This is a genomic window from Kitasatospora sp. NPDC087315 (assembly GCF_044744345.1).
GTDB lineage: Bacteria > Actinomycetota > Actinomycetes > Streptomycetales > Streptomycetaceae > Kitasatospora.
The window spans coordinates 1-57,063 of record NZ_JBIUYD010000034.1 but is presented as its reverse complement, the minus strand read 5'-3'; the positions used below and the strand labels follow the sequence as shown (position 1 = coordinate 57,063).

General features: G+C 74.2%; 50 protein-coding genes (1 of these 50 only partly in view). 24 read left to right on the top strand and 26 right to left on the bottom strand.

Translation table 11 applies throughout. The features are described from left to right. The 3 genes from ACIO5D_RS34615 to ACIO5D_RS34605 all read left to right on the top strand — a co-directional run. Positions 1-260: the 3' end of a glycosyltransferase family 4 protein gene (locus ACIO5D_RS34615; RefSeq protein WP_400760467.1), read on the top strand. 856 nt of this gene lie to the left of the window's left edge; only the last 260 of its 1,116 coding nucleotides appear in the window; its start codon lies off the left edge, out of view; it ends in the stop codon at positions 258-260. Positions 261-367: 107 nt separating this feature from the next. Continuing rightward, positions 368-1,030 carry a thiol:disulfide interchange protein DsbA/DsbL gene (locus ACIO5D_RS34610; RefSeq protein WP_400800073.1) on the top strand — a complete coding sequence of 221 codons (663 nt, stop codon included), beginning with the start codon at positions 368-370 and terminating at the stop codon, positions 1,028-1,030. Between the two features lie 203 nt (positions 1,031-1,233). Beyond that, the gene (locus ACIO5D_RS34605; protein ID WP_400800070.1) at positions 1,234-1,533 is read left to right on the top strand and encodes a glycosyltransferase; all 300 of its coding nucleotides are present in this window, start codon (positions 1,234-1,236) and stop codon (positions 1,531-1,533) included. A gap of 53 nt (positions 1,534-1,586) precedes the next feature. Here the strand turns inward: ACIO5D_RS34605 and ACIO5D_RS34600 are convergent, their stop codons facing one another. Further along, positions 1,587-2,756: a glycosyltransferase gene (locus ACIO5D_RS34600; protein ID WP_400800067.1), complete on the bottom strand. Its 1,170-nt coding sequence runs from the start codon at positions 2,754-2,756 to the stop codon at positions 1,587-1,589. Positions 2,757-2,813: 57 nt separating this feature from the next. Here ACIO5D_RS34600 and ACIO5D_RS34595 point away from each other — a divergent pair, with 57 nt between their 5' ends. Next, on the top strand, positions 2,814-3,596 hold the full coding sequence (locus ACIO5D_RS34595; protein ID WP_400800064.1) for a glutamate racemase: 783 nt from the start codon (positions 2,814-2,816) through the stop codon (positions 3,594-3,596). A gap of 79 nt (positions 3,597-3,675) precedes the next feature. Here the strand turns inward: ACIO5D_RS34595 and ACIO5D_RS34590 are convergent, their stop codons facing one another. Further along, positions 3,676-4,803, bottom strand: coding sequence for a polysaccharide deacetylase family protein (locus ACIO5D_RS34590; protein WP_400800061.1), 1,128 nt, complete (start codon positions 4,801-4,803; stop codon positions 3,676-3,678). A gap of 340 nt (positions 4,804-5,143) precedes the next feature. On the opposite strand from ACIO5D_RS34590, the gene ACIO5D_RS34585 reads away from it, so the two are divergent. The 5 genes from ACIO5D_RS34585 to ACIO5D_RS34565 all read left to right on the top strand — a co-directional run bounded on the left by ACIO5D_RS34585 (position 5,144) and on the right by ACIO5D_RS34565 (position 8,062). Next, positions 5,144-5,416 carry a hypothetical protein gene (locus ACIO5D_RS34585; RefSeq protein ID WP_400658863.1) on the top strand — a complete coding sequence of 91 codons (273 nt, stop codon included), beginning with the start codon at positions 5,144-5,146 and terminating at the stop codon, positions 5,414-5,416. Between the two features lie 280 nt (positions 5,417-5,696). Continuing rightward, positions 5,697-6,044: a polysaccharide deacetylase family protein gene (locus tag ACIO5D_RS34580; protein ID WP_400800059.1), complete on the top strand. Its 348-nt coding sequence runs from the start codon at positions 5,697-5,699 to the stop codon at positions 6,042-6,044. Continuing rightward, positions 6,011-6,388: a hypothetical protein gene (locus ACIO5D_RS34575; protein WP_400800056.1), complete on the top strand. Its 378-nt coding sequence runs from the start codon at positions 6,011-6,013 to the stop codon at positions 6,386-6,388. The genes ACIO5D_RS34580 and ACIO5D_RS34575 overlap by 34 nt, the downstream gene beginning before the upstream one ends. 91 nt (positions 6,389-6,479) lie before the next feature. Continuing rightward, complete coding sequence (locus ACIO5D_RS34570; RefSeq protein ID WP_363610593.1) at positions 6,480-6,968, top strand: NUDIX domain-containing protein; 489 nt, start codon at positions 6,480-6,482, stop codon at positions 6,966-6,968. After that, complete coding sequence (locus ACIO5D_RS34565; RefSeq protein WP_400658861.1) at positions 6,965-8,062, top strand: lipase; 1,098 nt, start codon at positions 6,965-6,967, stop codon at positions 8,060-8,062. The genes ACIO5D_RS34570 and ACIO5D_RS34565 overlap by 4 nt, the downstream gene beginning before the upstream one ends. Positions 8,063-8,082: 20 nt before the next feature. Here ACIO5D_RS34565 and ACIO5D_RS34560 read toward each other — a convergent pair whose 3' ends face one another. Both ACIO5D_RS34560 and ACIO5D_RS34555 read right to left on the bottom strand, forming a co-directional pair. Beyond that, positions 8,083-9,012: an NAD-dependent epimerase/dehydratase family protein gene (locus ACIO5D_RS34560; RefSeq protein WP_400658859.1), complete on the bottom strand. Its 930-nt coding sequence runs from the start codon at positions 9,010-9,012 to the stop codon at positions 8,083-8,085. Positions 9,013-9,184: 172 nt separating this feature from the next. Next, on the bottom strand, positions 9,185-9,724 hold the full coding sequence (locus tag ACIO5D_RS34555; RefSeq protein ID WP_400658857.1) for a PTS-dependent dihydroxyacetone kinase phosphotransferase subunit DhaM: 540 nt from the start codon (positions 9,722-9,724) through the stop codon (positions 9,185-9,187). Positions 9,725-10,038: 314 nt separating this feature from the next. Between ACIO5D_RS34555 and ACIO5D_RS34550 the strand changes: the two genes are divergently transcribed. The 3 genes from ACIO5D_RS34550 to ACIO5D_RS34540 all read left to right on the top strand — a co-directional run bounded on the left by ACIO5D_RS34550 (position 10,039) and on the right by ACIO5D_RS34540 (position 13,112). After that, entirely contained in the window at positions 10,039-10,278 is a 240-nt protein-coding gene (locus tag ACIO5D_RS34550; protein ID WP_363610667.1) for a DUF397 domain-containing protein, read from the top strand. 805 nt (positions 10,279-11,083) lie between these two features. Next, positions 11,084-11,578 (top strand): hypothetical protein, encoded by a 495-nt coding sequence (locus ACIO5D_RS34545; protein ID WP_400760488.1) that lies wholly within the window; start codon positions 11,084-11,086, stop codon positions 11,576-11,578. 334 nt (positions 11,579-11,912) lie between these two features. Continuing rightward, positions 11,913-13,112: an acyl-CoA dehydrogenase family protein gene (locus ACIO5D_RS34540; RefSeq protein ID WP_400800053.1), complete on the top strand. Its 1,200-nt coding sequence runs from the start codon at positions 11,913-11,915 to the stop codon at positions 13,110-13,112. Positions 13,113-13,204: 92 nt separating this feature from the next. Here the strand turns inward: ACIO5D_RS34540 and ACIO5D_RS34535 are convergent, their stop codons facing one another. Beyond that, positions 13,205-14,416 carry an aminoglycoside phosphotransferase family protein gene (locus ACIO5D_RS34535; protein ID WP_400800051.1) on the bottom strand — a complete coding sequence of 404 codons (1,212 nt, stop codon included), beginning with the start codon at positions 14,414-14,416 and terminating at the stop codon, positions 13,205-13,207. 473 nt (positions 14,417-14,889) lie between these two features. On the opposite strand from ACIO5D_RS34535, the gene ACIO5D_RS34530 reads away from it, so the two are divergent. Continuing rightward, positions 14,890-16,371, top strand: a complete 1,482-nt coding sequence (locus ACIO5D_RS34530; RefSeq protein ID WP_363610605.1) for a hypothetical protein — start codon at positions 14,890-14,892, stop codon at positions 16,369-16,371. A 103-nt stretch (positions 16,372-16,474) separates the two neighbouring features. Here the strand turns inward: ACIO5D_RS34530 and ACIO5D_RS34525 are convergent, their stop codons facing one another. Then, positions 16,475-16,960: a hypothetical protein gene (locus ACIO5D_RS34525; RefSeq protein ID WP_400800049.1), complete on the bottom strand. Its 486-nt coding sequence runs from the start codon at positions 16,958-16,960 to the stop codon at positions 16,475-16,477. Positions 16,961-17,250: 290 nt separating this feature from the next. Between ACIO5D_RS34525 and ACIO5D_RS34520 the strand changes: the two genes are divergently transcribed. Next, entirely contained in the window at positions 17,251-18,759 is a 1,509-nt protein-coding gene (locus ACIO5D_RS34520; RefSeq protein ID WP_363610609.1) for a HEAT repeat domain-containing protein, read from the top strand. 94 nt (positions 18,760-18,853) lie between these two features. Here ACIO5D_RS34520 and ACIO5D_RS34515 read toward each other — a convergent pair whose 3' ends face one another. From ACIO5D_RS34515 to ACIO5D_RS34500, 4 genes are all read right to left on the bottom strand, one after another. Beyond that, positions 18,854-19,696 (bottom strand): undecaprenyl-diphosphate phosphatase, encoded by an 843-nt coding sequence (locus ACIO5D_RS34515; protein WP_400658908.1) that lies wholly within the window; start codon positions 19,694-19,696, stop codon positions 18,854-18,856. Between the two features lie 235 nt (positions 19,697-19,931). Continuing rightward, the gene (locus tag ACIO5D_RS34510) at positions 19,932-20,636 is read right to left on the bottom strand and encodes a class I SAM-dependent methyltransferase (protein WP_400658848.1); all 705 of its coding nucleotides are present in this window, start codon (positions 20,634-20,636) and stop codon (positions 19,932-19,934) included. Positions 20,637-20,799: 163 nt separating this feature from the next. Beyond that, positions 20,800-21,138, bottom strand: coding sequence for a hypothetical protein (locus ACIO5D_RS34505; RefSeq protein WP_363610615.1), 339 nt, complete (start codon positions 21,136-21,138; stop codon positions 20,800-20,802). Beyond that, entirely contained in the window at positions 21,122-21,487 is a 366-nt protein-coding gene (locus tag ACIO5D_RS34500) for a hypothetical protein (RefSeq protein WP_363610617.1), read from the bottom strand. The genes ACIO5D_RS34505 and ACIO5D_RS34500 overlap by 17 nt, the downstream gene beginning before the upstream one ends. Positions 21,488-21,980: 493 nt before the next feature. Here ACIO5D_RS34500 and ACIO5D_RS34495 point away from each other — a divergent pair, with 493 nt between their 5' ends. After that, a complete protein-coding gene (locus ACIO5D_RS34495) occupies positions 21,981-22,208 on the top strand; it encodes a hypothetical protein (protein ID WP_363610619.1) in 228 nt (75 codons plus the stop codon). A gap of 811 nt (positions 22,209-23,019) precedes the next feature. Beyond that, on the top strand, positions 23,020-23,967 hold the full coding sequence (locus tag ACIO5D_RS34490) for an aminoglycoside phosphotransferase family protein (protein ID WP_400658845.1): 948 nt from the start codon (positions 23,020-23,022) through the stop codon (positions 23,965-23,967). 159 nt (positions 23,968-24,126) lie between these two features. Here the strand turns inward: ACIO5D_RS34490 and ACIO5D_RS34485 are convergent, their stop codons facing one another. From ACIO5D_RS34485 to ACIO5D_RS34470, 4 genes are all read right to left on the bottom strand, one after another. After that, complete coding sequence (locus ACIO5D_RS34485; RefSeq protein ID WP_400658843.1) at positions 24,127-24,999, bottom strand: biotin-dependent carboxyltransferase family protein; 873 nt, start codon at positions 24,997-24,999, stop codon at positions 24,127-24,129. After that, positions 24,983-25,696, bottom strand: coding sequence for an allophanate hydrolase subunit 1 (locus tag ACIO5D_RS34480; protein ID WP_400800046.1), 714 nt, complete (start codon positions 25,694-25,696; stop codon positions 24,983-24,985). Before ACIO5D_RS34480 ends, ACIO5D_RS34485 begins: the two co-directional genes overlap by 17 nt. Continuing rightward, positions 25,693-26,469, bottom strand: coding sequence for a 5-oxoprolinase subunit PxpA (locus tag ACIO5D_RS34475; protein WP_363610625.1), 777 nt, complete (start codon positions 26,467-26,469; stop codon positions 25,693-25,695). The genes ACIO5D_RS34480 and ACIO5D_RS34475 overlap by 4 nt, the downstream gene beginning before the upstream one ends. Positions 26,470-26,680: 211 nt before the next feature. After that, complete coding sequence (locus ACIO5D_RS34470) at positions 26,681-27,214, bottom strand: hypothetical protein (RefSeq protein ID WP_363610627.1); 534 nt, start codon at positions 27,212-27,214, stop codon at positions 26,681-26,683. Positions 27,215-27,424: 210 nt separating this feature from the next. Here ACIO5D_RS34470 and ACIO5D_RS34465 point away from each other — a divergent pair, with 210 nt between their 5' ends. The 3 genes from ACIO5D_RS34465 (at position 27,425) to ACIO5D_RS34455 (ending at position 34,639) form a co-directional block, all read left to right on the top strand. Further along, entirely contained in the window at positions 27,425-28,960 is a 1,536-nt protein-coding gene (locus ACIO5D_RS34465; protein WP_400760519.1) for a hypothetical protein, read from the top strand. 106 nt (positions 28,961-29,066) lie between these two features. Further along, complete coding sequence (locus tag ACIO5D_RS34460; RefSeq protein ID WP_363610629.1) at positions 29,067-29,942, top strand: hypothetical protein; 876 nt, start codon at positions 29,067-29,069, stop codon at positions 29,940-29,942. A 131-nt stretch (positions 29,943-30,073) separates the two neighbouring features. After that, positions 30,074-34,639, top strand: a complete 4,566-nt coding sequence (locus tag ACIO5D_RS34455) for a hypothetical protein (protein ID WP_363610631.1) — start codon at positions 30,074-30,076, stop codon at positions 34,637-34,639. 168 nt (positions 34,640-34,807) lie between these two features. On the opposite strand, the gene ACIO5D_RS34450 is transcribed toward ACIO5D_RS34455, so the two are convergent. Beyond that, on the bottom strand, positions 34,808-35,308 hold the full coding sequence (locus ACIO5D_RS34450; protein WP_400658836.1) for a hypothetical protein: 501 nt from the start codon (positions 35,306-35,308) through the stop codon (positions 34,808-34,810). Positions 35,309-35,468: 160 nt separating this feature from the next. Then, positions 35,469-36,164, bottom strand: coding sequence for an FCD domain-containing protein (locus ACIO5D_RS34445; RefSeq protein ID WP_363610635.1), 696 nt, complete (start codon positions 36,162-36,164; stop codon positions 35,469-35,471). Positions 36,165-36,399: 235 nt separating this feature from the next. On the opposite strand from ACIO5D_RS34445, the gene ACIO5D_RS34440 reads away from it, so the two are divergent. Both ACIO5D_RS34440 and ACIO5D_RS34435 read left to right on the top strand, forming a co-directional pair. Beyond that, positions 36,400-36,966: a gluconokinase gene (locus ACIO5D_RS34440; protein WP_400658834.1), complete on the top strand. Its 567-nt coding sequence runs from the start codon at positions 36,400-36,402 to the stop codon at positions 36,964-36,966. Next, positions 36,963-38,357 (top strand): GntP family permease, encoded by a 1,395-nt coding sequence (locus ACIO5D_RS34435; protein WP_400658832.1) that lies wholly within the window; start codon positions 36,963-36,965, stop codon positions 38,355-38,357. Before ACIO5D_RS34440 ends, ACIO5D_RS34435 begins: the two co-directional genes overlap by 4 nt. A gap of 80 nt (positions 38,358-38,437) precedes the next feature. Here ACIO5D_RS34435 and ACIO5D_RS34430 read toward each other — a convergent pair whose 3' ends face one another. The 8 genes from ACIO5D_RS34430 to mmuM form a co-directional block, all read right to left on the bottom strand. Beyond that, a complete protein-coding gene (locus tag ACIO5D_RS34430; RefSeq protein ID WP_400800043.1) occupies positions 38,438-39,058 on the bottom strand; it encodes a TetR/AcrR family transcriptional regulator in 621 nt (206 codons plus the stop codon). 177 nt (positions 39,059-39,235) lie between these two features. Beyond that, positions 39,236-39,688: a hypothetical protein gene (locus ACIO5D_RS34425; protein WP_400658828.1), complete on the bottom strand. Its 453-nt coding sequence runs from the start codon at positions 39,686-39,688 to the stop codon at positions 39,236-39,238. Further along, positions 39,688-43,692: a DNRLRE domain-containing protein gene (locus ACIO5D_RS34420; RefSeq protein ID WP_400800040.1), complete on the bottom strand. Its 4,005-nt coding sequence runs from the start codon at positions 43,690-43,692 to the stop codon at positions 39,688-39,690. The genes ACIO5D_RS34425 and ACIO5D_RS34420 overlap by 1 nt, the downstream gene beginning before the upstream one ends. Positions 43,693-43,908: 216 nt before the next feature. Further along, on the bottom strand, positions 43,909-45,504 hold the full coding sequence (locus tag ACIO5D_RS34415; protein ID WP_400760507.1) for an FAD-dependent oxidoreductase: 1,596 nt from the start codon (positions 45,502-45,504) through the stop codon (positions 43,909-43,911). 151 nt (positions 45,505-45,655) lie between these two features. Then, positions 45,656-47,182 (bottom strand): glycerol kinase GlpK, encoded by a 1,527-nt coding sequence (gene glpK, locus ACIO5D_RS34410; RefSeq protein ID WP_363610645.1) that lies wholly within the window; start codon positions 47,180-47,182, stop codon positions 45,656-45,658. 91 nt (positions 47,183-47,273) lie between these two features. Continuing rightward, positions 47,274-47,993 (bottom strand): MIP/aquaporin family protein, encoded by a 720-nt coding sequence (locus tag ACIO5D_RS34405; protein ID WP_400658820.1) that lies wholly within the window; start codon positions 47,991-47,993, stop codon positions 47,274-47,276. 346 nt (positions 47,994-48,339) lie between these two features. After that, positions 48,340-49,104 carry an IclR family transcriptional regulator gene (locus ACIO5D_RS34400; RefSeq protein WP_363610649.1) on the bottom strand — a complete coding sequence of 255 codons (765 nt, stop codon included), beginning with the start codon at positions 49,102-49,104 and terminating at the stop codon, positions 48,340-48,342. A 109-nt stretch (positions 49,105-49,213) separates the two neighbouring features. Beyond that, positions 49,214-50,209: a homocysteine S-methyltransferase gene (mmuM, locus tag ACIO5D_RS34395; protein WP_400800037.1), complete on the bottom strand. Its 996-nt coding sequence runs from the start codon at positions 50,207-50,209 to the stop codon at positions 49,214-49,216. Positions 50,210-50,369: 160 nt separating this feature from the next. Between mmuM and ACIO5D_RS34390 the strand changes: the two genes are divergently transcribed. The 3 genes from ACIO5D_RS34390 to ACIO5D_RS34380 all read left to right on the top strand — a co-directional run bounded on the left by ACIO5D_RS34390 (position 50,370) and on the right by ACIO5D_RS34380 (position 54,099). Further along, positions 50,370-51,302 (top strand): NUDIX hydrolase, encoded by a 933-nt coding sequence (locus tag ACIO5D_RS34390; RefSeq protein WP_400800034.1) that lies wholly within the window; start codon positions 50,370-50,372, stop codon positions 51,300-51,302. Between the two features lie 67 nt (positions 51,303-51,369). Then, positions 51,370-51,918: an NUDIX domain-containing protein gene (locus tag ACIO5D_RS34385; RefSeq protein ID WP_363610655.1), complete on the top strand. Its 549-nt coding sequence runs from the start codon at positions 51,370-51,372 to the stop codon at positions 51,916-51,918. A 144-nt stretch (positions 51,919-52,062) separates the two neighbouring features. Then, positions 52,063-54,099 carry an acetoacetate--CoA ligase gene (locus ACIO5D_RS34380; protein ID WP_400658813.1) on the top strand — a complete coding sequence of 679 codons (2,037 nt, stop codon included), beginning with the start codon at positions 52,063-52,065 and terminating at the stop codon, positions 54,097-54,099. Between the two features lie 83 nt (positions 54,100-54,182). Here the strand turns inward: ACIO5D_RS34380 and ptsP are convergent, their stop codons facing one another. Together ptsP and ACIO5D_RS34370 are read right to left on the bottom strand one after the other, a co-directional pair. Then, on the bottom strand, positions 54,183-55,853 hold the full coding sequence (gene ptsP / locus ACIO5D_RS34375; RefSeq protein ID WP_363615336.1) for a phosphoenolpyruvate--protein phosphotransferase: 1,671 nt from the start codon (positions 55,851-55,853) through the stop codon (positions 54,183-54,185). A 175-nt stretch (positions 55,854-56,028) separates the two neighbouring features. Beyond that, the gene (locus ACIO5D_RS34370) at positions 56,029-56,478 is read right to left on the bottom strand and encodes a PTS glucose transporter subunit IIA (RefSeq protein ID WP_363615338.1); all 450 of its coding nucleotides are present in this window, start codon (positions 56,476-56,478) and stop codon (positions 56,029-56,031) included. Positions 56,479-57,063 lie beyond the last annotated feature (585 nt).

The following is a 57,063-nucleotide window of genomic DNA, read 5'->3' as shown; positions in this document are numbered from 1 at the left end:
TCGAGGCCGCGCTGGCCGGGCTGCCCGCCGTCGCCACCGATGTCGGCTGGGTCCGCTCGGTGGTCCGCGACGGCGCCACCGGCGCGCTGGTCGCCCCCGGCGACCCGGTCGCCCTCGCCGAGGCGCTGGCCAAGGTGCTGGCCGGCGACCGCGCCACGCTCGGCGCCGCCGCCCGCGCGCGGGCCCTGGAGCACTTCGAACTCGGCGTGGTGGCCGACGCCTGGCAGCGGCTCTTCACCGACGTGTGGGGAAGAGGCTGACCGCCCGCCGAACAGGCCGGGCCGGGCTGCGCCGAACGGGCGAATCCCGGCCCGGCCGCCCCCGGGAGACTGGCCGGTAACGATCCGTCATCGACACACTGCCCGGTGTGAAATCGCTGCTGAGGTCCACCGTCCTGCTCGCCGTCGCCGCCGGGATCGCCGCGTCCCCCCTCCAGGCCGGCGCGATCACCCCTCAACCGCCCCACGAGGGCGCCCAGTACGTCCGCCTCGACCAGCCGCAGCCGGTGCGCGAGAGCACCCGCACCGAGGCGGTCGAGTTCTTCTGGTACGACTGCAGCCACTCCCAGCTCCTGGAACAGCCGCTCCAGGACTGGGCCGGGAGGCACCGGGCCGACGCCACCCTCCGCCGGGTGCCCGCCGTCTGGCCCGGCGACCCCCACGAGGGTGCCCAGCGCGGCCATGCGCGCCTCTACTACACGCTGGAGCGCCTCGGCCTGGTCGAGCGCCTGCAGACCACCGTCTTCCGCGCCGTCCGCGTCGACCGGGCGGACCTCACCACCGAGGCCGGCGCCGCCGACTGGGCGCTGCGCCAGGGCGTCGACCCGCGGCGGTTCCGCGAGGCGTACCGCTCCGCCGAGGTCCAGCGGGCCACCGACGAGGCCGCCGGGCTGTTCGTCCGGTACGGCGTCGAGGAACTGCCCACCGTGGTCGTCCAGGGCGAGTACCGCACCTCGCCGACCAGGGCCGGCGGTGTCGAGGCCATGCCCGGCGTCCTCGACCACCTGGTCGAGCTGGAACGGCAGGGGTAGGAGGCCCGGCCCGGTCGCTGACCCGCCGCCGGCCCCGTCCGCCGACGCCCGGCGGCCCCTCGCCGGCCCGGAACGTGCGCCGGGGCCCGGCCGGACGACCCGGCCGGGCCCCGGACCTGATCACCTTCACCGATCCGACCCCCGACGACCACACCCTGCGCCAGGGTGGGCGCCGGGCCACACCGCCGCGGTACGGAACTGCCGTGGCGGCGGGCCCACTTCTCGATACCGGCGGTACCGGAGAGGGCAGGGCTCCGTGGGGGCAACGCGCGCAGCTCGTCGACGATCCCGCCCGCCGGGCGCGGCTCGGTGCCTGGGGGCGGGAGTGGGTGGCCGGCCGGTTCTCGCTGGACAGCGCCACCACCGCGTTCGAGGAGCTGTACGCCCGGGTGCCGGCCCGCCCCGCCGGGGCGGCGCGGATGACCAGCTGGCTGCGGGACCTGGAGCAGATGACCAGGTACGAGTTCACCGAACCGGCCGCGCTGCGGATGCTCGGGCGCTGACCGCACGGAAGGCGCTGGGAAGGCGCCGGGACGGTGCCGACGGCGCCGGCCGCTCAGTAGGTCCGGCCCTTCCAGGACGCCCCGCGACCCCGCCAGTGCCGCACCGCCGAGTCCACCGTCATCAGCAGGTACAGCGCCGCCGTGAACGGCAGCAGCAGCGCGGCCGGCGCGGGCCGGCGGTAGTAGCGGAGCATCGGCAGATACGTCCCCGCCATCAGCGCCCAGGCCGCGCCGCCCGCCCCGGCCACCGCCCACCGGGTGGTGGCCAGCCCGGCCAGCGTCGCCACCGGCGGCACCAGGTAGACCAGCGTCAGCCCCAGCACCGTCCCGAGCAGCAGCACCGACGAGTGCCGGAGCTGGGCGTACGCGCTGCGCGAGACCATCCGCCACAGCTGGGCGAGGCGCGGGTACGGCCGGACGCTGTCCACCTCCTCGGCCAGGCCCAGCCAGATCCGTCCGCCGGACGCCTTCACCGCGCGGGCCAGCGACACGTCGTCGATCACCGCGCCCCGGATCGCCGCCACCCCGCCCGCCCGCTCCAGGGCGTCCCGCCGCACCAGGGAGCAGCCGCCCGCCGCGGCGGCCGTCCGGCTGCCGGGCCGGTTGCTCCGGCGGAACGGGTACAGCTGGGCGAAGAAGTACACGAAGGCCGGGACGATCAGCCGCTCCCAGCCGGTCTCCACCCGCAGCCGGGCCATCTGCGAGACCAGGTCCAGCCCGTTGCTCTCGGCTCCGGCCACCAGGTCGGCCAGCGAGTCCGGGCCGTGCGCGATGTCGGCGTCGGTCAGCAGCAGGTACTCGGCGTCCGGCCCGGCCAGCTCCACGCCGTGCCGCAGCGCCCACAGCTTGCCCGTCCAGCCGGGCGGCAGCGGGGGAGGGGTGGTGACGGTCAGCTCCAGGCCGGCCGTGCTGGTGAGGCCCGGGGCGGCGGGGTCAGGGGTGGCGAGGTTCGACGCGACCGCGCCCGTGCCGTCGGAGCTGTGGTCGTCCACCAGGATCACCCGGGCCCGGCCCGGGTACTTCTGCGCGAGCAGGCTCGGCAGGCTGAGCGGCAGCACCTCCGCCTCGTCCCGGGCCGGCACCACCACCGCGACCGCGGGCCAGCGCGCGGGCGGCCGACGGGGCGGGAGACGCACGTCGGTACGCCAGAACAACCCGTGGCAGCACGCCAGCCAGAGCCAGACCAGCAGGGAGAGCACGGCGATCCACAGCAGGACGGTCACCCCGGCAGTCTGCCGCACCCGGGGCCCGGCGGGGCGGATCGACTAAAGTCTTGACCCGTGAAGATCGCACTGATGGACTCCGGAATCGGCCTGCTGGCCGCCGCCGCCGCCCTTCGGAAGCTGCGCCCGGACGCCGATCTGGTGCTCTCCTCCGACCCGGCCTCGATGCCCTGGGGCCCGCGCACGACCGAGGAGGTGACGGCGCTCGCCGTCGGTTGCGCGCGGGCGGCGGCCGCCCTCGAACCGGACGCGCTGGTGATCGCCTGCAACACCGCCTCCGTCCACGCGCTCGCCGCGCTCCGGGCCGAACTGGAGCCCGGACTGCCCGTCATCGGCACGGTGCCCGCCATCAAGCCGGCCGCCGCCCTCGGCGGGCCGGTCGCGATCTGGGCCACCCCCGCGACCACCGGCAGCGCGTACCAGCGCGGGCTGATCCGTGACTTCGGCGGGGCGGCCACCGTCACCGAGGTCGCCTGCCCGGGCCTGGCCGACGCCGTCGAACACGGCGACGACGACGCCATCGAGGCGGCCGTCACCGACGCGGCCGCCCGCACCCCGGCCGGTACGGCGGCGATCGTCCTGGGCTGCACCCACTACGAACTCGTGGCCGACCGCATCCGGGCCGCCGTGGCGCCCACCGCGGCCGCCCAGCTCACCCTGCACGGTTCCGCCGGCGCGGTCGCCGCCCAGGCCCTGCGCCGCATCGGGGACCCGGCCCGCCGGGGCACCGGCACCCTCACCGTCCTCCACGCAGGCCGCCCCGCCGCCCTTCCCACCGCTGCCACCCGCTACCCCCAGGGCCGTACCCTCGCCGCCCCGGCCCCGCTCCCGGCCGTCTGACGGGGGCCCCGGCCCGGCTTCCGGCGCGGGGCATGCCCGAGAGGTGCGGGCGGAGGCCCCCGGCCCGGACGAGGTCCTGCTACGCGACGGCCTGGCCGCGCCAGCGGCGGTAGGCGGGCTCCAGCCCGGACAGGATGGTGTCGAAGCGGCGGGTGCTGGTGGTGGAGTCGACCTGGAGGCGGCTGATCTGGAGCGGGTGGTCGGGGAGCCGGGGGCCCAGGCGGTGGTCGGAGAGGAACCCGAGGTGGTAGCCGAGCTCCTGCAGGACGGTTTCGGCACGCGGGTCGTGGCCGCCGTCGGGGTAGGCGAAGGCGATCGGGGGCTCGCCGAGCCAGCGGGTGAGGGCTTCGTGCGCGCCGGTGATCTCGGTCCGGACGGTGGCGTCGTCGCAGCGCCCGAGGCAGGGGTGCCCCTGGGTGTGGTTGCCGATCGCGACCCCGCCCTCGCGCAGGGCGAGCAGGTCGGTGGGGGTGAGCTGGTCCTGGCGGGGAGGCCTGCGGTCCGCGCTGACCCGCAGTTCCTGGAGGCTGCGCCGCCGGTCGGGGTCGGGCATGGCCTTGAGCCGGCGCAGCAGCTGCGAGGGGTGTCCGCAGTCGAGTGAACGGGCGCGCCCGCCGTGCCGGGCGAGGAAGTCGGCCTCGTGCCACCAGAACGGTCGTTCCGTCCCGATCAGCTCGGAGATCACGAAGGCGGCGGCCGGGATGCCCCGGTCGTTCAGCGCGGGCAGGGCGTGGGTGAGAACGCTGCGGTCGGCGTCGTCGAAGGTGACCAGCACGCTCCGGGCCGGCAGCGGACGGCGGTCCGCGACGGCCTGCCGGACGGCGTCCAGTGAGACGGGCGTGGCAAGTCTTCGCAGCCGGTCCAGCTGGGCGCCGAAGGACCGCGGGTCCGTCACGCCGTGATAGGCGAGCACGGCGAGCCGCTGGGCGGCGCGGGCCCGGAACAGGGGCTGGACGGGGGCGAAGCGCAGCCACTCACCTCGCCCGTCCGAGTGACAGCCCGCGGACTGCGCGGCGTGCCGCCCACCGCGCGCCCCGGCACCGCGCTGCTCGCGGGCCGCCGCGCCCGTCGCTGAGCGGGCCGGCGAGCGTGTGGACGCGCCGGACACCGGCTGGACCGCCGCCCGTGGCAGCGGGCGAACACGCACGCCGGGCGCGGACCTGGCCGGGGCCGTCGAGGTCGACGTCGTGGACTGGGACTGCGGCACGGTTCCCCCTCGGTCGCCGATGCGGCGTGGCGGTACCGCCGGAGGACGGAGCCCGGCCTCCGACACCAAGGGCACGGCGGCTCCGCCCCCTGGGTATTCCGGTCCACGGCGGGGACTCCCAACCCGCACCGCGGACGGCTCCTGGATCGCTCAATGTAGTGGAGACCGATACGCCGCGTAGATGGTTGTACCGGACAGTCGAGGATTTTTCGCGCGCCGGAGGCGGGGCGGCCCCGGCCGCGCGCCGGAGTGCGCCCGACGCCGGGGCGGTTGCGGAGGGTGTCCGGGGAATCACTTCCCGCGGGCTGCCCCGGGCGCCCTCCCGGGGTACCTTGGGCTCATGGCAGATGCGGAACGTGATCACTCCCACCCGCACGGCGCGACCAGGATGGCCCGCCTGTGGAGTGGTGGCGCGCTGGTCACCCACCAGATCCCGCTGGCGATGGTCGGCCTGGCCTGTCTGGCGGTGGGCATCGTGGTCGCGGTGGCGGTTCCGGACAGTGACGGACCGGCCTGGGCGATGGCGGTGGCCGGATGTCTCGGGGCCGGCGTGCTGCTGCTCGGCCGGATCGCGTTCGCCGTGCTGCGGTACCGCCGGGGCGCCACGCTCTGACGCGGGACGGGCACCCGTCTCAACCGGTCGGATCGGCCGGTTTACAGCCCATCCGCCAACTCCTTCTCGCCTCTTTCACGATTCCGGTCCACCAGCCTCACGGTCCCCCCTGCTGTGATTTCCGTCCGGTGCGTCAACTGCGCCGGATGCGGGGCCACTTGACGGCGCCGGGGAGGGCGCCGCAGAGGGGGGCGATGAGCGGCACCGCCGCGCCCGGACCGACCGGAGCCGACGGAGGCATCCGCGCCCAGGTCAAGCGCCGGCTGGCGCGCCCGGCCGGGTGGTCTCCCCGGACGAGGCCGTCGACCGGATCGAGGCCGGCCGCCGGACCCCCGGCACCGTGCTCACCTTCGACGACGGCTTCGCGGACGTCTACGAGAACGCCTGGCCGCTGCTGCGCGAACGCGCCCTCCCGTTCACCGTCTACCTCGCCAGCGGCCACGTCGGCGGCGAGACGCGCTGGGAGGGCTCCACCGCCAAGGGCGCCGGCGCGCCCGCGCTCAGCTGGGAGCAGCTGCGCGAGATGACCGGCTCCGGCCTCTGCACCGTCGCCAACCACACCCGCACGCCGCGCTGCTGGACGGCCTCGGCGCGGTGCCCGCGACCCTGGTCCACCCGCGGGCGCTGATCGCGCCCGGGACCGAACTCGGCCCCGGCTGCCTGGTGATGGGCGGGGCGCACGTGTCCAGCAGCGTGCGCCTGGGCGCGCACAGCCAGGTCCACTACAACGCGACCGTCGGGCACGACAGCGTGCTCGGTGAGCGGGTGACGGTCTGTCCGGGCGGCAACGTCTCCGGTGCGGTGCTGCTGGACGACGGCGCGACCGTCGGCGGCAACGCCGTGGTGCTCCAGGGCCGCAAGGTCGGCGCGGGCGCCTTCGTCGGCGCCGCCGCCGTGGTCACCAGGGACGTCCCGCCCGGCGAGGTGGTGGTCGGCTCGCCGGCCGGACCCCTGCGCACGCCCTCCCGGTAGGGCGCGCGCCGGGCGCGTGTCGCGGTGGCGAGGACAGCGGGGCCGGGCAGAGCCGCAGGTCCGACGTGGACCGGTGGATAGGCTGCGGGGCATGGCCATTCCTCCGTTCCTCGCCGAACTCCGCTCCGTGGTCGGTACCCGCCCGCTCTGGCTCAGCGCCGTCGTGACCGTCGTCCTGGACGACGACGGCCGGGTGCTGCTCGCCCGGCGCGCCGACGACGGCCGCTGGGCGCTGCCCGGCGGCATCCTCGACCCCGGTGAGCAGCCCGCCGACGGCGCGGTGCGCGAGTGCCTGGAGGAGACCGGCGTCGCCGCCGTCCCCGAACTGCTCGCCTCGGTCGGCGTGACACCGGAAGTGACCTACCCCAACGGCGATGTGACGCGGTACGTGCTCCTCACCTTCCGCTGCCGGGCGGTCGGCGGCGAGGCCCGGGTCAACGACGACGAGTCGCTCGCGGTCGGCTGGTACACCCTGGACGCGCTGCCGCCGATGATCGACGAGGAGCACCAGCGGCTGCGCCAGGCCCTGGAGTGCCAGGGCGCGGCGTTCTTCGAATGGGAAGGCAGGGAGCGGCCGTGACCGGCCGGCTGGCCGAAGTCCCGCTGCGGGACGGCCCGGTGCGGGTCCGGGGCGCCCTGCATCTGGAGCGCGCCGAGCACGGTCTGCGGCCCTGGCGGCTGCCGGCCTGGACGGCCGGGCAGTTCCCGGACGGCGAGCTGCGCCGGGTGGCCGCCATGCCGTCCGGTGTGCGGCTGGCCTTCCGGACGGCGGCCGCGGTGCTCGAACTCGCCCTGTACGCCGAGCCGGAGTCGCCGTACCCCGGGGCGGTCGAGCTGTGGCTGGACGGCGTCCGGACCGACCGGGCTCCGCTGCCGCCCGCGGGCGGGCCCGTCGTCCTCCGGTTCGCCACCGGGGCGGGCGGTGAGCGGGAGGCCGAACTGTGGCTTCCCCAGTGGACCGCCGTCGAACTGACCGCCCTGCGCGCGGACGCCCCGGTCCTCCCGCCCCGGCCGACCGGGCGCCGCCGCTGGCTGCACCACGGCAGTTCGGTCAGCCAGGCACCGGAGGCCGCCTCGGCCGCCGACACCTGGCCGTGGATCGCCGCCGGGCGGGCCGGCGTCGACCTGCTCAATCTCTCGCTCGCGGGCAACGCCCAACTGGACCCGTTCACCGCCCGGACCATCCGTGACCAGCCGGCCGATCTGATCAGCCTCAAGATCGGCATCAACGTCCTGACCAAGGCCTCGTTCCGGCTGCGCACCTTCGGTCCGGCCGTGCACGGCTTCCTCGACACCGTCCGCGAGGGCCATCCGGACACCCCGCTGCTGGTGGTCTCCCCGGTGTTCAGCCCGCCGTTGGAACGGACGCCAGGCCCGGCGGCGTTCGAGGCGACGGAGACCGGCGGCCGGTTCGCGGCGCTCGGGGACCGGGCGGACGTCCCGGCCGGGGCGCTCACCCTGGAGGTGGTCCGCGCCGAACTGGCCCGGATCACCGCCGCCCGGGCCGCCACCGACCCGGCGCTGCACTACCTCGACGGGCTCGCGCTGCTCGGCCCGGCGGACGCCGACGGGCTCGTCGACCTGCTGCACCCGGGCCCGGCCGGGCACACCCTGATCGGCGAGCGCTTCGCCCGGCTGGCCTTCTGCCCGAGCGGCCCCTTCGCCGTGCCCTGAAAGACCCGGCAGCCCTGCCCTCAGAGCGTGCGGAACCACTCCGCGGTCCGCTCCAGGCCCTCGCGCAGCGGCACCGGTCGGACGTCCGGAAACAGCTCGCGCAGCCGGGAGTTGTCGGCCTGCGAGTCCCGGACGTCGCCGGGCCGGGGATCGGTGTGGTCCACCTCGACCGGGTGGCCGAGCACCGACTCCAGCTCGCCGACCAGCTCCAGCAGCGAGGTACGGGCGCCGAAGGCCAGGTTCACCGGGTCGGCGTGCACCACCCGGCGCAGCACCGCCTCGGTGATCACCCGGGTGACGGTGCCGACATAGGTGAAGTCCCGGCTCTGGCCGCCGTCCCCGTGGACGGTCAGCGGCCGGCCGGCCAGTGCCGCGTCCAGGAAGGCCGGCACCACGGCGGCGTACGCGTGTCCGGCGGGCTGGAGCGGGCCGTACACGTTGAAGAACCGCAGCGGCAGCACGCCGAGCCCGTAACAGTGGTGATAGGCCGCCAGATACGCCTCGGTGGCCAGCTTGCTGACCGCGTACGGGCTCATCGGCGCGGTGCGCATGCTCTCCCGTTTGGGCAGCTCGCGGTTGGCGCCGTACACCGAGGACGAGGAGGCGGCCGCCACGTACAGCCCGCCCGCCCGGCGGGCCGCCTCCAGCACCTCCAGGGTGCCGGTGGCGTTGGCGTGGTGGCTGGCCAGTGGGTCCGCCACCGAGCGGGGGACGGAGGGCAGCGCGGCGAGGTGCACCACCGCGTCGGCACCCGCGAACGCCTCGTCCAGCAGGGCGGGTTCCAGGATGCTGCCCTCGTAGAGCGTGGCGTCGAGGCCCGCCAGAGTGGCCTTGCTGCCGGTGGAAAGGTCGTCCACGACCCGGACCTGGACCACCTCCGGGCGGGTCAGCAGGGCCCGGACCAGATTGGCCCCGATGAATCCGGCTCCGCCGGTGACGACCACGCGCATGGCTGAGGTCCCCCCCCCCGACAACCGCCCGGCCCGCTCGGCCGGCCCTGCGCCGATGGTAGCCGGGCGGTCACCCCCCGTGGGGTGGAACGCTCCACCCCGGCCCCGGAGCGGCCCCAGGACGGCCCCAGGACAGTGCGGGACGCCCGGCGGGGCCGGGCGGACGCCGGGTTCAGCCCTTGTGCTGGCGGTAGGCCTCCTCCGCCGCGTCCAGGACGGCGGTCAGGTCGCCTCCGGCGGTGGCGGTCGCCACCGCGGCCACCGCGCCCTCCACGAACGGCGCGTCGGCGAAGCGGACCGGGAACGGCAGCCCGTGCTCGTCCGCGTCGGCGAGCAGGGCGCGCACGGTGGAGACCGCGCTGCCCAGGTCGGCGAGCACCACCACGCCATGGCCCTGGTCGACCCGGCGGGTGGCGGCGGCCACCAGCACAGCGCTGATGCCGGGGCCGGAGACCAGGTCGCCGCCGGTGCCGACGACCGGGGCGGGGGAGTCGGCGTCGACCAGGGCCAGTGCCAGGGCGCGGACGGCGGCGGCCAGCTCCTGGCTGTGCGAGACCAGGACGATCCCGACCCGGCCGTGCGCGGGCGGCCGACCCCGCGCCGGCCGGGGCAGCGGGGTGCGCGTGGGTGGGGTGCGGGGCGCCGGAGGGTGGGCCGAGGGTGCGTCGGAGATGGGGATGACATCGGCGCGGGTGCCGTCCCGGCGGCTCATCGGCTGCTCCTGGGGGCGTTCGGTCGGGGCTTCCCACACTCTGGCAGCTGACCGCCGCCCCGGACTCCGGGACACGCCCCGGAGCCGCCCCCGGCGGGGCTCCGGCGGCCGGGCGGGATTCCGTACACCGGGCCTCCGGCCGGGCCGGCCGGGTCCGCGGGGCGGGCCTGCGGACCCGGCCCGGGCGGGGGAGCCCGGTCAACCGTCGGGGCGGTCCCGGTCAACCCGCTGACCGGGGCGACGCGGGGTGGTTAGGCTGGCCCCGACAAGCCGTCGGGAGGAGAGCAGTAGTGGCAGCCAACATCGGGACTGACGTGGAGACGGCCGGAGCGGCGCAGGAGTTCGCGCCGAGCGGGAAGCCGAAGGTGGACTTCACCGGGGCGACCTGGCTGTGCAGCAGCCAGGGTGTCGGGGACGTCCAGATCGCTTTTGTGGACGGTTACATCGGCATGCGGGACGGCCGTCAGGAGGACGGACCGGTCCTGGTGTTCACACCCGGGGAGTGGCGGGCCTTCGTGCTCGGCGCGCGGGACGGCGAGTTCGACCTCACCTGAGCCCGGGTCCGGGACGGACAGCGGCGGGCCCCCGGTTCGGGGGCCCGTTTCCGTGCTGCCCGCTTCCGGTGCCCGGGAGGGCGTCTCCCCGGACGGGTGGTTCCTCGAACGAGTGGCTCCACGAACGGGTGTTTTTTGGCCGACCTGACTCGACTGTCCGTCAGATCGTCCCATCTGATCATCTTTTGAGCGTGCGCCGTCATAATTTCTGTTGACTGTTAGACAAACGCAGCTCAGAGTATGAGCACAGGCAGACGCCGTGCCCACCGCCCCCACGCGGCCAGACACGGCGCCTGCTGTGCGGCCCGGCAGCGCTGCCAGGCCTCCTCCCAGTCATCCCCTGCGCACCGGGGTGCGTCGGCCGGTCCCGGCCCACAAGGGGCCGGCAGTCGCCGGGAGGGTGGCGCCGCCGCCGAGAGCGACTCGGCGGCGGTACCGAATGCTCGGGACCCGCACGCCCCCACGCGGCGGCGTCCCGAGCAGATCCGCGGGAGCGACGGGCCGGGGCCCCGCGGACCTTGCTTATGTGGCATGGAACTGTTGGCTTGTGTGCTGTGCTGTGTGCGACGACGAAGCTGGGTGCTCGGCGGTTCGGCACGACGATGTGCACAGTGAGGGATACGCGTGTAGGGCCGCGTTGCGACAAGCCGTCCCCCCGGAGGGTGAAACCCAGAGCGGCTGTCGTGCTGAACCGAACGTAGCCCGGACGGTTGCTCAGAGTCAACATTGGTCTCTGAGCGTGGATCTCCGTCCGGCGCCCCACCCACCCTGCGAAGGCGGTGTGCCGGGCACGTACGATGTTCCCATGTCTTTTCTCCGCCGTCGCTCCGGACAGCCCGCCGGCCCGGACTTCGACGTGCTCGCGATGGACCCGGGCGACTGGCCCGGTGACTTCGGTGCGGCCATGATGACCGGCCCGGACGGCTCCTGCCAGGGAATTTTCCTGCGCTACGACCTGTTCGGCGGCAGAGGCCCGGCGATGTTCATCGGCAACCTCCCCGAGGGCTCGCCGGCCCGCGACACCGGGGACGGCGTGCCCTTCGAGATCCGGCAACTGCTCGCGGCGCTGGAGAACGAAGAACCGGTCGAGTTCGTCTCCGCCGAGGACTTCCCGGTGATGCTCGGGGACGACCTCCTGATCGTGAAGAAGGTCAAGGTCAGCGAGGGTCGGGTGTTCTGCTCCCAGTTCGGGCGCAGCGACGGCGTGCAGGTCACCATCGCCTCCTGGGACCGACCGATTTCGGACGACCTCTACCAGCTGCTCAAGCCGCTGCCGGCGGACATGTTCCACCAGGGCTGATCCGGCCGCCCCCGGGCCGGGCACCGGCCGGGGCCCTGGCCGCTGCTTGACGGTTTCGATCACGGCTTCGTACAGTCGCGAACATGTCGTGCCGTCTCCCGCTGCTGCTGACCCGCCGCAGCTATCTGGACCTGCGGCGCACCGCCAGCGCGGCGTGTCCGGGCCGCTGAGGGGGATTCGTCCCCGCGGCGGTGGGCGGGCGGCCGAGTGGCCGACGCCGATCCGGGGGCGGCGTTTCCGCTGGTCTCCCGGGCCGCCAACCGGTACCGCGCGCCCGTCCGGCGTGCCGCCCGCAGTTGCCGAGCCCACGCTGCCGCCCGGAGGCACCAGCACCATGACCACCATCGCTGCCGACCAGCCGTCCGTCGCCACCGCCCTCGCCGGGCTGCCCCGGGTGGTCGATCTGCTCGCCGCCCGCGCGGAGGAGCACGACCGCGACGCCACCTTCCCGTACCAGGGCATCGAGGCGGTGCACGAGGCCGGGCTGCTCACCCTCACCGTCGCCCAGCGGTACGGCGGCGCGGGCGGCACGCTCGCCGACACCGTCCGGGTGCTCGCCCAACTCGGGCGCGGGGACGCCTCGGTGGCCGTGGTCACGGCGTTCACCCTGCTCCAGCACGCCGAACAGGCCCGGGTGGCGAACTGGCCGCCGGCCGGCTACCGGAGGCTGCTCACCGAGTCCCGGCGCGGTCCGGCGCTGGTCAACACCCTGCGCGCGGAGCCCGGTTCGCAGAGCGGGGAACCGCCCGCCACGGTCGCCAGGCGGGACGGCGACGGCTGGCTGCTCAGTGGCCGGAAGACGTACTGCGCCGGCGCGGAGGCGCTGGCCTGGATGGCCGTCACCGCGCGGACCGACGAACCGGTGCCCCGGGTCGGCACCTTCCTGGTGCGCGGCGAGAGCGAGGGCATCGAGATCGACCCGACCTGGGACCAGCTCGGCCTGAGGGCCAGCGCCAGCCACGACGTGGTGCTGGACGCCGTCCGGGTGCCGGTCGAACTCGCGCTGGGGCTCACCGGGCCGAAATCGGGCGCGAGTTCGACGGTCGCTCCGGTGTCCGGCGCGGTACCGCCCGGCGAACTCACCCGCGCCTGGCACGATCTGGCTCTTTCCGCCGTCGCCGTCGGAGTGGCCCGCTCGGCGCAGGACTGGTTGGTTCGTTTCCTCAAGCAGCGCACCCCGGCCAACCTGACCGAGCCGCTCGGCAGCCTGCCCCGCTACCGCTGTGCGCTCGGCGAGATCGAGGCCCAGCTGATCGGCGCGGAGGAGCTGGTCGGCGGACTGGCCCCGCGGGTGGACCGGGCCGACCCGGAGGCGGTGGCCCGGACCGGACCGGCCCATCTGCTGGCCACCCGCGCGGCCGTATCGGCCGTCCAGCAGGCGGTTTCGCTCACCGGCAACCCCGGTCTGAGCCGGCGTCATCCGCTGGAGCGCTACCTGCGGGACGTGCTGAGCAGCCGGGTGCACTTCGCCCCGGACGAGGCCGTCCTGGACAGGGCCGGGCGAGCCGCCCTGGAGCGCGGTACCAGGGCCTGACGCCCCCTGGCCCGAAACCCCCCTTGGGGGGAGCCGGCGTCGCCTCAGCCGACGCCGGCTCCGGTCCATGTCCCGCCCCGTCCGCGGCCGCCTCAGCGGGTGCCGACGGCGGCCCGGACGGCCCGGCGGGCCAGCGCGGCGTCGTCGTACAGCCGGCGGATCATGATCCGCTGCTCCTCGCCGGCGCCCGGCACGTCGTACAGCCGGATCTCCCGCATGAGCACCAGCACCAGGTTGACCAGGAACGCGTCCCGGGCCATCGTGCCGCCGCTCTGCGCGAGTTGGCTGATCTGGCGGCGGGCGGCGGTGTCCCCGGAGAGCACGCTCCACAGCACCGCCAGGTCGTAGCCCGGCAGGTACCAGCCGGCCTGCTCCCAGTCGACCAGCACCGGCCCGGACGGTGCCAGCAGCATGTTGCTGAGCAGGGCGTCGCCGTGGCAGAGCTGGAGCGGGGTGTGGCTCAGGCCGTGCAGCAGCCCGCGCAGATCGCCGGCGTCCCGGTCGGTGAGCTGGCCCACCGAGTGGTACCGGGCGATCTCCAGCTGGTAGTCCATCCTCGGCTGGAACACGTCCGTCGGCGGCCGCCACAGGTTGAGCGTGCGGACGGCGGTGAGCAGCGCCCGTACCTCGCCCGGGGTGGGCGCGTTGACGGGGTGGCGCTCCCGGGCGGCCGGGCGGCCGGGCACGCGCTCCATGACGAGCACGCAGCGGTCGTGGTCGGCCGCGACCAGCCGGGGCAGCCGGACCGGCGGACGGTGCCGGACGAAGGCCCGGTAGACCGTGACCTCGTGGTGGAAATCGGCCACCAGCTGCTCGAAGTACTCACTCCGCACCGCCTGCGGGGCCAGGCACTTGGCCACCACCGGGGCCCGCCCGATGGTGCCGGCCACCAGGATGTGGCGGCTGCCCTCCCGAAGGACCTGACGCGGGGTGAACGCGGGACATATCCGCGCGACACCGGCCAGCGCGGCCCGCACCGTCGGGGTCTGCAGCGCCGCCGGGTCGATCCGCTCGGCCGTGCCGGGCTGGCCGGGCCGGTGCGGCCGCAGCAGCCGGCCGTCGGTCGGGCGGGCGCCCGGGATCCGGGCGCCGGGCGGCAGGACGGTTTCGGGGCCGCGCAGCCCCAGCGCCGTACGGCCGGCGTGGCCCCGCGCGTCCGTGGACCGGCCGTCGGCCCCGCGCGGGGCGGCGGGGCGGCTCGGTGGCGGCACCTGCTTCGGCCCGGGACGGCCCGCGGCTGCGGTGGGGGGTCGCAGCGCGGTGCGGGCCGCGGTCGGCGTAGGGGTGGTCGCTGAGGAGTACATGGGGTGAGGGTGGTCCCTTCCTGTCCGTCGGGCGGGTGTGCCCCGCGGTGCGGGGGAGGGCCGGTGCCGCGAGCTTTCCTGGCGTGACGGCGGCCCTTGGGCGGTGCGGTGGGTGGAACGCGGGCGCCGGGCACGGACGCGGGGCCGGAGCCCCTGCGGCGAGGTGCCGGCCGTCCGCACCCTGGGGAATGCGGTCGGCCGGACTGCCGTGGCCGTGCCCGGCGCCCCCGCGCCACCCGGCCGCGCCACCCCCTCGGGTGAGGACCGGGGACGCCCCATGACACGGGCGGGGGAATGCCCCGACCGGCCCTGGGAGGCCGCCCGACCCGAGGGGCGAGGTGGCGCACCTCTACAACACACCCGATCGCCACTGGTTAAGAATGTGGCGGACCCTGGCGAAGCATGGCGAATACTCGCCCGGCACCTGACGGAGCCTCTAGCCTCGAACCAGCCGAGGAACCTGGGGGCTTCACGTGAGCAGGGGACCCAACACCCGACTCGCCGATCTGTTCGTCCTGACCGGATGGTCCAAGGGCGAACTCGCGCGGCTGGTCAACCGGAGGGGTGCCGCGATGGGACAGCAGCAGCTGTCCACCGACACCTCGAGGGTGCGGCGGTGGATCGAGCACGGGGAGATCCCGCGCGATCCGGTGCCGCGGGTGCTGGCGTCCGTGTTCACGGAGCGGCTCGGCCGTGTCGTCACCACTGAGGACCTCGGTCTGGAACGACACCGGCCCACCAGGACCGGAGCGGCGCAGTCCGCAGCAGTGCCATGGGAGCCGGATCGAACGGCCGCGGTCCTCACCGAGTTCACGGGAATGGACCTCATGCTGAACCGACGTGGATTGGTGGGTGCGGGTGCCGCGCTCACGGCCGGGGCGGCCATCGCCGACTCCTTGAAGGGCTGGCTGGGCGGGGACGCGGTCGCCTACGCGGCCTCGGTGCCGGGCCCCCGCCAGATGATCACCCAGGGCGGTGTCCGCCCGGTGGTCGACGTGTACGACGCGGGCCCGGTCGGGCTCGACGAGGTGGAGGCGCTGGAGCGCTCGGTCCAGGTGTTCCGGGCCTGGGACGCGGCGCGCGGCGGCGGACTTCAGCGCAAGGCCGTGGTCGGCCAGCTCAACGAGGTGGGCGGGTTGTTGACGCACCGCCACAGTCCGCCGGTGGAGCGGCGGTTGTGGCTGGTCGCGGCCAACCTGGCGGTGCTCGCCGGGTGGATGTCGCACGACGTCGGCCTCGAACCGACCGCCCAGAAGTACTTCATGATCGCCGCCGAGTCCGCCAAGGAGGCCGGGGACCGCCCCCGGGCTGGCGAGGCGATCTCCCGGGCCGCCCGGCAGATGGTCCACCTGGGCCGGGCCGACGACGCGCTCGACCTGATGGCGGCAGCCAAGGCGGGCGGTGGCCGGGCGCTGCCCAGGACCCGGGCCATGCTGAACACCGTGGAGGCCTGGGCACACGCCTCGATCGGGCACTCGCAGGACACCTGGCGGCTGCTCGGCGAGGCCGAGGAACTGTTCGCCGAGGACGTGTCCGAGCCACCGCCGTCCTGGATGCAGGTGTTCGACGAGGCCGAGCTGCGCGGGATGCAGGCGCTGGTGCTGCGCACCCTCGCCGAGCACGACCCGGTGGCCGCCCCGCAGGCCAGACAGCAGGCCGAGCGGGTGATCAAGCTGCGCGAGGGCACCGGACAGCTGCGCTCGGCGCTGTTCGACCGGATCACCCTGGCCTCGGTGCACTGGATCACCGGGGAGCCGGACGCGGCGGAGTTCCAGGCCAAGATGGTGATGAACCTGATCGGCCAGAACTCGTCCCACCGGACCTGGGACCGGCTGCGCGAGATGTACCGGCTGACCGCCCGCTACCGCGGCGTGCAGGTGGTGGACGAGCTCCGGGCGGAGCTGGGGCGGGAGTTGCGGGTGGCGGACGCCAAGCACCGCCCGAAGCTCGCCTGAGCCGGCCTCCGGCCCGGGGCCGGTACCTTCGCCGGCGTGTCCGGTGCTGTCCGCTGTTCTCCGAGCCGTCCCCGGCGGGTCCGTGGCGCCCGGCGGGTCGGGGTCAGACCGGGGTCGTCCCGCCGTCCTGACCGGCCGGCCGGAGCAGCATGCGCAGGGCGGTGACGGTGCCGTCCGCGCCGAGCACGGGCTCGCCCGCGTACTCGACCGTGCCGTGCCCGCCGCCGGGCCGGCGCACCTGCACCGTGCCGACGGCGCAGCGGCCGTGCACCAGCGCGTCGGTCATCATCCGGCGCAGCATCGGCCGGTCCGCCGCGTCGAGCCGGTCGGGCAGCCGGTCGAGGCTGAGCGGACCGTGTCCGGGGTCACACCCGAGCAGCCGGAACGTCTCCGCCGACCACCGGACGTCGTCGGTGAGGAGGTCCCACTCGGCCGAGCCGATCTCGGGGCCGGGTGGCGCCTGCGCCGTGCCGGTCGCGCCGTCCGCTCCGCCGTCCGTCCCGCCCCCTGCCGGGCCCTTCGCCGGGCCGCCCGGCCCGGCGGGGGTGCCGGGCGGGCAGGGATCGGGGGCGGGGGCTGGCATGCTCATGGCGGCTCCATCGCTCCGAGGGTGGCGGGGTGCCGGGAAGGCCGTCGGGGGTGGTGAAAAAACTGTCGCACAGCCGCGTCACCCCTGCGGGGGATTTGAACAGATCCTGGCAAAAGTCCCCCGGCATATGCCAGTAAGGCATCGGGGGCCGTCGCCCTGTGTGCGGCGACGTGCGCGAGGCGGTAACCTTCGGTGATTCCGGCGCCCGGGCGCCCACCGCAGTACCGACCAGAGATCCCGGCGACGGAAATCCCGTTGCCACTACGACCGCCGCAACGGATGCTGACCTCATGTTCGAGCCAGTGATAGCGCCCAGTGCCAGCCTCCTCGGCCTCCTTCAGCGAGGCCGCGGTGACGGGCAGCTCCATGCGCTGGCCGCCGACCGCACCGAGGCCATCGCCGCACTGGAGGAGTGCGTCACCAGGGATCCGCGAGCCGACTGGCAGGTCGAGAACCGCTCCCTCTACTACGCGCGCCTCTACATGGAGCTGGAGGCACCGCTCGACGGTATCGAGGACCACCTCCACGACCCGGAGGACCTTCTCGACGACGACGAGGGCCGCACCGGTCTCGCCCTGTCCGTGCTGGGCCACCTCGCCGCGTACGGCCGGCGCGACGCGCTGCTGATGCTGCGCGAGTACACCGCCACCGGCACCAACTGGGCCTGGGCGCTGGACGAACTGGCGCTGAGGGACGACGACCGCGGGCTCCTGCTGCTCGGCACCGCCGTCCTGGACCGGTTCGCGCCGGGCCCCGAGGGCGACGCCGAGCTGCGCGAGTTCATCCGCGGCGCGTACGAGCCCAGGCCCTGGCGGCTCTGGGCCGCGTACCACCCGAGGGTCGCCGCGGCGAGCGAGCAGTCACCCTTCGACCTCTGGCAGCGCCAGCTGAACCGCAGCGGCGTCACCCCCGGCTGGTCGACCGCGGACGTGCTCGCCTGGGCCGACCAGGGAGACCTCGGGGGCCTCGGTGCCGGTGCCTTCGCCCGGCAGCCCGACCGCCCCGAGCCGGCCCGTGACGCCGGCGAGACCGACGGCCCCGACGCCGGGGACCGCCGGGCCGCCGCCGCCGCCCGCTGCCTGGCCGCCGTGGTCCGCCCCGAGGACCGTCCCGCCGTGCTGGAGGCCGCCCGCGGCGGACTGCCGGGGGCCCGCCGGGCCGCTCTGCGCTTCCTGGTCGACCAACGCGACCCGGCCGCCGCCGCCCTGATCGAGGCCGCCGCCGCCGATGTCGACGACCGGATCGTGCGCGCCGCCCTGGAGCTGCTCGGCCGGATGCGCGGCCCCGAGGCGCTGGCCCACGCCCGCCGCTGGGCCGATCCGGCCACCGGCGGCGCCGACAGCGCCCTCGGCGAGGCCGCCGTCCAGCTGCTCGCCGACGCCGGCGAGCCCGGCGACGGACCGCTGGTGGTGGCCGGGCTGCGCCGCTGGGTCTCCGTCCGCGGCGTCACCGGTACCGGGCTCGGGTCGCTGGTCGACGGCGCGGGGCGGCTGGCCGCCGCCGAAGCCGTCCCCGTCCTGCGCCATATCTACGGTGAGGCCGCCTCGTCCGAGCTGCGTGGCCGCGCCGCCCGCGCGCTGGCCGTGACCGACGTGCACTTTCCCGAGGGGCCGGCCGTCGAGTGCCTCTGGGACTGCGAGGAGTCCACCCGCGAGCTCGCCGCGCGGCACGTCGCCACCACGGGGGACGCCCGTGTGCTGGAGCGCCTGCGCCGGCTCGCCGCCGACCCGGCCGAGGAGGCCGAGGTCCACGCCGCCGTACGCGGCCGTCTGACCGCCGCCCGCGAGCGCGGTCGCTAGGTTCTCCGCACCGCATACGACGAACGGCCCGGGCGCTTGTGCCCGGGCCGTTCTGCAATGCCGTTCTACCGACGTGTCCGCGACGTCCGCCGCGCTACTTCACCACACCGGCGTCGGGGGCCAGGGTGCCGATGCTCACCAGGGTGATGATCAGAATGCCCAGCAGCACCCGGTAGACCACGAACGGCAGGAAGCTGTTGTTCGAGATGTACTTCAGGAACCAGGCGATCGCCGCGTAGCCGACCGCGAAGGCGATGACCGTTGCCAGGATGGTCGGTCCCCAGGCCGGCGCCGGGCCCTCGCCGATCTTGAACAGCTCCAGCGCGCCGGAGGCCAGCACCGCGGGGATGGCCAGCAGGAACGAGTACCGGGCCGCCGCCTCGCGGCTGTAGCCGAGCAGCAGACCGGCGCTGATGGTGCCGCCGGAGCGCGACACGCCGGGGATGAGCGCGAGCGCCTGGGCGAAGCCGTACCCGACCGCGTGCGGCAGGGTCAGGTCGGTGATCGGCTTGGCGTTCCGGACCGCCCGGCTGCGGTCGGCGACCGCCAGGATCAGGCCGAAGACGATCAGCGTGGTGCCGATGATCCGCAGATCGCGGAGGTTGGTCTCGATGCTGTCCTGGAACAGCTTGCCGAGAATGCCGATCGGCAGGGTGCCGATGATCACGAACCAGCCCATCCGGGCGTCCTGGTGCGAGCGCAGCGCCGGGCGGAACAGCGAGAGCGTCCAGGTCTTCACGATCGAGGCGATGTCGCGGCGGAAGTAGATCAGCACCGCGGACTCGGTGCCGAGCTGGGTGACGGCGGTGAACGCCGCGCCCGGGTCGTCCCAGCCCAGCAGGGCGGAGAAGACCCGCAGGTGGGCACTGGAGGAGACCGGCAGGAACTCGGTGAGCCCCTGGATCAGGCCGAGGACGGCCCCGTGGAACCAGTCGATCACCGGGCACCCGCCGGGGGTATCCGTCGCTCGATGCGCATCAGCGGTCCTTGTCGGTCGGTGCGGGAGCATGCCCGATGGCATGCGCGGGGGACATGCCGACGGCATGCGAACAACCGGTCCCGTCCGGCCCTCGGGCCGCGCGCGGGCCCGGCGCGCGCCTGATGGTACGCGGTGAAGGTGACGACTTGGCGATCACCCCCGCTCCGGGCCCCCGCTCCGGCCCCCGCCGGGCTCAGCCGGTCCGGTGCGGCACCGGCCGGGCCTGGACCCACGTCCGGTCGTCCGTGAGGTACCCCTCCACGGCCAGCCCGGCGTCCGCCAGCGCCCGCTCGAACTGCTCCGTGTCGAGCGGCCGGGCGCGGAAGGTGTGGGTCCAGCGTGCGTCGGGGAACTCGTACTCGATATGGACCGAGTTCACCCCGTCGCCGACCGGGGTGGCCGACACCACCCGCATCAGCCCGTCCCGGCCGACGGGGCGCTCGCGCGGTACGTTCCGGTACCAGTCCTCGCCCTCCCGCTGCACCAGGACGCTGCCGTCGTCCGCGACGTGCCGGCGGCAGGTCTCCAGCAGCCCCCGGCGGACCGTCGGGTCGCCGGCGTGCACCAGGAACGAGGCGAGCAGGACGACGTCGAAGCGCTCGCCGAGATCCAGGTGCTCGATCGGGCTGCGGACCGTGCGCGCCCCGCGCACCCGGGCCAGCATCTCGGGCGACTCGTCCACGGCCGTCACCGTGAAGCCGCGGTCGAGCAGCGGGTGTGTCATCCGGCCGACGCCGCAGCCCAGTTCGAGGATGCTCGCGCCGGCCGGTACCGCCCGTTCGATCACCTCCGGCGAACCGTCCACCGGCAGCCGGGACCACATCTCGACGGCGCAGCCGTCCGGCGTGATCGCTCCTGGCCCCGTCCCGTCGTATCCATCGCGTCGCTCATCACCCATGCGCCCCATCCGAACACGGGCGGCCGGAACTGGGAAGGGGGTGCCGGGAAGAGGTACGTGGCGGTCCGCTTCCCGGGCGTGCGGGCCCGCGCGCGGGACGGAGCCGCGCCGGTACCGGTCCGATCGACGGCCGGTACGGGCGCGGCTCCGGTGTGCGGCGCCGCTATCGCCGGCGGTTGCTCCCCTCCGAGGCGAAGAAGAAGCCGAACGCCGCGCTGGCGAGTGCCATCACGGGGGTGAACAGCACCGCGAAGGCCTGGAGCTGCTCGCCGCCGAAGTGGGTCCAGCGGCCGAGCACCAGGGCGATGGTGGGGATCACGGCGAGCAGGCCCATGATCCACAAAAGCCCGACCGCCAGCAGGCGTCGGGTCTGGGACATGTGCTTCTGGTTGTTGACCTCCAACAGGAAGTCGTTGGTGTTCAGCCCGCGCCTGGAGGGCTCGTCGTTCTCGGACAGGACGTGCTGTCCGGGCCGCTCGGCGCCCTCAGAGATCTCGGTCACGGCATCCTTCCTTGCCGGCCTCGCAGTAGAGCCGGGCGATCGGCCCGGACACCGAGGCGACGTCGCACAGGCCGTTGCCGGGGGTCTCGTCCTCGTGCAGGAGCCGCTGCCCCGGCACGAGGGCCGGAATGGTCTGACTGATGATCAACTCTGGATCCTCGGGGGTCGGTTCAGGAACCGACTGGCCCGCGTAGACGTTCACCACGCTGTCTGCTGCGGCCATTCTGGGGCAGCCGAAGTCCAGGCTGACCCGGGTGGAGACCGCGGAGCCGGGCCTGGGGAACAGGTGACGCACGAAGGCGCAGCGGTCCTGTCCCGGCTCGCCGCTGCTCGCGGAGACGGTCGACATGCTGTGGTTCTCCCTCACTGAAGTGCCCGTCGGGGCAGGGGAGCAGCGGCGCAGTTCCCTGCAGCGTGCTGCAGGAGGGATCCTACAGACGGAAGGCGGATTGAATCAACATCAGATCAACATTGAATGTGCATCTTGTGCGTACCAAAGGAGTGTCCCAGGTGTATCTACTTGACATCGCATGTGGGTCTGGGGAGGATTGAACGCATCGCCAGAACTGCAGGGGGAGCACCATGGGTTGTCCCGACCAACAGTCCCGAGCGTTACGGGCCGGTCCTCGGCTATGGCTCGACTCGGTTGACGTGACGGCGTGCCGGCGCGGCGTGTGACGGATGCGGACGCTCTGCAGTCCGTTGTCGTGCGTTTCCGCTCACACGCGGTCCCACCTTGCTCGTGATGGCAGCCAATCAAATGTGCCTGGGTGTGCTGTGTTCACGCCCGGGCTGCGCCGTGGTTCCTATGCTGCGGCGTTTTCGAACGAGGGGCCTGCGGCATGTCCGAGAACACTGAGACGAAAACCTTCACCCGCCTGAGCATCAACATCAACAGCGAGACGGAAGAGGTGTTGAAGCGGCACAAGAAGCGCGGCACCTCCATCACCGAGACGGTGCGACGGGCCATCGCCCTGCTGGACCTGGTGGAGCGGGAGAGCGAGCGCGGGAGCAAGCTCCAACTGGTCGATCGCGAGGGATCCGTCCGGGAACTGCTGCTGCTCGGATGAGCGTGCGGCCCGGGTGGGCGGTGCGGCCGGGAGACCGGGTTCGGCTCCCAGGGACATGACCCGCGCCGGTGTGCTCGGCCAGTGGTGACCGCGGTCCGACGGACTGCGCCATGGGGATGGTGGCGCCAGTTCGCGTGGTCCCTGCCGGCGAGCGCCGCGAGGAGAACGGCCCGAGGGGCGCCGGACGGTTCGGCGCCCCTCGGGCTTCTGTGCGCCAAGAGCTGATCATTCGTCAAGGAATCACCGAAGAAAGGCCAGTTGGGCACAGAACTCGTTCATTGATGGCCCGAACGTTTTGCCCGAACCGGGTACGCTTGCGGGAAGCTTCTGTTCCGGCCGACCTGCGCCCCGGGCGGCGAGAGCGGAGGCGGACGGGGAGCCGTGTCCCCGACCTGCCCGGCGAAGCGCAGAACTCGCCACACGGCACAGGCCGACCCGATAGGACGGGTCGGCCCGGTCCGAGAGACGGCTCCCTCGCCGGCCTCGCATCCCTGGCGTGCGGACTGCCAGGGGTGCGAGGCCACGTCCGCCCCTCCGTCATTGCTCCGGTCCCTCGCCCGCGGGTGGAGCGTCCGAGTGCCATCCTCCTCCGGAACGGGCCGGAAAACCGTCGTTCGGCGGAACTCGCACCCCGGAAATCCCCCTCTGGGGAAGTGAGTTGGCGATTGCTTGTCGGCGGTCGCGCCGAGCCGGCGGTCCCCGGTGGGGGAGCGGCGGCCCGGAGCGGGTGATGCGGCCGGGCCGATGGCCGCGGCGGGCCGTGTCAGGCTTGCCCGGAAGGACAGCCCGGACGTGCCAGCAGGAGCCCACCATGCCGAAACACCCGCCCGGCCCCGCGCCGATCGATGTCCCCGACGCTCTGGCGGCCTCTCTCACCGCGTTCCTCGGCGAGGCCGGACGGGTTTGGGCGGCCGGGCTGCCGTCACTCGCCGGCGCACTGCTGGAGAGCTGGGAGCTGCGCCCGGACGGCCCGCCCGCGCACGGCGTGGTCGGGCTGGTCGTCCCAGTGCTGCGCGCCGACGGCACGCCCGCCGTGCTCAAGCTCCAGCCCGTGGACGAGGAGACGGCGGGCGAGCCGGTGGCGCTGCGGGCCTGGGCCGGCCGGGGCGCCGTCCGGCTGCTCGCCCACGACCCGGCGTCCGGATCGATGCTGCTGGAACGCCTGGACCCGGACCGCTCCCTGCTCGCCGTCCCCGACGACCTCGCCGCGCTGCGCGTCCTCGCGGAGATCCTGGCCGGCCTGACGGAACGCCAGGCCCCGCCCGGGCTGCGCCGGCTGGCGGACCTCGCCGACGGCCTGCTGGCCGGGACTCCGCCCGCACTCGCCGTGCTGGCGGACCCGGCCGACCGCCGCCTGCTCGCCGACTGCGCCGCGGCCGTCCGCGAGGTCAGGGACGAGCCCGGCGACCGCCTGCTGCACTGGGACCTGCACTACGGCAATGTGCTCGCCCCGGCCGGCCCGGACGGCCGCGCGCCCTGGCTCGCCATCGACCCCAAACCGCTCGCCGGCGACCCGGGCTTCGAGCTTCTCCCCGCGCTCGGCAACCGCTGGGACGACCTCACCGCCACCGGCGACGTTCCGCGCGCCCTGCGCCGTCGCTTCGACCTGATGACCGACGTCCTCGCCCTCGACCGGGCCCGGGCGACGTCCTGGACCCTCGGCCGGATCCTGCAGAACGCCCTCTGGGACCTGGACGACGGCGCCCACGCGATCGACCCCGCCCAACGGGCCGTGGCCGAGGCCCTGCTGGCCCGCTGAGCTGTCTGCTGGGCACCCAGCCGAGCCCTTGCCCGCCGAGCCCCTGCCCGCCGAGCCCCTGCCCGACGGACCGCCCTCGCCGGCGGGCCGTCGGCAGCCCCTTGCCGCCGCCCGGTCGTGATCATCGGGCCGGCCGACCGCACCGCCTCCGGCGCTCCGTCAGCGCCCCCGCAGCGGCACGAACCGGACCGGGGTGCCAGGGCGGGCCTGGGCGGCGAAGGCGAGGTCGGCGGGCGGGACGACGCCGATGACGGGGTAGCCGCCGGTCGTCGGGTGGTCGGCGAGGAAGACGACCGGCAGGCCGTCCGGCGGGATCTGGACCGCGCCCAGCACCATCCCCTCGCTGGGCAGCTCGCCGCCGCGGGCGCGGGCCACGGCGGGGCCCTCGGTGCGCAGCGCGATCCGGTTGCCGGCCTGCGCCACCCGGTAGTGCTCGCGGGCCAGTCGGGCCACCGACCACGGGTCGAACCAGTCCGTGTGCGGCCCGAGCCGGAGCCGCAGGACCAGTTCGACCGGGGGCGCGGGCAGTGGCACCAGATCGGGCGCGGGCCGGTACGACGGGGGCGGGCCGACGGGCAGCCGGTCGCCGACGGACAGCGGGGCGGGGCCGAGACCGGAGAGCAGGTCGGCGGACCGGCTGCCGAGGACCGGCGGCACGGCGATCCCGCCCGCCACCGCCAGATAGCCGCGCACCCCGTGGGTGGCGGCGCCGATGTCGATCAGCGCTCCGGCGGGTACCGCGACCGGCGCGCCCCAGGCGGCGGCCCGGCCGTCCACCCGGACCGGGGCGGGGGCTCCGGTCGTGGCGAACACCACCGGTCCGAGCGCGCGCAGCGCGACCCCGCCGAGTGTGCTCTCCAGCGCGGCGGTGCCCGGGTCGTTCCCGACGAGCCGGTTGGCGGCGCGCAGCGCGGGTTCGTCCAGTGCCCCGGCCCGGGGCACGCCGAGGTGGGCGACGCCGCGCCGGCCCAGGTCCTGAACGGTGGTCAGCGGCCCGGGCCGGACCACCAGCAGCTCACTCAGCGCCGCCACCCCGCACCGCCGGGGACGCCTGAGCCGGGGCCGCCCGCCCGCCGCCGTCGCGCACCGCCGTGAACCGCACCCGCGTACCCGGCGCCAGCAGTGCCGCCGGCTCGCGCCCGGTGTCCCAGAGCGGCAGCGCCGTGCGGCCGAGGAGCTGCCAGCCGCCGGGGGAGGAGCGCGGGTAGACGCCGGTGTACGGGCCGGCCAGCGCGACCGAGCCGACCGGGACGGCGCTGCGCGGGGTGGCCCGGCGCGGCACCCCGTACCGCTGCGACAGGCCGGTGAGATAGCCGAAACCGGGGGCGAAGCCGCAGAACGCGACGACGTACTCGGGCTCGGTGTGGATCCGGACGGCGGCCTCGGCGGAGACCCCCCACAGTGCCGCGACCTCGCCGAGGTCGGCGCCGTCGTACACGGTCGGGACCTCCAGCAGCGGGCCGGGCGTGCTGCTCGCCGCCGTCGGGCGCACCCCGCGCAGCAGCGCGGTCAGCGCGGGGAGGTCGGCGACGCCGTCCAGCAGGACGGTCCGCGCGGCCGGGACGATCTCCTCGACCCCGGGCAGCGCGCCCGCCGCCCGGCGCTCCCGCAGCCAGTCGTACAGGGCGCTCACCTCGGCCGTCCCGGCCACCTCGACCAGCAGCGCCCGGTCGCCGACGGGTCGTATCCGCCCGAACGGCTCGGGCCCGCCGGCCACCTGGACGGTCATGTGAACGCCTCCACCCGCACCCCGGCCGAGGCGAGCGCGCCGCGCACCCGCCAGGCGAGCTGGGCGGCGCCGGGGGTGTCCCCGTGCACGCAGAGCGAGCGGGCCTCGACGGCGATCGGCTCGCCGCCGACCGCCTCCACCACGCCGTCCCGGGCGATACCGACGGCGCGGGTGATCACCGCCTCGGGGTCGTGCACCACGGCGTCCGGGTCGCTGCGCGGCACCAGGGTGCCGGCCCAGGTGTACGCGCGGTCGGCGAACGCCTCCGTGACCACCGGCAGCCCGACCCCCTCGGCGACCGCCAGCAGCCGGGAGCCCGGCAGGCCGAGGACGGGCAGCGGGCCGTCGCAGACCGCGCCGGCCCGCAGCACGCCCGCGACCACCGCCTCGGCCTGGTCGGAGTCGGCCACCACCCGGTTGTAGAGGGCGCCGTGCGGTTTGACGTAGGAGACCCGGGAGCCGGCCGCCCGGGCGAAGACCTGGAGGGCGCCGATCTGGTAGGCGATCTCGTCGGCCAGTTCCTCGGGCGGGACGTCCATCGCGCGCCGGCCGAAGCCGGCCAGGTCGCGGTAGGAGACCTGGGCACCGATCCGTACGCCGCGCTCGGCGGCGAGCGCGCAGACCCGCCGCATCGTCGACGGATCCCCGGCGTGGAAGCCGCAGGCGACATTGGCGCTGGTCACCACGGAGAGCAGTGCCTCGTCGTCGGTCAGCGTCCACCGCCCGAACCCCTCACCGAGGTCCGCATTGAGATCGATCACCGCATCGGCCACGCCCGTCCGCCTTCCAGCAGCTGTTGAGCCAGATGGTAGGGCCTGTGTGTGAAGGCCGTTGCCCGATACCCGACCCCTCCCGGGCCCACCGGCGCGCACCGCTGCCGTGCGCGCTCCCCCGGTCGGCTCAGCCGATCGTCCGCCCGTTCGGGCCGCCTCCGTGGTCTGCCCGCTCGTCCGGCCGCTCGTCCTGCCGTTCGGGCGGGCCCGCTCAGCCGGTGACGGGAGTCGCCCCCGCCCGCCGCTCCAGCGGGCGCAGCGCGCGCAACACGATCAACAGCGGCACCACACCGACGATTCCGAACGACATATCGATAAATCGCCAGTACAGCGGGATGTCCCGGAGCGGTCCGCAGATCAGGGCGAGCGGAATGACCCCGGCGCACGCCAGGACGGCCCAGCGGATCACCCAGACGTTGCGCACCGGATCCTTGATCGGGCCCCAGAACGCGGCCGCGATCACCAGGTGGGCGAAGGCCAGCCAGTCGGTGCCGTACGCCAGGAAGGGGTAGCGGGCGTTGGTCTCGGCGACGCCGTCGCGGACCCGCTCGGCCCACTCCAGCAGCGTGGGGAACCGTTCGGTCACCGGGGCGCCGGGGCCGGCCGCGAAGTCGGCCAGCCACCTGGTCTCGGACTCCAGCGGGAAGGCCGTGAGGCCGCTCAGCACCAGGCAGACGACGAAGAACCAGAGCCACTGCCGCACCCTGCGCAACGCGGCGCGTTCGCTCTCGGACGTGCTGTTCATGCCGGAAACCCCCAGGTCGAGGAGGCGGTCCGGGCTTCTCCCGGCCACCTGGAAGTGACTCTAGACCTCGGAATTGAACATGTTCAACTCGCCTTCCGTGTCCGAGCGGGAGCTCCTTCGCCCGCGCCGCCGGCGGGACCCGCACCCACCCGTAAGGCCCGTTTCGGTCGTTGTCGGTGCGAACCTCTAATCTTGTCCACCGTGACCGCCATCGCTGACCCGCCCATCGAGCACGGCCCCCGGCCGCCCGCCGGCCCCGCCGCTGCCGCCGTGCGGCCTGCGCCCGGCCCCGCCGCCGACGAGGGCCTCGCCCGCAGGCTCAAGGCGCTGGCCTGCACCGCCCCGCTGCACGACCTCGACAGCCGCAAGGTCAACCTGGCCGGCGAGTACGGCGGCTACGCGATGGCCGAGGTCGGTCTCGCCGCGATCGACCTCGTCACCCTGCACATGGACTTCGACACCGGGGCCGACCGCGAGATAGTGCTCGCCCGGATGCTGCCCAGGGTCGCCGCCCAGGCCGCCGCCCGGCCCGCCGCCGAGCACGAGCGGGTCGCCCGCTGGGTGCTGGAGTCGCTGATCAACGTCGGCAGCGTCGACCGCGGCTTCCGCGCGGTCTACGGCACCTTCGGCCCGGACGGCGAGTACGTCCGCCGCGACTACGACTTCAAGCTGATCGAGGAGGTGCCGGGCCCCGACGGCGGTATCTACCTGCGCACCACCGACGAGGCGGTCAACGTCCTGGTCGGTGCGCTGGACACCGATGTCACCTCGGCCCAGATCGCCGCCGAGGTCAAGCTGGAGGTGCTGATCCGGCGCGGCCGCCTGGCCGACGCCCAGCTCGCCGCCGAGCAGGCCCGGTACCGCACCGTCCAGTACGCCGAGACGCTGCGCCGCGCCCTCGACGCGACCCGGCGCAATGTGCGCGCCGTGGACTGGATGCACGCCATCCCCGACCTCATCGACGAGGCGCTCGACCACATCGCCGACCGCTACCGGCACGAGAACGCGATTCTCACCAACATCCGCAAGGCCCGCGACGAGGCGGAGGACCAGGAGCACAAGCGTCGCGCCGCCGAGCTGGTCGACATCGTCAAGGACTGCATCCGCCGCCACACCCAGCTGCAGACCCGCCTGCTGGAGGCCGGCCCGCTGTTCCGCGCCGAGCAGGACCGCCAGGCCTTCGCCACCCCCGGCGCGCGCAGCGGCATCGACCTGTACGGGCAGCTGCTCGCCCCGGTGCTGCGGCTGCCGATAGAGCAGGCCGTCCGGCCCACCGGTGCCTTCTTCGCCCGCGGCATCGGCCTGCGCACCCCCGTCGCGGTGCGGGTCGCAGACCTGGTGGACCTGCTGCTCACCCCGCCGGTCGAGCGCGAGCACCTCGGCGCGGAGCTGCCCGACCCGGACCTCGTCGCGACGCCGGACGACAGCCGCTTCTCCGAGGCCCAGCTGGAGGCCGCGCTGGAACTGCTCGACCTGCCCGCCGACGCGCCCCGCCGGCTCTCCGGCCTGCTCGCCGACGCCCGCCGGCAGGACCCTGAACTCCCGTACCTGGTCGCCCTGCTGGCCGTGCACGCGGCCAGCCCGCCGGTCGGCACCGCCTACCGCCAGGGCGAGGAGCGGCTGCTGTTCGCCGTCGACGACGGCACCCCGCTGCGCGACCCGGAGTTCGGCGGCGCCGACCTCATCGTCGGCAGCGCCCTGCTCGACGCGGCCGGAATGGCGGCCGACCGCAAGGACGCCAGTTGACGAGCGGCCAGTTGACGAGCGGTCGGTTGACGAACGACCGGCCGACGAAGCCGATGGCCCGCCACCACCGCACCACGATCCATGACAGCCCCGAGGAGCACCGCCCGTGACGACCCACCACGACACGTCCTGGGCGACCGAGACCGAGCCCGCCGCGCCCGCCGCGATCACCCCGGGCGATGTCGCCGACGCCGCCCGGCTGGTCTCCTTCGGGCTCCAGGCCAAGCTGCTCCCGGCCCGTGACGCCGAGTACGCCGAACTCGTCCGCCGCCACCGCGAGGACCCGGCCTTCGCCCGCCTCGCCGACGCCGTCGCCACCGGCATGGGCCTGGTGGTGCTGGAGGTCTCGCCGCGCGCCGGCATGGCCGTCGCCGCCGCCGAGGACTCCGTCTTCGCCGTCCGGATGGGCGACTACTCGCGCCGCGCGGCCTCCGAGTCCACCGACCGCTTCCTCCACGGCCTGGCCCACCTCGCCGTCGCCGCGATGGCCTTCCCCCGGCCGGAGGACCTCGCCGACGACGGCTACCTCGGCCGGATCACCGTCAACGGCGTGGACTCCTTCGTCCGTCAGGCCTGCCGCCGGCTGGAGGAGCAGGCCGACGCCACGGGCGCCAACACCGACCCGCAGAGCGACGCCCCCGGCCTGGAGGCCGCCTGGCGGGTCTGGGCCCGGCGCACCGCCACCGGGGCCACCAAGGACGCCCGTCGGCTCTCCGGCTCCACCATCGGCATCGTCGCCAAGGCCGTGATGTTCCTGGTGGAGTCCGGCTTCCTGCAGAAGACCTCGGACGACTCCGGCGGCACCTACCGCACCACCGCCCGCTACCAGCTCCAGGTCCGTGACCTGGCCGGCAGCGCCGCCATGGCCGAACTGCTCGACCTCGGTATCGTCGCGGTCTCCGACGGCACCGCCAGCCTGCTGCCGCCGGACACCGGCGACGAACTGGTCGCCGACGCCGGGCTGCCGTTCCACTCGCTCTAGCCGCACCCGCCCCCACCGGGACGGCCCGACCCGGCTCACCCGCACCGCCCGCACCCCCCAACCCGAGCAGCACCACCCGAGCAGCACCCACCCGAACCGAACCGCCTGCCCGCACTGGAGAACCGCCGCACATGTACGAGCTCAACCGGGTCCGCCTCTACTCGATCGGACCGGCCGGCGCCCGCTACGCCGACACGGTGCTCGACCTGCGCGGCGTCGGCGAGCCCGTCGCCGACCCGGCCCCCCAGCAGATCGGCTTGTTCGGCGAGGAGGCCGAGGGCCCGGTCCGCCGCCCCGCGCCCGCCGGCGTGCTCTTCCTGGAGAACGGCGGCGGCAAGTCCGTCCTGCTCAAGCTGATCTTCTCGGTGATGCTCCCCGGCCACCGGAACACCCTCGGCGGCGCCAGCTCCGGCGTGCTGCGCAAGTTCCTGCTCGCCGACGACTGCGGCCACGTCGCCCTGGAGTGGCAGCACACCGTCACCGGCGAGCCGATCGTGGTCGGCAAGGTCAGCGAGTGGCGCGGCCGCCAGGTCTCCTCCGACCCGCGCAAGTTCGCCGAGACCTGGTACTCCTTCCGCCCCGGCCCCGGCCTCACCCTGGACTCGCTGCCCGTCGCCGAGCGGATCAGCCTGGCCGGCGACCAGAAGGCCCGCGGCCGGCGCCGCACCATGAAGGGCTTCCGCGACGCCCTCACCGAGGCCGGAAAGGCCCACCCCCACCTCGACCTGGTCTTCGAGGACGGCCACGACCGCTGGACGGAACACCTCGGCGACCTCGGCCTCGACCCCGAACTCTTCCGCTACCAGCGCGAGATGAACGCCGACGAGGGCGAGGCCGCCGGCCTCTTCGCGGTCAAGCACGACAGCGACTTCACCGACCTGCTGCTGCGCGCCGTCACCGACACCCGCGACACCGACGGCCTGGCCGACCTCGTCCACGGTTTCGCCGCCAAGCTCGGCCGCCGCGCCGAACTCACCGCCGAACGCGACTTCACCGCCGGCTCCCTCGACCTGCTGGAACGCATCGCCGAGGCCACCACCGCCCGCGAGAGCGTCCGCGAGGCCCACCGCACCGCCGAGCGGCGCACCCGCCGTCTCGCCCACGCGCTCACCTCCCGCGCCGCCGCCGAGCGCGACCGCGCCCAGGACCTCGCCATCGAGGTGGCCGCCGCCGCGAGCGCCGTCACCGCCGCCGAGGCCGACCGCACCCGGCACACCCTGATCACCGCCGAGCTCACCCACCGGCACGCCACCCTGGGCCTGGCCGCCGCCACCGCCGAGGCCGCCGCGCTGCGCCGCGAACTCACCGACGCCCGCACCCTGCACTCCGCCTGGCAGGCCGCCGAGACCGTGCTGCGCCAGCGCGCCGCCGCCGACCGGGTGGCCCGGGTCGCCGCCGCCATCCGCGAGGCCGAGCTGGACGCCGCCCCGGCGCTCGCCGCCCGCGCCCGCGCCGCCACCGCCCTCGCCCGCGCCCTGGAGAGCGCCGCCGCGGCGGCCGAAGCCCGGGCCGACACCGAGGAGCAGCGCGCCGGGGAACTGCAGGCCGACGGCTCCAAGGCGCAGTCCGACGCGACCGAGGCGGCCACCGCCGCCCAGAAGGCCCGCAGCGAGGCCGACCACCTGCGCCAGCGGCTGGCCGAGGTCGAGCAGGAGACCGCGGCCGCCGTCGAGGCCGGCTGGATCGACCCCGACACCGCCGAGCCCGACCCGGCCCGCGCCGCCCTGTACGCCGCCGACGTCGAGAAGAGCGCCAGCGCCGCGCTCGCCCAGGCCCGTACCGCCGCCGAGGCCGCCGCCGCCCGGCTGCGTGAGGCCGCCGCCGCCACCGGCCGCGCCGAGCTCGGCGCCGCCCGCGCCAACGACGCCCGCAAGGCCGCCGCCCAGACCCTCGCCGTCGAGCAGCGCACCGCCGCCCTGCTCGCCACCGAGCCGCGCCTCGCCGACCTGCTCTCCCTGACCCCGTACCAGGAGGGTGCCGAGGAGGAGGCCGGCTTCCTCACCCCCGCCGTCCTGGACCGTTCCGCGGAGGCGCTGCGCGAGCTGCTCGACGAGGCCATCGCCACCGCCGAACGCACCCTGTTCGACCTGCGCACCGCGGCCGCCGACGACTCCCGCATCCTCGCCGCCCTCGGCGACGGCGGCCTGCTGCCGCCCGGCCCGGACGTCCTCGCCACCGTCGAGTACCTCGGCGAGCACGGCATCCCCGCGCTGCCCGGCTGGCGCTACCTCGCCCAGTCCGTCGACCCGGCCGACCACGAGGCCATCCTCGCCGCCCGCCCCGAGCTCGTCGACGGCGTCGTGGTGACCGACCCGAACTCGCTGGACCGGGCCCGCGAGACCCTGCGCTCCGCCGCCCTGCTGCCCCGCTCCACCGTCGCCGTCGGCGCCGCCGCCGCCCTGATCGCCCCGATCACCGACGAGCCGGCCTTCTTCCTCGTCCCGCCGAACCCGGCCATGCACGACGAGAGCGCCGCCGACGACGAGCGCCGCGAACTGCGCACCCGCGCCACCGCCCGCGAGGAGCACATCCGCGAACTCGCCGCCCGGCTCGGCGGCGACCGCGCCCTCGCGGCCCGCCTGGCCTCCTGGCACGCCAGCTGCCCGCCCGGCACCCTCGCCGAACTCGCCGCCGCCGCCGAGGCCGCCCGCGAGCGCGCCGAGCAGGCCGCCGCCGCCCTGGCCACGCTGCGCGCCGACCACGACGAGGCCGAGACCGACCACGCCGCCGCCGCCTCCGCCCACGAGGAACACCGCGAGGCCGCCCAGCGCGCCCGCCGCCGCGCCGACGCCCTCTCCGGCCTCGCCTTCCGCCTGCGCGAACGCGCCGGCTGGACCCGCGGCCTGCGCGAACTTGCCGAGGACGCCACCGAGTGCGACCGCCGCCAGGCCCAGTGCGCCGAGCGCGCCCGCACCTGCGACGAGGACCGCCGCGCCGCCCAGCGCGCCGCCGACGACGCCCGCCGCACCGCCCGCACCCTGCGTGCCGAGCGCGCCGAGATCCCCGCCGCCGAGCAGGCCGACGAGCCCGCCGGCACCGCCCCCGCCGCACTGCCCGCCCTGCGCGAGGCCTACCGCGCGGCCTCCCAGCTCTACGAGAAGGTCGGTGTCGGCGCCGACCTGCGCGCCGAACAGGCCCGCGCAGAGGGCGACGAGGCCGCCGCCGCGACCGAACTCGACCGCCTCACCAACAAGGTGCGCACCCGCGCCGAGGAGCTGCTCAACAGCCCCGACGGCGCCGACGGCCCGGCCCGGCAGGCCGCCGCCGCCCGCGCCGAGGAGCTGGTCGCCACCATCGAGGCCCGCGCCGCCACCGCGAGCGAACAGCTCGGCCGGCTGCGCGGCGAGGCCGAACGCTCCGCCCCCGCCGACGGCGAGGCCCACACCGAGCTGCCCGAGGACCTCGTCCCCACCGACCCCGAGCACGCCCAGGTCCTGCTGCGCACCGCCACCAGCCGCCTGGCCGAGCGCCGCGAGAGCGTCGACACCGCCCGCACCGCCCACGCCGACCTGCAACGCACCTTCGACGCCGCCCAGGCCGCCGCCGCCGACTTCGACGAGCACGCCGGGCAACTGCGCGACGGCCTGCGCGAGCACCAGGACGACGCCGACCAGCCGGTCGAGCCCTACCTCGGCGCGCTCCCCGACGCCCGCACCGCCGCCGCCGAGGCCCGCCGCGCCCTGCGCACCGCCGCCGGCGAGCTCTCCTCCGCCGAACTCGCCGTCCGCGACGCCTCCGACGCGCTCGTCCGGCACGCCAACGCGGCCCGCTACGAGGCCGTCCGCACCCCGGCCCGCCAGCAGATCCGCGAACTGCCGGCCTCCGCGCTGCCCGACCACGCCGCCGCCTGGGCCGCCGCCTTCGCCCCCCGGCTGCGCGTGCTCACCGACGAACTCGCCCAGCTGGAGCGCAACCGCGGCTCGATCGTGGACCGTCTGCGCGGCCTGGTCGAGTCCTCGCTCACCACCCTGCGCGCCGCCCAGCGGCTCTCCCGGCTCCCCGAGGGCCTGGGGGAGTGGTCCGGCCAGGAGTTCCTGCGCATCCGCTTCGAGGACCCGGACCACGCCACCCTGGTCGAGCGCCTCGGCGAGGTGATCGACGAGGCGACCCGTGCCGCCGTCAAGAAGAACAGCGACCTGCGCCGTGACGGCATGTCACTGCTGCTGCGCGGTGTCGCGGCCGCGATCGGCCCGCGCGGCGTCGGCGTCGAGATCCTCAAGCCCGACGCCGTGCTGCGCGCCGAGCGGGTGAGCGTCGGCCAGATGTCCGACGTCTTCTCCGGCGGCCAGCTGCTCACCGCCGCCATCGCGCTCTACTGCACGATGGCCGCGCTGCGGGCCAACGACCGCGGCCAGTCCCAGCTCCGGCACGCCGGCACGCTCTTCCTGGACAACCCGATCGGCCGCGCCAACGCCACCTACCTGCTGGAGCTCCAGCGGGCCGTGGCCGACGCGCTCGGCGTCCAGCTGATCTACACCACCGGCCTGTTCGACACCACCGCGCTCGCCGAGTTCCCGCTCGTCATCCGGCTGCGCAACGACGCCGACCTGCGGGCCGGTCTGAAGTACATCTCGGTGGAGGAGCACCTGCGCCCCGGCCTGCCCGCCCCGCAGGATCCGGACGGCCCGGCCGTCCACGGCGAGATCACCGCCACCCGGATGTTCAAGCGCCCCGCGGAGGTGCCGGCCTCGGCCTGACCGGGCCAGGGCTTGTCCGACAATTCGCGTCGTATCGGCGCGCGGCGGGAATTGTCGGACAAGCCCCGGCCTCACCGCCATGCTGACGATCGCTCATCTCAGTGACATCCACCTCGGCCAGGACCACGGGGGAGACGGCGGTGCCCGCGCCCGGCCCGCGTCGTACGGCTACGCGGTGGGCAACCGGGGCTGAGGCCCGCCCGGCCCGCCCGCGTATCCCTGGCCGGGGTACGCCTGCCCGGGGTAACCCTGCCCCGGGTGCGGCCGAGGGGGAAGGGCCTGTCCCGGGAACGCCCCGGTGCCGGCCGGTGACCCGGACTGCGGCCCGGGCTGCGGCCAGCTCTGGGGCGGCAGCGGGGCCTGCCGCGGCACCGGGCGGGGGAGCGGCCGGGCCGCGGTCCGGCCGCCCGCCATCGGGGACGCCGAGTCGGGCCCGCGCATCCGCTGCGCCGCGATCTGGCGCGAGATCAGGATCTCCAGCAGGCACCACATCGTGCCGAACACCCCGAGCCCCATCGCCATCATCGCCGGCGTCATCAGCCAGCTGTCCGCGTACGAGGCCAGCGTCGCGACCACCAGGCCCACCAGGGTGAAGGACAGGCAGAGCACCGCGCGGACGACGGCGGCACGTACCTCGTCGGGCAGGCGGCGACGGCGAGCGACTGACATCGGGCGACCCCCCGGGCGCGGTCACGTGGCAGGGAGGGCACGCAGAACGCGCCCCTGGGAAACACTCTGCCCCATGCGGCCCGGACTATGCGTCCGAATCCGGCGAACTGCCGCCAAACCGTGTGATCCGTCCCAGATGACCGCAAGACGTGGCAGACCGTCAGCCCAGCTGCTGGTTCAGCTCCTCCAGCGCACCGGCCACGATCGTCCGCATCGCCTGCTCGGCGCGTTCGGCGTCCCGCGCGCAGATCGCCTCCGCGACCTCGCGGTGCAGCCGGATCGCGTAGGGCTCCGGCTGGTGGGGCATCAGATGGTACTCGGTCCGGCCGGTCAGCACCGCCCCTACGGTGTCGCCGAGGTGGGCGAACATCTCGTTGCCGGAGGCCCGCAGGACGGTGGCGTGGAAGGCGATGTCGTGCCGGAGGAAGGCCTCCAGGTCGGCGGCCCGCGCCGTCATCGTCAACTCAACTGCCAGCGCGCTGAGTTGACGGCAGTCGTCGTCGCCGGCGTGCCGGGCCGCGAGCGCGGCCGCGGCCGGTTCCACGGCCACCCGCAGGGATCCGAGCGAGCGCAGCTGCGCGGGCCGGTCGGCGCCGGCCAGCCGCCAGCGGATCACCAGCGGATCGAAGACGTCCCAGTCCGACCTGGGCTGCACCGTGATGCCGACCCGGCGGCGGGACGCGACCATGCGCATCCCCTCCAGGATCCGCACCGCCTCGCGGACCACCGTCCGGGACACCCCGTACCGCTCCTCCAGCTCCTCGCCGCGCAGTACCGCCCCTTCGGGGATCTCACCGGACGCGATGGCCGGTCCGAGGTCGGCGAGCAGTCGGCCGGGCAGCCCCTGGATCTCCATCCGCCCAGCTTAAGGCGTGTCTCATGATTCGCGGCGGGCGGGCGGATCGTCAGACAGGCCCAGCCTCCCCGCCCGGCTGCCGCGCCGGGCCGTCCCGCCGGGCCGTCCTGCCCGGGGTCCCGCCTTCTCCGGCCGCCCGACCTTCCGCAAAAGTATGACGATTTGGTTTCTGCCACTTGAATACGTCATATCTTTGGAGCGATAGTGGCGGCCAGGCAACGAAGGAGCACCACCCATGGCTCTCAGCGTCGAGAACCACGACACCACCGGACCCACCCTCCCCACCCCCCTCACGGTCGTGGTGATGGGCGTCTCCGGCGTCGGCAAGACCACCCTGGCCCGCCTCCTGGCCGACCGCCTCGGCCTCCCCTACGCCGAGGCGGACGACTTCCACCCGCCCGCCAACATCGCCAAGATGTCGGCCGGCATCCCGCTGGACGACGAGGACCGCGCGCCCTGGCTGCGCGCCCTCGGCACCTGGCTGGGGGAGCGTGCCGACGCCGGCACGGGCGGCGTGGTCACCTGCTCGGCGCTGAAACACCGCTACCGCGACACCCTGCGCGCGGCCTGCCCGGGCGCCTTCTTCCTGCACCTCAGCGGTGGCCACGAGCTGGTCGAGGACCGGCTTGCCCACCGCACCGGCCACTTCATGCCGCCGTCGCTGCTCGACTCGCAGTACGCCGCCCTGGAACCCCTCCGGGCGGACGAGCACGGCGGCGTCCTGGATGTCGGTCCGTCCCCCGAAGAACTCGTCGAGATGGCCGCGGCGCTGCTGCGGCCCGTCAATGGAGACCTCGCGTGAGCCCGTCCCCCACCCTGCTCGCGGCCGCGCCGCCGGCCCTGCCGCACACCGGCAGTGACACCCAGCTGCTGATCGCGGTGCTGCTCAGCATCGGCGCCATCGTGCTGCTGATCACCAAGCTGAAACTGCACCCGTTCCTGGCCCTCACCCTCGGTTCGGGCCTGCTGGCCGCCGTCGCGGGAGCCCCCTTCGACAAGCTGCTCAGCAGCTTCTCGACCGGCTTCGGCTCGACCGTGGCGGGTGTCGGTCTGCTGATCGGCCTCGGTGCGATGCTCGGCAAACTGCTCGCCGACTCCGGCGGGGCGAACATCATCGCGGACACCGTGCTGTCCCGCTCGGGCCCCCGGGCGCTGCCCTGGGCGATGGCGCTGATCGCGGCCGTCCTCGGGCTGCCGCTGTTCTTCGAGGTCGGGGTCGTCCTGCTGATCCCGATCGTGCTGCTGGTCGCCCGCCGCGGCAACGTGCCGCTGATGCGGATCGGCATCCCCGCCCTGGCCGGTCTCTCGGTGCTGCACGGCCTGGTGCCGCCGCACCCGGGCCCGCTGGTCGCGGTCGACGCGCTCAAGGCGGACCTCGGGGTGACCCTCGCGCTCGGTCTGCTGATCGCGGTGCCGACCCTGATCATCGCCGGCCCGCTCTTCGCCCGGCTCGCCGAGCGCTGGGTCGGACCGCTGGCGGTCCCGGAGGCCACCGCCCCGGAGGAGACCGAGAAGCCGGAGCACGCCCCGTCCTTCGGCGCGGTGCTGGCGACCATCCTGCTGCCGGTCGTGCTGATGCTCGGCAAGGCGCTGGCCGACGTGGTCGTCGACGACCCGAAGGCGATGCCGCAGCGGGTGTTCGACTTCATCGGCTCGCCGCTGATCGCCCTGCTCGCCGCGACCCTGCTCGGCATGCTGACGCTCGGCCGTGCGGCCGGCTTCTCCAAGGCCCGGATCTCCGACACCGTCGGCAGGTCGCTCGGCCCGATCGCGGGCATCGTCTTCATCGTCGGCGCGGGCGGCGGCTTCAAGCAGACCCTGATCGACGTCGGTGTCGGCAACGCGGTCAGCGAGTGGTCGGGCAAGTGGCACATCTCGGCGCTGCTGCTCGGCTGGCTGATCGCCGTGCTGATCCGGCTGGCCACCGGCTCCGCGACGGTCGCCACCATCACCGCCGCCGGTATCGTCGCCCCGCTCGCCGCCGACATGTCGTCCACCCACGCGGCCCTGCTGGTGCTGGCCATCGGCGCGGGCTCGCTCTTCCTCTCCCATGTCAACGACGCCGGCTTCTGGCTGGTGAAGGAGTACTTCGGGATGAGCGTCGGTCAGACGCTCAAGTCCTGGTCGGTGATGGAGAGCGTCATCTCGGTCGTCGCCATCGCCCTGATCATGCCGCTGAGCCTGATCATCTGACCGCGTCCCACTTCCGCCGCAGGGCGGCACCCGTTCACCACGGATGCCGCCCTGCGGCGTTCCCGGGCCCGCCGCCGTACTCAGCCCAGCAGGCCGGTGAGCACCGCGGTGGCCGCGTCCAGCAACTGCTTCGCCGCCGGGCCGCCGGCCGCCGTCCGGGCCAGCACCCCCTCCCGGGCGGCCAGCACCACCTCGGCGGCCTGTCCGGCGGCCGCGCCCGGCGGCACCAGCCCCGGCATCGCCCGCTCCAGCAGCCCGGCCAGTGCCGCCGTCACCGCGCGGTCGTGCCGGGCGACCCGGTCGGCCAGCCCGGGGGTGCGGGCGGCGAGCAGGCGGAACTCCAGGAAGAGCAGGATCCACCCGGTCTCTTCGGGCTCGACCCGCAGCAGCGCCTCGACCAGCCGCCGGGCCCGCTCCTGCGGGGCCAGCTCCTCGCAGGCCGCCGCCAGCCGTTCCAGTTCGGCCATCCGCCCGGCCGCCTGCTCGTCGAAGAGCGCCAGCAGCAGGTCCTCCTTGGCGGCGAAGCTCGAGTAGAAGGCGCCCCGGGTGTAGCCGGCGGCGGCGCAGATGTCCTCGATGCTCGTCCGCGCGTAGCCGTCGGTGAGGAAGAGCCCGGCGGCCGCGGCCAGGATCCGGGCCCGGGTGTGGACGCGGCGGCGCGGCGGGCGGGGGGCGGCGGGTTCGGCCTGGGGTGGGTTCACGGCCACACGATATATGGCGTATTCAATACATGGCGTACTGAAACAGGCCGCGGGAGGACACCGTCATGAGCCGACTGCTGATCACCGACGCCCATCCGGTCAGGTGGCCAGGTGGCCCGGGCAGGAAAGCCGAACGGGCGGGCGCTCCCGGAGGAACGCCCGCCCGTCACCCGGCGGTCACTTCAGCAGGACGCGCCAGCCGTCGGCGCCTCCGTTGCCGTCCAGCCGGAGCAGCAGCTCCTTCGACTGGCCGGTGTCGTGAAAGGTGAGCACCACGGTCTGCCGGTTCGCCGGGTCGTCCTGGAAGTCGGCGGTGACCGACCCCTGGGCGCCCCGCTGGTAGTCCCGCACCCAGGCGTCCGCGGCGGTCCGGCGCGCGTCGCCCGGGCCGTCCGAGGCGGCCAGCTTCTCCAGCCGGTCCCCGGAGCCGTCGGCGAGCCGCCAGACGACCTGCTGGACGAGGCCCAGGGTGGCGGTGGCCGGATAGCCCGTCACCCGCAGGTGCGGGTGGTTGGCGTAGTCGCCCGCGTACTCCAGTTCGGCGTCCGAGGGCCCGCTGGAGCACCCCGCCAGCAGGGCGGCCGAGAGCAGGGCCGCCGCTGCCGCCGCGATCGGCCGCCCGGGCGTCATCAGCTGGTCCCGAGGGGCCGGACGACGGTGATCCACTCGATCGGGTCGCCCTTCTGCCGGTAGTAGGACAGGACCTCGTTCAGCGTGGTGACATTCGACCGGCCGTGCTGGCGCAGCTCCATCCTGGAACCCCAACTGACTACCACGGCAGCATGGTTGACGACCGATTCGCTCCGCCACTTGAAGAAGACGATGTCACCGGGCCGGGCCTGGCTCGTGCTCGTGAGGTACACCGTGTTGCGGTAGTACAGCAGGTGCCGACGCAGGTTGGCGGCACCGGCCCAGGTGTAGCTCCGGTTCTTGTGCCAGCCGAAGAGCCAGTAGTCGTTCTGCCACCAGGCGCTGTCGAAGGTCTTGAACCCGTACCGGACCCGCATCCCGCCACCGTAGTACAGGGCCTTGGAGACGAAGTTGGTGCAGTCCTGCCCGAAGTCCCAGCTGATGCCGACGTTCCGGCGGGCCCAGTCGGCGGTGCCGTTGTAGTTGTACCCGGCCTGGACGGCGCCGGCCGGCTGGGCCGAGGCGACCGGGAAGCCGTCGGCGCCGAGCGGCACCGAGCCCTGGCTGCCGACGGTGTCGCTCGGCGAGCCGTCGGCCACCTCGACCTGGGCCTGCGCCGAGGCCGAGGAGGAGAGCTTCTGCTCGGCGGCGCTGTCGTCGGCCTCCGAGGTGAGCACCGCGGTGGAGCCGACGGTGAACTCGAACCGCTTCGGGCCGGCGCTCTCGGTCGGCGAGTCCACGCCGTCGGTCCGGATCATCACCGAGTCCTTGACGGTGGCCCGCACCACGACCTTGCCGGCCGTCTTCTGGTCGACCACGACGTCGGTCAGCGAGACCGCCGCCGCGGAGTAGACCTGGTTCTGGGTCGCCAGGGCCTCGCGGTTGGCGACCAGCGAGGCCTCCTGGGTGGCCAGCAGGTCGACGAAGGCGGTGCCGTGCGCGGCCTCCGCCGCGGCGTCGGGCGCGGTGAACCCGGGCTTCATCTTGATCTTGTTGCGGGCGTCCAGGTACTCCTGCACATAGCCGCGGTACTGGTCCGGGCCGCCGGCCGTCGGGGTGCCCTGGACCAGGGCGGAGACGACCGGGGCGGCGCTGCCGTAACTGTTCCGGGCGGTGACCGCGGCCCGGTACGAGCGGGCGTTGTCCAGGCCGGTGACCACGGCGCGGGTGTCGGCGCCGGCCAGCTCCCGGACGAGGGTGCCGTCGGCGGTCTCGACCCGGACGGTGTAGGAGACGTCGCCGACCGAGCCGCGGTCGGACGGCGCGTTCCAGGTGACGAGCAGTCCGGCGTCCCCGCCGGTCCCGGTGACCAGCTCGGCCGGGCCCGGCGCGGTCGGCGCCAGGTAGTCGAGGGTCAGCCGGGGCCGCTGGGCCGGGTTCGCCGCGGTGGCGGAGTAGTACCGGGCGGCGCCGGTCCAGTCGGCCGGCGGGCGCAGGGCCAGCCCGTAGGCCTCGCCCTTCTCGATCCAGGAGCCGACCATCGCGGCCAGGTCGATCTCGGAGAGCCTGGCGGCGGAGGCGAAGCTCTCCGTTCCGGTGGCACCGGTCAGCGCGGCGCCGCCCTGGTCCGGGGTCCAGGCCGAGCCGAGCTGGAAGACGTCCACGGCGGCCTCGTCACAGCCGGGCGTACCGGCCGCGCAGTCCGAGCGGGTCAGCGCCAGCTTGGCACCGACCACCCGGGAGCCCGCCGGAACGGCGGTCAGGTCCGGCTTGAGCCAGCCGGTCCAACTGCTGCCGGCGACCGTGCCGACCCGCAGTTCGGCCGGGTCGGCGGCCGGGCAGGCACCGGTGTCGCAGCCGCCGCCGGCGGTGGCCGTCGAGGCGTCGGCCAGCGTGGGTCCGGTGAGCACCACGGTGGTCGGCGTCGGCGGGGCGGGCGGGGCCTGCACCCGGACGGTCAGCGGCTGGTCGGCGGTCCAGGCGGAGCAGCCGACGGCGGCGCAGCCGCGCGCGGCCCAGGTGTAGCTGCCGCCGTCGACGAGCGCACCGGAGGGCACCTGGACGGAGGCCCGGCTGCCGCTCTCCGCCCAGGCGGGGGGAAGCGCGGTCGGCAGCGGCTGCCCGTTCTGGCCCTTGAGCGCGAACTCGGTGCGTACGCGCCCCTGGTTGGGGTTGGTCACCAGGGCGGAGAGGACCGGGGTGAGGGTCTGCTGGGCGCCGGTCTGCAGTGCGCTCGGCACGTCCGGCAGCGGGCTGACGCTGAAGGTGGCCCAGGCGGACCAGCCCAGGTTGTAGTGCAGCCCGTCGTACGGCGAGGTGCGGAACCGGTAGGTGTGGCCGTACTGGAGCAGGCCGGCCGGGACGGTGACGGAGGCGGGGGTGCCGCTGGCCACGTAGCCGGAGACGTTGACGTTGCCGACCTGGGCGCCGGAGATGGCGTCGACCAGCTGGAAGGTGCCGGTCACCTTGTCCCCGTCGGGGTCGACGAAGGTGTCGCGGAGCACCGGGGTGGTGGTGTCCACCCGCCAGGTGCCGGTGCCGTCCTGGAGGAACGGCGGGCCGGCCTGCTGGTTGGTGCCGGTGCGCGGCCGGTAGTTGTACGTGACCGTCAGCTTCGGCACGTTGGTGGCCGCGTTGGCGGAGTTCACCTCCTTCCAGAACTTGGTGTTGGTCTCGTCGGGGGCGCGCAGTCCCATGCCCGAGGTGGTGTTCTTGGCCGAGGCCCAGGTCTGCACCATGGTGGTGACGTCGGCGTTGATCCAGCCGTCGCCGCCGCAGGCGTCCCGGCCCTTGGTCTCGGTGGACGTCGCCCGCTTGGTGCCCCAGGCCGGCTGGGCGGTCCAGCGCGAGGCGGTGGAGGCCAGGCCGGTGTCGTAGACGTCCCAGGCGTAGTTCAGGCAGTCGCTGTTGCCGGAGTGGAAGTTGTACAGCGACAGGGTGGCGCTGGAGACCAGCGCGTCGGCGATCGAGGCGGTGTTCCAGTTGATGAAGGAACGGGCCTCGCGGGAGCTGCCGTCGGCGTTCTTGGTCCCCGAGTTGCCCCAGTAGATCTCGGTGTCGGCCGACCAGTCGACCGTCTCGCCCTTCTGCACCCGGGTGTCGAAGGCGTTGCCGAGACCGGCGGTGGCCGGGTCGACGGTCACCGGGTAGACGGTGGCCGGGTCGGCCAGGAACGCGGCGTCGGGGGTGAAGACCAGATCGACGTCGTCGCCGTGCTGGACGACCTTGAGGTCGACCTTCGCCTGCCGCGGGTGCTCGCCGGAGCCGGGCGCCGTGGTGGCGTCCCAGGCGACCGGGGCGGGCAGCACGGCGCGCCTGTGGCCGTTCCTCCGGTCGGTGAACAGCACGCTGCCGTCGGGCTGGGGGACGGCCTTCAGGCCCTTGGCCTGGAGCGGCATGGTGTACGAGTAGCCGGGGGCGGCCGGGCGCTGCCTGAGCCTCACGAACTGCTCGAAGCCGGTCCGGGTGGCCTCGACGACCAGGTCGCCGGCGCCGTCGCCGATGGCGTCCCGGTAGGTGGCACGCGGGCCGTCCAGCTCGGGTTCGGGCAGGCCGCCCTTCCACTGGAGGGCCAGCTCGTCGTCGCCGGATCCGAGCGAGACCAGGGTGCGGGCCGCCTCCGCGCCGGCCTGCGACTCCTGGAGCGAACGAGGGCGCTTGCCGCCGGCGCCGGCCAGCTTCATGCCGTTGGGGTGCGCGGCGGGGGCCACCGAGCCGTCGGCGGCGGCCTTGAGGGTGAGGTCCACATCGGCCCAGGCACCGTCGCGCAGGAAGCGCACCGGGCCGGCCGAGAGTTCGGTGGTGAGGGTGCCGTCCGGGTTGACCCAGGTGGTGGAGATCTCGCTGCGCTCGGAGGCCGCCTCGACCCGCTTGCCGGTGGTCCGGGCGGCGGCCCTGGCGGCGGCGATGCTGCCGGTGGGGTCGGTGGCGGCCACCGTCGGGGGCTTGCCGGGGGAGGGCTTGGGCTGTGGCTTGGCCGCGAACGCGACCTGGGCCCCGCCTGCCAGCGACAGTGCCAGCGCGAGGGCCAGCGGACCGCTCAGGGTCCGTCTTGAGACGTGCATCGATGCTCCTTGACCCACTGTTGATCAACAGTGCTGGCGGGAGCATAGGGAAGATCATCTGACGAGATGATCATGACAAGTATGGACATAGGCCCCCAAGGCCTGAGGATTTCCTTGAGAAGTTGATGTGATCGTGACGCGCTGTATACGCACGGACGCGGAAGGGCGGACACCCCTGGATCAGGGGTGTCCGCCCTTCCGGTGGAACCGGTCCGGCTACCTGGTCGCGCGCTTCGCCAGGAAGGTCTCGACCTCGGCCCGGATCTCCGGGGTGTCCAGACCGCGCACGGTCATCGTGGTGCGGCGGCGCAGCACGTCGTCCGTGGTGTACGCCCACTCGCTGTCGGCGGCGTAGGCGACCTGCGCCCAGACGTCCGGCCCGTCCGCGTGGATCGGCTCGCCCAGCTCCGGGTTCTCGTCGATCATGCGGGCGATCTCGAAGGAGAGCGTGCCGTAGTGGCTGGCCAGGTGCTTGGCGACCAGCGGCTCCATCCGGGAGCCGGGCTCGCGGTCGATCAGCAGGCGGTGCGCGACGGCGTTCGGCGCGCCGACGCCCGGCAGCGGCACGGTCGCGGCGATCGGCGAGATGTCCTCACCGAGGGTGGTACCGGGCACGTGCGCGAGCTTCTCCAGCACCGTCCGGCCGATGTGCCGGTAGGTGGTCCACTTGCCGCCGGCGACCGACAGCATGCCGCCCTTGCCCTCGGTGACGACCGTCTCTCGCTTGGCGGCGGCGGTGTCGCCCGGGCCGCCGGGCAGCACCCGCAGGCCGGCGAAGGCGTAGGTGATCAGGTCACGGTCGAGGTGCTCGTCGCGGATGGCGTGGCCGGCCTCGCCCATGATCTGGTCGATGTCGGCCTCGGTGGCCCGGACGTCCTGCGGGTCGCCGGTGTACTCCTCGTCCGTGGTGCCGAGCAGGACGTGGTCCTCCCACGGGATGGCGAACGAGACGCGGTACTTGTCGATCGGGATGGTGAGCGCGGCGCGCCACGGGGAGCGGCGCTTGACGACGACGTGAGCGCCCTTGGAGAGGCGGATCGACGGCGCGGCGCCGGCGTCCTCCATCGTGCGCAGGTGGTCCACCCACGGGCCGGTGGCGTTCAGCACCAGGCGGGCGTCGACGCCGAACTCGGTGCCGTCCAGGCGGTCCTTGAGGTCCGCGCCGGTGACCCGGCCGCCGGTGAACCGCAGGCCGGTGACCTCGGCGTGGTTGAGCACCACGGCGCCGGCGTCGACGGCCGCGCGCACGGTCATCACGGCGACCCGCGAGTCGTTCATCTGGTGGTCGCCGTAGACGGCCACCGAGCGCAGGCCCTCGGTGCGCAGCGCGGGCACCTGCTGGGCGGCGTGCGCGGCGGTGGAGACCCGGCCCATGCCGTCGCGGAAGGCGGAGAGCGCCGAGTACAGGAAGACACCGGCGCCGAGCTTGGGCGCGCTGTGCGGGCCGCCCTTGTAGACCGGCACGAAGAAGGTCAGCGGGTTGACCAGGTGCGGGGCGACGTCGGTGGCGAGCGCGCGGCGCTCCTTGTGGTTCTCGGCGACGAGCTTGACCGCGCCGGTCTGCAGGTAGCGCAGGCCGCCGTGGACCAGCTTGGAGGAGGCGCTGGAGGTGGCACCGGCGAAGTCGCCGGCGTCGACCATGGCGACCTTCAGACCCGCCTGGGAGGCGGTCCAGGCGACGGCCGTGCCGAGGATGCCGCCCCCGATCACCAGCAGGTCGTAGGTGGCCTTGCCCAGCAGCTCGCGGGTCTCGGCGCGGGAGGCGGTGCGGCCGGCGGTGCGCTCGGCGCCCAGGGTCGGGATGGTAGCCATGGTGTGTGTACGGCGGCGCGGGTCGGGCGGCGCCGTTACTCCTCTCGATGTGCGGTGCGGCCCCTGCTGAGAGGCCGGTTCGGCCCGGTGCGGCGGGCCGGTGAAACGGGAGCGTGCCGGTCGGGGCCGAGGGCCCCGACCGGCTTCGCGGTCAGCTCTGTTCGTCCTCCTCCACCCAGCCCATGGTGCGCTCCACGGCCTTGAGCCACTTCTTGTACTCGCGCTCCCGGGTGGCCTCGTCCATCCGCGGGGTCCACTCGGCGGCGCGGTGCCAGTTGGCCCGCAGGGTGTCCAGGTCGCTCCAGAAGCCCACGGCCAGACCGGCCGCGTAGGCGGCGCCGAGCGCGGTGGTCTCGGCCACGTACGGGCGCTCGACCGGGGCGTCCAGGACGTCGGCGATGTTCTGCATGAGCAGGTTGTTGCTGGTCATGCCGCCGTCGACCTTGAGGGCGGTGAGCTCGACGCCGGAGTCCTTCTGCATGGCGTCGACGACCTCGCGGGTCTGCCAGGCAGTGGCCTCCAGCACGGCCCGGGCCAGGTGGCCCTTGGTGACGTACCGGGTCAGGCCGGCGATCACACCGCGGGCGTCGGAGCGCCAGTACGGGGCGAACAGGCCGGAGAAGGCCGGGACGAAGTAGGCGCCGCCGTTGTCCTCGACGGTGTTGGCGAGGGTCTCGATCTCGGCCGCGGTGGAGATGATGCCGAGCTGGTCGCGCAGCCACTGGACGAGCGAGCCGGTGACGGCGATCGATCCCTCCAGCGCGTAGACCGGCTTCTGGTCGCCGATCTGGTAGCCGACGGTGGTCAGCAGGCCGTGGTACGAGTTGACGATCTTCTCGCCGGTGTTGAGCAGCAGGAAGGTGCCGGTGCCGTAGGTGGACTTGGCCTCGCCCTCGTCGAAGCAGGTCTGGCCGAACAGCGCGGCCTGCTGGTCGCCGAGCGCGGAGGCGACGGGCACGCCCGCCAGGTCGCCGACGGCCTCGCCGTAGACCTCGGCGGAGGAGCGGATCTCCGGCAGGACGGCCAGCGGCACGCCCATCGACTCGGCGATCTTCTCGTCCCACGCCATCGTGTGGAGGTTCATCAGCATGGTGCGGCTGGCGTTGGTGACGTCGGTGACGTGCTTGCCGCCGTTGACACCACCGGTGAGGTTCCAGATGACCCAGGTGTCCATGGTGCCGAAGAGGATGTCGCCGGCCTCGGCGCGCTCGCGCAGGCCCTCGACGTTGTCCAGCAGCCAGCGGATCTTCGGGCCGGCGAAGTAGCTGGCCAGCGGCAGGCCGGTCTCGCGGCGGAAGCGGTCCTGGCCGACGTTGCGGCCGAGCTCGCGGCAGAGCCCCTCGGTGCGGGTGTCCTGCCACACCAGTGCGTTGTGCACCGGCTCGCCGGTGTTCCGGTCCCACAGGACGGTGGTCTCGCGCTGGTTGGTGATGCCGATCGCGCGGATGTCGTCCCTGGTCAGACCGGCCTTCTCCAGCGCGCCCCGGACCACCGACCGCACCCGGGTCCAGATCTCGGCGGCGTCGTGCTCGACATAGCCGGGCTGGGGGAAGATCTGCCGGTGCTCCTGCTGGTCGACGGCGACGATCCGGCCGTCCGCGCCGAAGATGATGCAGCGGCTGGAGGTGGTGCCCTGGTCGATCGCGGCGATGTAGTTGCCAGTGCCAGTGGAGGTCATGAGGGTCCTCGGCTCGGGATGGGGGTTGCGGGGGTGGGTGGGTCCGACTCTCTGGTCAGTCCCCGTGCTCGGGCGGGGCGGAAACCCGGGCTCAGAAGGCGACGTGGTACAGGCCGCCGGCCAGCAGGCCGCCGATGACCGGGCCGGCCACCGGGATCCAGGCGTAGGACCAGTCGGAGCCGCCCTTGTTCGGGATCGGCAGCAGCGAGTGCACGATGCGCGGGCCCAGGTCGCGGACCGGGTTGATGGCGTAGCCGGTCGGACCGCCGAGCGAGAGGCCGATGGAGACGACGGTGAAGGCGACGATCAGGATGCCGGTGCCGGACAGGCCGAGGCCCTTGGTCAGGCCCTGGGTGAGGATTCCGAGGCAGAGCACCATGGTGCCGATGATCTCGGTGAGCAGGTTCTGGAACGGGTTCCGGATCTCGGGACCGGTCGAGAAGATGCCCAGGGTCGGCTCCTTGTTGGCCTGGAACTGGCCGAGGTAGGTGGCCCAGACGAGGACGGCGCCGATCATCGCGCCGAGCAGCTGGGAGCCGAGGTAGACCGGGACCTTGCTCCAGTCGCCGGTGTCGACGGCGATGGCGAGGGTGACGGCCGGGTTCAGGTGCGCACCGGACTTGGGGGCCGACATGTAGGCGGCGACCATCACCGCGAAGCCCCAGCCGAAGGTGATCGCCAGCCAGCCGGCGTTGAGGGCCTTCGACTTCTTGAGCGTCACGGCGGCGCAGACGCCGCCGCCGAGAAGTATCAGGGCGGCGGTGCCGAGGGTTTCGCCGACGAAGATGTCGCCGTTGGAGAACGCGGACACAGAGACTCCCTTGTCCATATGGCCCGGAGATGAGGGTGGGGGCAGGCGACCGGACGATCACTGTGCGGGTGAGCGCTGTGTGGGAGTGATCGGCTCGGCCATCGTTCGACATTGTCGACCGTCATGCGGAAGCTTCCTCCCCAGGTCGCCCCCACGTCAAGGGCGGGTTACGCAGCTGTGACCCTTCGCTCGAAGTTACCCATCGGGGAACGCCAAATATGGACAAAACGCTAAGGCGCGGACAGGCATCCCGCCTGTCCGCGCCTCAGCGTGACCATGTCTTCCGATGTGACTCCGGTCGGGTCCGGGCCCGGTCCGTGCCCGGACCGCCCCCGCCGGACGCGGCTCAGAACCGCCCGGCGCCCAGATCCCGCGAGATCGCCCGCGCCGCGCTGCGCACCGAGGCGACCAGCGACGGTCTGACGAACCCGTCCTCACAGACCCGCTCCACCGCGCCGCTGATGCAGACCGCGCCCACCGGATTGCGCCGCCGGTCCTGGATCAGCGCGCCGATCGAGGCCACGCCCTCCCAGGTCTCCTCGATCGCGTCGGCCCAGCCCCGTTCGCGGGTCAGCGCCGCCTCCGCGTCCACGTCCGCCGGCTCGGTCAGGGTCCGTGAGGTGTACGCCTCCAGCTCGCCCTCGGCCAGCTCGCCGCGCGCCACCGGGTCGTACGCCAGCAGCACCTTGCCCATCGCGGTGCTGTGCAACGGCTGCATCGAGCCGACCTCCAGCACCTGCCGGGTGTCGTCCGGACGGAAGACGTGGTGCACGATCAGCACGCCCCGCTGGTGCAGCACCCCGAGGTAGACCGTCTCCCCGGCCGCCCTGGCCAGGTCGTCCGCCCAGACCAGGGCGCGCGCCCGCAGCTCGTGCACGTCCAGATAGCTCTGGCCGAGGCGCAGCAGTTCGGCGCCCAGCTGGTACTTGCCGCTCTCCGGGTCCTGCTCCACGAACCCCTCCTGCTGGAGGGTCCGCAGGATGCCGTGCGCGGTGCCCTTGGCGAGACCCAGCGCCGTCGCGACCTCGGACAGGCCCAGGCGGCGTTCGCCGCCGGCCAGCAGGCGCATGATGGCGGCGGCCCGGGAAAGCGACTGGATCGGGCCGGGCATTCGGTACCTCCGCGCTGACAGGCGGTCGACAATGTCGACCGCAGTGGTAACGCCACGAGTCTGCCAGTCCACCCCCGGTCCGTGCACCTTCCCCCTCGGTAACCGGCGCTCAGGGCCGGCCGTGCGCCCGCTCCGCCGCCCGCTCCGCCGCCCGCTCCGCCGCCAGCTCCGCCGCCAGGGCGGCGATCCCGTCCGGTCCGACCCGGCAGCAGCCGCCCATCAGCCGGGCGCCGTCCGCCAGCCAGCGGGCCACCCGCCCACGGCCCCCGGCCGCCCCTGTCGCCCGGAACGTCGGCTCCCCGCGCCACTTCCGGGCCCCCGCGTCCCAGCTCTCGCCGCTGTTCGGATACACCACCACCGGTTTGCCGGTCACCCGCGCCGCCAGCGCCACCGCCCGGTCGGCATCCTGCGGCGTACAGCAGTTCACCCCCACCGCCACCACCTCGTCGGCCTCCGCGGCCAGGGCGAACGCCTCCGCCAGCGGCTGGCCGGCCCGGGTCCGGCCGCCCACCACGCTGTACGACAGCCAGGCCGGTACACCCAGCCCGCGCACCGCCCGCAACAGGGCCCGCGCCTCGTCCGCGTCCGGCACCGTCTCCAGCGCCAGCACGTCCGGCCCGGCCGCCACCAGCGCCTCCAGCCGGGGCCGGTGGAACGCCTCCAGCTCGTCCTGGCTCAGCCCGTACCGCCCCCGGTACTCCGACCCGTCCGCCGGCACCGCCCCGTACGGGCCCACCGACGCCGCCACCCAGCGCGGCCGGTCCCCGGCCGACTCCTCCGCTGCCGCGGCGCGGGCCAGCTCCACGCTGCGCGCCAGCAGCCGCCCGGCCTCCGCCCGGCCCACCCCGCGCCGGGCGAACCCCTCGAAGCTCGCCTGGTAGCTCGCCGTGATCGCGACCTGCGCCCCCGCCGCGAAGTAGGCCCGGTGCGCGGCGACCAGCGCCTCGGGCGCGTCCGCCAGCAGCCGCGCCGACCAGAGCCCGTCCGACAGATCGTGCCCGGCGGCCGCGAGCTGGTTGGACAGTCCGCCGTCCAGCACCAGCGGACCGGCGGCCAGCGCGGCGGCGAAGCCGGCCGGACCGGGAACCGGGGGAGTGACGGGCATGGCGGCCTCCTGGGGCGACGTCGTTCCTGCTCACAGCCTAGGAGCGCGGCGGCGGGCGGCCGCCCGGAAAACCATTTGCCGCAGAGACAAGGGATCGCTACGTTGTGCTCAGCCCGAGAACGACAAGGACGGGCGGGCCCGACCGGGAGAGGAGACCGCCATGGCCGCACAGCCACCCCACGATGGGGGCGCCGAGCAGGAGTGGCTCGCCTCCTACGACCCGCGCGCCTACACCCCGGTCGCGGTCACGGTCGACGTCGTCGCCCTGACGCTGCGCCACGGCGGTCTGCACGTCCTGCTCGTCGAGCGCGCCGCGCCGCCCTACCAGGGGTACTGGGCGCTGCCGGGCGGCTTCCTGAAGGCCGGGGAGGAGGGTCTCGACGAGGCCGCCGCCCGCGAGCTCGCCGAGGAGACCGGCCTGCACGGCACCGCCGACGCCGAGGCCGCCCTCAGCCGGATCCACCTCGAACAGCTCGGTACCTACGGAACCCCCCTGCGCGACCCGCGGATGCACGTGGTCTCGGTCGCCTACCTCGCGTTCGCCCCCGACCTGCCCGACCCCCAGGCCGGTACGGACGCGGCGTCCGCCGCCTGGCACCCCGTCACCACCCTCGATCTCCGGCCGCCCGGCGGCCGGTCCCCAGCAGCCGGTGTGCCCGCCGACACCCACGGGGGTGGCGTCGACGGGCACACCGGCCACCCTCCCGCCCCCCACACCGGGGCCGAGGGGCCCGCCCCCATCGCGTCGGTCCCCATCGCGCTGGCCTTCGACCACGCGCGCATCCTGGCCGACGGCCTCGACCGCGCCCGCGCCAAGATCGAGTACAGCCCGCTGGCCACCGCCTTCCTCCAGTACGACTTCACCATCCCCGAGCTGCGCGCCGTCTACGAGGCCGTCTGGGGCGAGAAGCTCCACCCGGGGAACTTCCACCGCAAGGTGCTCTCCGTCCCCGGCTTCGTCGAGAGCACCGGCACCACCACCGAGCGCGGCGGCGCCCGCGGCGGCCCCCGGGCCCGCAACTACCGCGCCGGCGACGCCCAGCTCCTCCACCCGGCACTGCTCCGCCCCACCCACGAGGACGGGCTCCGCTGACCGGCCCCGCCGCCCATGTCCACGGACCGCGATCCACCGCAGGCCCTCGCGGCACTACCATCCGGCCATGACCACTCAAGAGGTGAGCAGGACGAGCAACCGGCCCAACTCCCACTGCCACTGGTGCGGCACGCCCTACCCGTCAGGTACCGAGGCCTGGCCCCGCACCTGCCCCGGCTGCGCCGAGATCAGCTACCGCAATCCACTGCCCGTCGTGGTCACCCTCCTCCCGGTCACCCAGGAGAGCGGTGAGCGGAGCCTCGTCGTCATCCGCCGCACCATCGAGCCCGGCTGCGGCGAACTCGCCCTGCCCGGCGGCTACGTCGACTACGGCGAGAGCTGGCAGCAGGCCTGCGTCCGCGAACTCCGCGAGGAGACGGGCATTCTGGCCGACGCCGCCGACATCACCCTGGTAGCCACCGACTCCGACACCAACGGCGGCTTCCTCTGCCTCTTCGGCCTGCTGCCCGGCCGCCCGCTCGCCGAACTGCCGCCCTCCAGGCCCACCGACGAGACCGACGGCTGGCAGCTCTCGACCCCCGAGACCCCACTCGCCTTCGCCTTCCACACCCGGGTCTCCCGCGCCTGGTTCAACGGCGAGTTCACCCGCCGCTGACCGGCCGCTGACCAGCCCGCGCACCCCCGGGGCAGACCCTGGCGCACCGGCCGATCACATGGCAGGGTCTGCACCGACAGCCCCAACCGGACGGGCCCTGCCACAAGCACTCCCGTCCCATCCACCGGCCGGGAGACCACCACCGTGAGCACCCCATCCCAGGATCAGCCGCTCTGGCGCCCCAACCCCGCTCGCGCCGCCGCCACCAACCTCGTGGCCTTCCAGGCCTGGGCCGCCGAACACCACGGCGCACCGGCCGCCCCCCTCGCCCCCGCTGACGACGACCAGCAGGCCGCCCGGCGCTACGCGGATCTGCACACCTGGTCCACCGAGGACCTCGACCGCTTCTGGACCGCCGTCACCCAGTGGTTCGACGTCCGGTTCACCCGGGCACCCGAGGCAGTCCTCGCCGACCCGGCCATGCCCGGCGCCCGCTGGTTCCCCGGGGCCCGCCTCAACTACGTCGAGCACGCCCTGCGCGCCGGCGAACCCGGCCCCGACGGCCGGCCGAGCGCCAACGCCGACCGCCCGGCCGTCCTCCACCTCGACGAGACCACCGAGCAGCCCGTCGTCCTCACCTGGGCCGAACTCCGCCGCCAGGTCGGCTCGCTGGCCGAGGCACTCCGCGCCCAGGGCATCGGCCCCGGCGACCGGGTCGGCGCCTACCTGCCGAACATCCCGCAGGCCGCCGTCGCCCTCCTCGCCACCGCCGCCGTCGGCGCCATCTGGACCAGCTGCGCCCCCGACTTCGGCGCCCGCAGCGTCCTCGACCGGCTCCAGCAGATCGAACCCGCCGTCCTCTTCGCCGTCGACGGCTACCACTACGGCGGCAAGGACCACGACCGCACCGAGGTCGTCGCCGAACTCCGCCGCGAACTCCCCACGCTGCGCACCGTCGTCCACGTCCCCGTGCTCGGCGCACCCGCCCCCGACGGCGCCCTGCACTGGGACGACCTGGTCGCCCACGACGTCGAGCCGGTCTTCGAGGCCGTCCCCTTCGACCACCCGCTCTGGGTCCTCTACTCCTCGGGCACCACCGGCCTGCCCAAGGCCATCGTCCAGAGCCAGGGCGGCATCCTGGTCGAACACCTCAAGCAGGCCGGCCTCCACCTCGACCTCGGCCCCGGCGACCGCTTCCTCTGGTACACCTCCACCGGCTGGATGATGTGGAACTTCCTCCTCGCCGGCCTGCTCACCGGGTCCACGATCGTCACCTACGACGGCAGCCCCGGCCACCCCGACACCGGCGCCCTCTGGTCCGTCGCCGCCCGCACCGGCGCGACCGTCCTCGGAACCTCCGCCGCCTACGTCATCGCCAGCCGCAAGGCCGACCTCCACCCCGGCCGCGACCTCGACCTCTCCGCCGTCCGCTGCATCGGCACCACCGGCTCCCCGCTCCCGCCCGACGGTTTCCGCTGGATCTACGACGAGGTCAAGGAGGACGTCTGGCTCGCCTCGGTCAGCGGCGGCACCGACGTCTGCTCCTGCTTCGTCGGCGGCGTCCCGACCCTCCCGGTCCACCTCGGCGAGATCCAGGCCCGCTGCCTCGGTGCCGCCGTCGAGTCCTGGGACGTCCACGGCCGCCCGCTCACCGACGCCGTCGGCGAACTCGTCGTCACCAAGCCCATCCCGTCCATGCCCACCGGTTTCTGGAGCGACCCGGACGGCATCCGCTACCACGACAGCTACTTCGAGATGTACCCCGGCGTCTGGCGCCACGGCGACTGGATCACCGTCACCTCCCGCGGCACCGTCGTCATCCACGGCCGCTCCGACTCCACCCTCAACCGCCAGGGCGTCCGGATGGGCTCCTCCGACATCTACGAGGTCGTCGAGCGCCTCCCGGAGATCGCCGAATCCCTGGTCATCGGCGTGGAGGAGCCCGAAGGCGGCTACTGGATGCCGCTGTTCGTCGTCCTCGCCCCCGACGCGACCCTCGACGACGACCTCATCGGCCGCATCCGCACCACGCTGCGCACCGAACTCTCCCCGCGCCACGTCCCCGACGAGGTGATCGCCGTCCGGGGCCTGCCGCACACCCTGACCGGCAAGCGGATCGAGGTCCCGGTGAAGCGCCTGCTCTCCGGCACCCCGCTGGAGCAGGCGGTCAACCCCGGCTCCGTCGACAACCTCGAACACCTGCGCTTCTTCGAACAGCTCGGCCGGGACCGCCGCGGGTAGCCCCGCGTACGGCGAAGGGGCGTCTCCACCACCCCGGGGGGGGGGGCGCCCCCTCGCCCGACGCGCGGCCCCGCCGGCCCGGCCTACTCGCCCGACAGCACCTGCTGCGCCGCGGCCCGCGCCTCCTCGGCGCTGTCCGCCGCCCGGGCCGCCTCGGCCGCCCGACGGCACTGCGCCAGCGTGTACTTGGCCAGCGTGGCCCGCACATAGGGGATCGACGCCGAGCCCATCGACAGGCTGGTGACGCCCAGACCGGTGAGGACCACGGCCAGCAGCGGGTCGGAGGCCGCCTCACCGCAGACGCCGCAGCTCTTGCCGGTGGCCTGCGCGGCCTCGGCCGAGAAGGCCACCAGGTCCAGCAGCGCCGGCTGCCACGGGTCCTGCAGCCGGGCCAGCGCACCGACCTGGCGGTCGGCGGCGAAGGTGTACTGCGCGAGGTCGTTGGTCCCCAGCGAGAGGAACTCCACCTCCCGCAGGATCGCCCGCGCCCGCAGCGCGGCCGACGGGATCTCCACCATCGCGCCGAACTTGGCGGCCAGCCCGGCCTGGCGACACGCGTCCGCGAAGTCCTTGGCGTCCTTGCGGTCGGCCACCATCGGCGCCATCACCTCAAGGTGCACCGGCAGCCCCTCGGCGGCCTTCGCCAGCGCCCGCAGCTGGGCCTGCATCACCTCGGGGTGCTCCAGCAGCGTGCGCAGACCACGCACCCCCAGCGCCGGGTTGGGCTCGTCGGCCGGGGTCAGGAAGTCCAGCGGCTTGTCCGCGCCCGCGTCCAGCGCCCGGACGACGACCCGGCCCTCCGGGAACGCCTCCAGCACCTTGCGGTACGCCTCGACCTGCTTCTCCTCGCTGGGAGCCTTCGCCGAGTCGTCCAGGAAGAGGAACTCGGTGCGGAACAGGCCCACGCCCTCCGCCCCGGCCTCCAGCGCGGCCGGCAGGTCCGCCGGGCCGCCCACGTTGGCGAGCAGCGGCACCCGGTGACCGTCCGAGGTCTGCCCCGGACCGGAGGAGGCGGCCAGCGCGGCCTTGCGCTCCGCGGCGATCGCGCGCAGCTCGTCCTGCTTCTCCTGCGACGGCTCCACCAGCACATCGCCGGAGCCGCCGTCCACCGCGACCACGGTGCCCTCGGCGACGTCGGTCGCGTTCGGCAGGGCGACCACGGCGGGCACGCCCAGGGCCCGGGCCAGGATGGCGCTGTGGCTGGTCGGCCCGCCCTCCTCGGTCACGAAGCCGAGCACCAGGGTCGGGTCCAGCAGCGCGGTGTCGGCCGGCGCCAGGTCCCGGGCGAACAGGACATACGGCTCGTCGCTGTCCGGCACACCCGGCATCGGCACGCCCAGCAGCCGCGCCACGATGCGGTTCCGTACGTCGTCCAGGTCCGCGACCCGGCCGGCCAGGTAGTCACCCGCGGAGGCGAGCAGCGCGCGGTAGGCGGCGAAGGCGTCGTACACGCCGCGCTCGGCGCTGCTGCCGACGGCGATCCGGCGGGCCACATCGGCCATCAGCTCCGGGTCCTGCGCCATCAGCGCCTGGGCCTCCAGCACGGCCTGCGCCTCGCCACCGGCGAGGTTGCCGCGGGCGATCAGGTCGGCGGCGACCGCGTCGACGGCCGCCTGGGCGCGAGCCTGCTCGCGCGGGGCGTCCTCAGTCGGAATCTGGGTGGCCGGCGGCTCGAGCACCGCCGTTCCCATGTGCCGCACCTGGCCGATCGCGACCCCGTGGCTCACACCCACGCCGCGCAGCGTCTTCTCCATGTCACCTGTCTCCGCTGAGGGAAGCGGCCCCGCCGGAACCGCTGTGTGCCGGTCCGCCCCGCCGAGTGCGGCGGGGCGGGTGTGTGGGCTCGGCTTCTGTCGTGCGTGGTCTTCGCCGGCGCGCACCCGGCCCGGGCGCCGAGCGGCCCGGGAGGGAAGAAGGAAAGAGGGGAGGTCAGCTCCAGCTGAAGAGAGCGTCGCCGACGGCGACGTCTCCGTCCTCACGGACATCGCCGAGCGAGTCGGTGGCGGCCTCCAGCGCGACGATCGGCGAGATCGGCGACTTGCCCGCGGCCTCGACGGCGGCCGGGTCCCACTTGATGACGGCCTGGCCGCGGGTCACCGTGTCGCCCTTGTTGACGAGCAGCTCGAAGCCCTCGCCGTTCAGCTGCACGGTGTCGATGCCGAGGTGGGTCAGCACACCGTGCCCGTCCGCGTCCACGACGACGAACGCGTGCGGGTGCATGGAGACCACGACGCCGTCCACCGGAGCAACGGCCTCGGTCGGCCGGCGCACCGGGTCGATCGCGGTACCGGGACCGACCATCGCGCCGGAGAACACGGGGTCGGGCACGCCGGCGAGCCCGACGACCCGGCCGGTCAGCGGCGACGTCACAGTGGTCATGGTTGAGCCTCCCAAGTGCGCAGAACAGCGAGCGGCCGCAGGCAGCGGCAGGACATCGGTTGAAGCCTAGATCATGTCAACTTCGGACATCTGCTGACATTCCCGGGCGAAGGGCCAGGCCCAATCCGCCCCTACCGGCCCGTCCGCCACAGAGAGCGACGACTGCCGGGGCGTCAGGCCGACGTCCCATCGACCGGTAGTGGTCTAGTCCTCTGGGTCGATGTGCCGCACTCTACAGGCATCTTGGCGAACCGGGACCATTGCTGTATATGCTCGCGAGAGCAACAAATCATGCTCCGGGCGGGTGACGCTCGGTGTGGCTCGATTCGCGCTCCGGTCGGCTACCCGCTATGGTTGGCCGAGTCGCCGCAAGTCGGCGGTTAACACCAGATTTCAGATGTGAAAAGTACCGGTTAAGCGCCGGGAAACGGATCTGCTAAGCTGGGAACACGAAAGAACGAAGCGCCCGGAGGGCCCGCTGGAAGGCGGTCTGAAGGAAGTGTCCGTTCCTTGAGAACTCAACAGCGTGCCAAAAGTCAACGCCAGATATGTTGACATCCCCGGCCTCGGATTGTTCCGGGGTTG

Coding starts and splice junctions, on each gene's coding strand:
- ACIO5D_RS34585 (WP_400658863.1), top strand. CDS start 5,144: ATGGCAGATGCGGAACGTGATCACTCCCACCCGCACGGCGCGACCAGG.
- ACIO5D_RS34570 (WP_363610593.1), top strand. CDS start 6,480: ATGGCCATTCCTCCGTTCCTCGCCGAACTCCGCTCCGTGGTCGGTACC.
- ACIO5D_RS34560 (WP_400658859.1), bottom strand. CDS start 9,012: ATGCGCGTGGTCGTCACCGGCGGAGCCGGATTCATCGGGGCCAATCTG.
- ACIO5D_RS34555 (WP_400658857.1), bottom strand. CDS start 9,724: ATGAGCCGCCGGGACGGCACCCGCGCCGATGTCATCCCCATCTCCGAC.
- ACIO5D_RS34545 (WP_400760488.1), top strand. CDS start 11,084: ATGTCTTTTCTCCGCCGTCGCTCCGGACAGCCCGCCGGCCCGGACTTC.
- ACIO5D_RS34540 (WP_400800053.1), top strand. CDS start 11,913: ATGACCACCATCGCTGCCGACCAGCCGTCCGTCGCCACCGCCCTCGCC.
- ACIO5D_RS34535 (WP_400800051.1), bottom strand. CDS start 14,416: ATGTACTCCTCAGCGACCACCCCTACGCCGACCGCGGCCCGCACCGCG.
- ACIO5D_RS34525 (WP_400800049.1), bottom strand. CDS start 16,960: ATGAGCATGCCAGCCCCCGCCCCCGATCCCTGCCCGCCCGGCACCCCC.
- ACIO5D_RS34520 (WP_363610609.1), top strand. CDS start 17,251: ATGTTCGAGCCAGTGATAGCGCCCAGTGCCAGCCTCCTCGGCCTCCTT.
- ACIO5D_RS34510 (WP_400658848.1), bottom strand. CDS start 20,636: ATGGGTGATGAGCGACGCGATGGATACGACGGGACGGGGCCAGGAGCG.
- ACIO5D_RS34500 (WP_363610617.1), bottom strand. CDS start 21,487: ATGTCGACCGTCTCCGCGAGCAGCGGCGAGCCGGGACAGGACCGCTGC.
- ACIO5D_RS34495 (WP_363610619.1), top strand. CDS start 21,981: ATGTCCGAGAACACTGAGACGAAAACCTTCACCCGCCTGAGCATCAAC.
- ACIO5D_RS34490 (WP_400658845.1), top strand. CDS start 23,020: ATGCCGAAACACCCGCCCGGCCCCGCGCCGATCGATGTCCCCGACGCT.
- ACIO5D_RS34480 (WP_400800046.1), bottom strand. CDS start 25,696: ATGACCGTCCAGGTGGCCGGCGGGCCCGAGCCGTTCGGGCGGATACGA.
- ACIO5D_RS34470 (WP_363610627.1), bottom strand. CDS start 27,214: ATGAACAGCACGTCCGAGAGCGAACGCGCCGCGTTGCGCAGGGTGCGG.
- ACIO5D_RS34455 (WP_363610631.1), top strand. CDS start 30,074: ATGTACGAGCTCAACCGGGTCCGCCTCTACTCGATCGGACCGGCCGGC.
- ACIO5D_RS34450 (WP_400658836.1), bottom strand. CDS start 35,308: ATGTCAGTCGCTCGCCGTCGCCGCCTGCCCGACGAGGTACGTGCCGCC.
- ACIO5D_RS34445 (WP_363610635.1), bottom strand. CDS start 36,164: ATGGAGATCCAGGGGCTGCCCGGCCGACTGCTCGCCGACCTCGGACCG.
- ACIO5D_RS34440 (WP_400658834.1), top strand. CDS start 36,400: ATGGCTCTCAGCGTCGAGAACCACGACACCACCGGACCCACCCTCCCC.
- ACIO5D_RS34425 (WP_400658828.1), bottom strand. CDS start 39,688: ATGACGCCCGGGCGGCCGATCGCGGCGGCAGCGGCGGCCCTGCTCTCG.
- ACIO5D_RS34420 (WP_400800040.1), bottom strand. CDS start 43,692: ATGCACGTCTCAAGACGGACCCTGAGCGGTCCGCTGGCCCTCGCGCTG.
- ACIO5D_RS34415 (WP_400760507.1), bottom strand. CDS start 45,504: ATGGCTACCATCCCGACCCTGGGCGCCGAGCGCACCGCCGGCCGCACC.
- glpK (WP_363610645.1), bottom strand. CDS start 47,182: ATGACCTCCACTGGCACTGGCAACTACATCGCCGCGATCGACCAGGGC.
- ACIO5D_RS34400 (WP_363610649.1), bottom strand. CDS start 49,104: ATGCCCGGCCCGATCCAGTCGCTTTCCCGGGCCGCCGCCATCATGCGC.
- mmuM (WP_400800037.1), bottom strand. CDS start 50,209: ATGCCCGTCACTCCCCCGGTTCCCGGTCCGGCCGGCTTCGCCGCCGCG.
- ACIO5D_RS34390 (WP_400800034.1), top strand. CDS start 50,370: ATGGCCGCACAGCCACCCCACGATGGGGGCGCCGAGCAGGAGTGGCTC.
- ACIO5D_RS34385 (WP_363610655.1), top strand. CDS start 51,370: ATGACCACTCAAGAGGTGAGCAGGACGAGCAACCGGCCCAACTCCCAC.
- ptsP (WP_363615336.1), bottom strand. CDS start 55,853: ATGGAGAAGACGCTGCGCGGCGTGGGTGTGAGCCACGGGGTCGCGATC.
- ACIO5D_RS34370 (WP_363615338.1), bottom strand. CDS start 56,478: ATGACCACTGTGACGTCGCCGCTGACCGGCCGGGTCGTCGGGCTCGCC.